This window comes from Polaromonas sp., assembly GCF_030689685.1.
Lineage (GTDB): Bacteria > Pseudomonadota > Gammaproteobacteria > Burkholderiales > Burkholderiaceae_C > Polaromonas.
In genome coordinates this window covers 1-56,459 of record NZ_JAUYEY010000008.1, presented here as the reverse complement: position 1 = coordinate 56,459, position 56,459 = coordinate 1, and the positions used below count along the sequence as shown (strand labels likewise).

52 protein-coding genes (1 of these 52 running past the window's edge) are annotated in these 56,459 nt (G+C 61.3%); 20 read left to right on the top strand and 32 right to left on the bottom strand.

Annotated elements, in window-relative coordinates:
* A protein-coding gene (locus tag Q8O29_RS02650) for a tandem-95 repeat protein (RefSeq protein WP_305560511.1) crosses the window boundary here: on the top strand, positions 1-3,868 show its 3' portion. The gene continues 3,485 nt to the left of window position 1, outside the view; only the last 3,868 of its 7,353 coding nucleotides appear in the window; the start codon falls outside the window, past its left edge; it ends in the stop codon at positions 3,866-3,868.
* 192 nt (positions 3,869-4,060) lie between these two features.
* Here Q8O29_RS02650 and Q8O29_RS02645 read toward each other — a convergent pair whose 3' ends face one another.
* From Q8O29_RS02645 to Q8O29_RS02630, 4 genes are all read right to left on the bottom strand, one after another.
* Positions 4,061-4,477: a putative toxin-antitoxin system toxin component, PIN family gene (locus Q8O29_RS02645; protein ID WP_305560510.1), complete on the bottom strand. Its 417-nt coding sequence runs from the start codon at positions 4,475-4,477 to the stop codon at positions 4,061-4,063.
* Positions 4,464-4,745 (bottom strand): type II toxin-antitoxin system Phd/YefM family antitoxin, encoded by a 282-nt coding sequence (locus Q8O29_RS02640; RefSeq protein WP_305560509.1) that lies wholly within the window; start codon positions 4,743-4,745, stop codon positions 4,464-4,466. The genes Q8O29_RS02645 and Q8O29_RS02640 overlap by 14 nt, the downstream gene beginning before the upstream one ends.
* An 85-nt stretch (positions 4,746-4,830) precedes the next feature.
* On the bottom strand, positions 4,831-6,747 hold the full coding sequence (locus Q8O29_RS02635) for a LapD/MoxY N-terminal periplasmic domain-containing protein (RefSeq protein ID WP_305560508.1): 1,917 nt from the start codon (positions 6,745-6,747) through the stop codon (positions 4,831-4,833).
* A gap of 47 nt (positions 6,748-6,794) precedes the next feature.
* Positions 6,795-7,490: a transglutaminase-like cysteine peptidase gene (locus Q8O29_RS02630; RefSeq protein WP_305560507.1), complete on the bottom strand. Its 696-nt coding sequence runs from the start codon at positions 7,488-7,490 to the stop codon at positions 6,795-6,797.
* Positions 7,491-7,881: 391 nt separating this feature from the next.
* On the opposite strand from Q8O29_RS02630, the gene Q8O29_RS02625 reads away from it, so the two are divergent.
* Positions 7,882-9,909, top strand: a complete 2,028-nt coding sequence (locus tag Q8O29_RS02625; RefSeq protein ID WP_305560506.1) for a TolC family outer membrane protein — start codon at positions 7,882-7,884, stop codon at positions 9,907-9,909.
* An 80-nt stretch (positions 9,910-9,989) separates the two neighbouring features.
* On the opposite strand, the gene Q8O29_RS02620 is transcribed toward Q8O29_RS02625, so the two are convergent.
* The 9 genes from Q8O29_RS02620 to Q8O29_RS02580 all read right to left on the bottom strand — a co-directional run bounded on the left by Q8O29_RS02620 (position 9,990) and on the right by Q8O29_RS02580 (position 19,723).
* Positions 9,990-10,949 (bottom strand): response regulator, encoded by a 960-nt coding sequence (locus Q8O29_RS02620; protein WP_305560505.1) that lies wholly within the window; start codon positions 10,947-10,949, stop codon positions 9,990-9,992.
* A gap of 246 nt (positions 10,950-11,195) precedes the next feature.
* Entirely contained in the window at positions 11,196-11,591 is a 396-nt protein-coding gene (locus Q8O29_RS02615; RefSeq protein ID WP_305560504.1) for a RidA family protein, read from the bottom strand.
* Positions 11,588-12,043, bottom strand: a complete 456-nt coding sequence (locus Q8O29_RS02610; RefSeq protein WP_305560503.1) for a thioesterase family protein — start codon at positions 12,041-12,043, stop codon at positions 11,588-11,590. The genes Q8O29_RS02615 and Q8O29_RS02610 overlap by 4 nt, the downstream gene beginning before the upstream one ends.
* Positions 12,040-13,662, bottom strand: a complete 1,623-nt coding sequence (locus tag Q8O29_RS02605) for an AMP-binding protein (RefSeq protein ID WP_305560502.1) — start codon at positions 13,660-13,662, stop codon at positions 12,040-12,042. Before Q8O29_RS02605 ends, Q8O29_RS02610 begins: the two co-directional genes overlap by 4 nt.
* Positions 13,659-14,828, bottom strand: coding sequence for an acyl-CoA dehydrogenase family protein (locus Q8O29_RS02600; protein ID WP_305560501.1), 1,170 nt, complete (start codon positions 14,826-14,828; stop codon positions 13,659-13,661). Before Q8O29_RS02600 ends, Q8O29_RS02605 begins: the two co-directional genes overlap by 4 nt.
* A gap of 1 nt (position 14,829) precedes the next feature.
* Entirely contained in the window at positions 14,830-15,684 is an 855-nt protein-coding gene (locus Q8O29_RS02595; protein WP_305560500.1) for an enoyl-CoA hydratase family protein, read from the bottom strand.
* The gene (locus Q8O29_RS02590; RefSeq protein WP_305560499.1) at positions 15,681-16,163 is read right to left on the bottom strand and encodes a MarR family winged helix-turn-helix transcriptional regulator; all 483 of its coding nucleotides are present in this window, start codon (positions 16,161-16,163) and stop codon (positions 15,681-15,683) included. Before Q8O29_RS02590 ends, Q8O29_RS02595 begins: the two co-directional genes overlap by 4 nt.
* 34 nt (positions 16,164-16,197) lie before the next feature.
* Entirely contained in the window at positions 16,198-18,663 is a 2,466-nt protein-coding gene (locus Q8O29_RS02585) for a bifunctional salicylyl-CoA 5-hydroxylase/oxidoreductase (RefSeq protein WP_305560498.1), read from the bottom strand.
* A 319-nt stretch (positions 18,664-18,982) separates the two neighbouring features.
* Positions 18,983-19,723, bottom strand: a complete 741-nt coding sequence (locus Q8O29_RS02580) for a 2OG-Fe dioxygenase family protein (RefSeq protein WP_305560497.1) — start codon at positions 19,721-19,723, stop codon at positions 18,983-18,985.
* Positions 19,724-19,842: 119 nt separating this feature from the next.
* On the opposite strand from Q8O29_RS02580, the gene Q8O29_RS02575 reads away from it, so the two are divergent.
* On the top strand, positions 19,843-20,142 hold the full coding sequence (locus Q8O29_RS02575) for a DUF1840 domain-containing protein (RefSeq protein ID WP_305560496.1): 300 nt from the start codon (positions 19,843-19,845) through the stop codon (positions 20,140-20,142).
* A gap of 169 nt (positions 20,143-20,311) precedes the next feature.
* On the opposite strand, the gene Q8O29_RS02570 is transcribed toward Q8O29_RS02575, so the two are convergent.
* The 9 genes from Q8O29_RS02570 to Q8O29_RS02530 form a co-directional block, all read right to left on the bottom strand.
* A complete protein-coding gene (locus Q8O29_RS02570; protein ID WP_305560495.1) occupies positions 20,312-21,322 on the bottom strand; it encodes a tripartite tricarboxylate transporter substrate binding protein in 1,011 nt (336 codons plus the stop codon).
* 152 nt (positions 21,323-21,474) lie between these two features.
* Positions 21,475-22,461, bottom strand: coding sequence for a tripartite tricarboxylate transporter substrate-binding protein (locus Q8O29_RS02565; RefSeq protein ID WP_305560494.1), 987 nt, complete (start codon positions 22,459-22,461; stop codon positions 21,475-21,477).
* 252 nt (positions 22,462-22,713) lie between these two features.
* Positions 22,714-23,961 (bottom strand): phenylacetate--CoA ligase family protein, encoded by a 1,248-nt coding sequence (locus Q8O29_RS02560; RefSeq protein ID WP_305560493.1) that lies wholly within the window; start codon positions 23,959-23,961, stop codon positions 22,714-22,716.
* An 11-nt stretch (positions 23,962-23,972) separates the two neighbouring features.
* Positions 23,973-24,791 (bottom strand): ABC transporter ATP-binding protein, encoded by an 819-nt coding sequence (locus Q8O29_RS02555; protein WP_305560492.1) that lies wholly within the window; start codon positions 24,789-24,791, stop codon positions 23,973-23,975.
* 151 nt (positions 24,792-24,942) lie between these two features.
* Positions 24,943-26,259, bottom strand: a complete 1,317-nt coding sequence (locus Q8O29_RS02550; RefSeq protein ID WP_305560491.1) for an ABC transporter substrate-binding protein — start codon at positions 26,257-26,259, stop codon at positions 24,943-24,945.
* Between the two features lie 83 nt (positions 26,260-26,342).
* Positions 26,343-27,419, bottom strand: coding sequence for a branched-chain amino acid ABC transporter permease (locus Q8O29_RS02545; protein WP_305560490.1), 1,077 nt, complete (start codon positions 27,417-27,419; stop codon positions 26,343-26,345).
* 9 nt (positions 27,420-27,428) lie between these two features.
* Complete coding sequence (locus Q8O29_RS02540) at positions 27,429-28,358, bottom strand: branched-chain amino acid ABC transporter permease (RefSeq protein ID WP_305560489.1); 930 nt, start codon at positions 28,356-28,358, stop codon at positions 27,429-27,431.
* 106 nt (positions 28,359-28,464) lie between these two features.
* A complete protein-coding gene (locus Q8O29_RS02535) occupies positions 28,465-29,247 on the bottom strand; it encodes an ABC transporter ATP-binding protein (RefSeq protein ID WP_305560488.1) in 783 nt (260 codons plus the stop codon).
* On the bottom strand, positions 29,244-31,190 hold the full coding sequence (locus Q8O29_RS02530; protein WP_305560487.1) for a long-chain fatty acid--CoA ligase: 1,947 nt from the start codon (positions 31,188-31,190) through the stop codon (positions 29,244-29,246). The genes Q8O29_RS02535 and Q8O29_RS02530 overlap by 4 nt, the downstream gene beginning before the upstream one ends.
* Before the next feature lie 166 nt (positions 31,191-31,356).
* Between Q8O29_RS02530 and Q8O29_RS02525 the strand changes: the two genes are divergently transcribed.
* The 7 genes from Q8O29_RS02525 (at position 31,357) to Q8O29_RS02495 (ending at position 38,823) form a co-directional block, all read left to right on the top strand.
* On the top strand, positions 31,357-32,112 hold the full coding sequence (locus Q8O29_RS02525) for a Crp/Fnr family transcriptional regulator (protein ID WP_305560486.1): 756 nt from the start codon (positions 31,357-31,359) through the stop codon (positions 32,110-32,112).
* 16 nt (positions 32,113-32,128) lie between these two features.
* Entirely contained in the window at positions 32,129-32,980 is an 852-nt protein-coding gene (locus Q8O29_RS02520) for a pseudouridine synthase (protein WP_305560485.1), read from the top strand.
* A gap of 128 nt (positions 32,981-33,108) precedes the next feature.
* Complete coding sequence (locus tag Q8O29_RS02515) at positions 33,109-34,422, top strand: alpha/beta hydrolase (RefSeq protein WP_305560484.1); 1,314 nt, start codon at positions 33,109-33,111, stop codon at positions 34,420-34,422.
* A 121-nt stretch (positions 34,423-34,543) separates the two neighbouring features.
* Positions 34,544-35,056, top strand: coding sequence for a hypothetical protein (locus Q8O29_RS02510; RefSeq protein ID WP_305560483.1), 513 nt, complete (start codon positions 34,544-34,546; stop codon positions 35,054-35,056).
* 90 nt (positions 35,057-35,146) lie between these two features.
* A complete protein-coding gene (gene htpG, locus Q8O29_RS02505) occupies positions 35,147-37,027 on the top strand; it encodes a molecular chaperone HtpG (protein WP_305560482.1) in 1,881 nt (626 codons plus the stop codon).
* A 279-nt stretch (positions 37,028-37,306) separates the two neighbouring features.
* Positions 37,307-37,576: a helix-turn-helix domain-containing protein gene (locus tag Q8O29_RS02500; RefSeq protein ID WP_305560481.1), complete on the top strand. Its 270-nt coding sequence runs from the start codon at positions 37,307-37,309 to the stop codon at positions 37,574-37,576.
* Positions 37,573-38,823, top strand: coding sequence for a HipA domain-containing protein (locus Q8O29_RS02495; RefSeq protein WP_305560480.1), 1,251 nt, complete (start codon positions 37,573-37,575; stop codon positions 38,821-38,823). Before Q8O29_RS02500 ends, Q8O29_RS02495 begins: the two co-directional genes overlap by 4 nt.
* 30 nt (positions 38,824-38,853) lie before the next feature.
* Here the strand turns inward: Q8O29_RS02495 and Q8O29_RS02490 are convergent, their stop codons facing one another.
* A complete protein-coding gene (locus tag Q8O29_RS02490; RefSeq protein WP_305560479.1) occupies positions 38,854-39,561 on the bottom strand; it encodes a substrate-binding domain-containing protein in 708 nt (235 codons plus the stop codon).
* A gap of 80 nt (positions 39,562-39,641) precedes the next feature.
* Complete coding sequence (locus Q8O29_RS02485) at positions 39,642-40,610, bottom strand: tripartite tricarboxylate transporter substrate binding protein (protein ID WP_305560478.1); 969 nt, start codon at positions 40,608-40,610, stop codon at positions 39,642-39,644.
* Positions 40,611-40,771: 161 nt separating this feature from the next.
* Between Q8O29_RS02485 and Q8O29_RS02480 the strand changes: the two genes are divergently transcribed.
* Positions 40,772-41,644 (top strand): fumarylacetoacetate hydrolase family protein, encoded by an 873-nt coding sequence (locus tag Q8O29_RS02480; protein ID WP_305560477.1) that lies wholly within the window; start codon positions 40,772-40,774, stop codon positions 41,642-41,644.
* Positions 41,645-41,676: 32 nt separating this feature from the next.
* Here the strand turns inward: Q8O29_RS02480 and Q8O29_RS02475 are convergent, their stop codons facing one another.
* The 6 genes from Q8O29_RS02475 to Q8O29_RS02450 form a co-directional block, all read right to left on the bottom strand.
* Positions 41,677-42,927 (bottom strand): NnrS family protein, encoded by a 1,251-nt coding sequence (locus Q8O29_RS02475; RefSeq protein WP_305560476.1) that lies wholly within the window; start codon positions 42,925-42,927, stop codon positions 41,677-41,679.
* A complete protein-coding gene (locus Q8O29_RS02470; RefSeq protein ID WP_305560475.1) occupies positions 42,870-44,036 on the bottom strand; it encodes a hypothetical protein in 1,167 nt (388 codons plus the stop codon). Before Q8O29_RS02470 ends, Q8O29_RS02475 begins: the two co-directional genes overlap by 58 nt.
* Entirely contained in the window at positions 44,033-44,368 is a 336-nt protein-coding gene (locus Q8O29_RS02465; protein WP_305560474.1) for a metal-sulfur cluster assembly factor, read from the bottom strand. Before Q8O29_RS02465 ends, Q8O29_RS02470 begins: the two co-directional genes overlap by 4 nt.
* Before the next feature lie 187 nt (positions 44,369-44,555).
* The gene (locus tag Q8O29_RS02460) at positions 44,556-45,032 is read right to left on the bottom strand and encodes an Rrf2 family transcriptional regulator (protein ID WP_305560473.1); all 477 of its coding nucleotides are present in this window, start codon (positions 45,030-45,032) and stop codon (positions 44,556-44,558) included.
* Between the two features lie 17 nt (positions 45,033-45,049).
* A complete protein-coding gene (locus tag Q8O29_RS02455) occupies positions 45,050-45,301 on the bottom strand; it encodes a DUF2249 domain-containing protein (protein ID WP_305560472.1) in 252 nt (83 codons plus the stop codon).
* A 7-nt stretch (positions 45,302-45,308) separates the two neighbouring features.
* On the bottom strand, positions 45,309-45,596 hold the full coding sequence (locus tag Q8O29_RS02450; RefSeq protein WP_305560471.1) for a DUF2249 domain-containing protein: 288 nt from the start codon (positions 45,594-45,596) through the stop codon (positions 45,309-45,311).
* A 272-nt stretch (positions 45,597-45,868) separates the two neighbouring features.
* On the opposite strand from Q8O29_RS02450, the gene Q8O29_RS02445 reads away from it, so the two are divergent.
* The 8 genes from Q8O29_RS02445 to Q8O29_RS02410 are packed head-to-tail and all read left to right on the top strand — an operon-like array spanning position 45,869 to position 52,833.
* Positions 45,869-46,921 (top strand): peptidase U32 family protein, encoded by a 1,053-nt coding sequence (locus Q8O29_RS02445; RefSeq protein WP_305560470.1) that lies wholly within the window; start codon positions 45,869-45,871, stop codon positions 46,919-46,921.
* 14 nt (positions 46,922-46,935) lie between these two features.
* The gene (locus tag Q8O29_RS02440; RefSeq protein WP_305560469.1) at positions 46,936-47,838 is read left to right on the top strand and encodes a U32 family peptidase; all 903 of its coding nucleotides are present in this window, start codon (positions 46,936-46,938) and stop codon (positions 47,836-47,838) included.
* A gap of 5 nt (positions 47,839-47,843) precedes the next feature.
* On the top strand, positions 47,844-48,461 hold the full coding sequence (locus Q8O29_RS02435) for a hemolysin III family protein (protein WP_305560468.1): 618 nt from the start codon (positions 47,844-47,846) through the stop codon (positions 48,459-48,461).
* The gene (locus tag Q8O29_RS02430; protein ID WP_305560467.1) at positions 48,451-48,999 is read left to right on the top strand and encodes an SCP2 domain-containing protein; all 549 of its coding nucleotides are present in this window, start codon (positions 48,451-48,453) and stop codon (positions 48,997-48,999) included. Before Q8O29_RS02435 ends, Q8O29_RS02430 begins: the two co-directional genes overlap by 11 nt.
* Positions 48,992-49,393 (top strand): putative zinc-binding protein, encoded by a 402-nt coding sequence (locus Q8O29_RS02425; RefSeq protein WP_305560466.1) that lies wholly within the window; start codon positions 48,992-48,994, stop codon positions 49,391-49,393. The genes Q8O29_RS02430 and Q8O29_RS02425 overlap by 8 nt, the downstream gene beginning before the upstream one ends.
* Before the next feature lie 12 nt (positions 49,394-49,405).
* Complete coding sequence (locus Q8O29_RS02420; protein WP_305560465.1) at positions 49,406-49,993, top strand: UbiX family flavin prenyltransferase; 588 nt, start codon at positions 49,406-49,408, stop codon at positions 49,991-49,993.
* A 3-nt stretch (positions 49,994-49,996) separates the two neighbouring features.
* Complete coding sequence (gene ubiD / locus Q8O29_RS02415; protein ID WP_305560464.1) at positions 49,997-51,481, top strand: 4-hydroxy-3-polyprenylbenzoate decarboxylase; 1,485 nt, start codon at positions 49,997-49,999, stop codon at positions 51,479-51,481.
* Positions 51,482-51,537: 56 nt separating this feature from the next.
* Positions 51,538-52,833 (top strand): acyl-CoA dehydrogenase family protein, encoded by a 1,296-nt coding sequence (locus tag Q8O29_RS02410; RefSeq protein WP_305560463.1) that lies wholly within the window; start codon positions 51,538-51,540, stop codon positions 52,831-52,833.
* A gap of 1 nt (position 52,834) precedes the next feature.
* Here the strand turns inward: Q8O29_RS02410 and Q8O29_RS02405 are convergent, their stop codons facing one another.
* A complete protein-coding gene (locus Q8O29_RS02405; protein WP_305560462.1) occupies positions 52,835-53,899 on the bottom strand; it encodes a serine/threonine protein kinase in 1,065 nt (354 codons plus the stop codon).
* Positions 53,900-54,011: 112 nt separating this feature from the next.
* Positions 54,012-55,103 carry a DUF2855 family protein gene (locus tag Q8O29_RS02400; protein ID WP_305560461.1) on the bottom strand — a complete coding sequence of 364 codons (1,092 nt, stop codon included), beginning with the start codon at positions 55,101-55,103 and terminating at the stop codon, positions 54,012-54,014.
* A 294-nt stretch (positions 55,104-55,397) separates the two neighbouring features.
* Between Q8O29_RS02400 and Q8O29_RS02395 the strand changes: the two genes are divergently transcribed.
* A complete protein-coding gene (locus Q8O29_RS02395; RefSeq protein ID WP_305560460.1) occupies positions 55,398-56,321 on the top strand; it encodes an SAM-dependent methyltransferase in 924 nt (307 codons plus the stop codon).
* Positions 56,322-56,459: the final 138 nt, after the last annotated feature.

Genomic DNA, 56,459 nt, shown 5'->3' with positions numbered 1-56,459 from the left:
CAGCAACGTGGCGACGACCACCGTCAATGTGACCGCCGTGAATGATGCGCCCACTCTGGACCTGGACGGCAGCGCCTCTGGCACCGGCTTTTCGACCTACTTTGTGCGCAGTGGGCCATCGTCCACCGCGATTGCGATTGCCGACATTGACCGCGTTATCTCTGACGCGGACAGCGCCAACATGACAGGCGCCACCGTCACTCTGACCAACTGGCAGGCCAACGACGTGTTGTCGGTGGGCAGCTTGCCCGGCGGTATCTCGGCGGTGATCTCCGGAGCCAACAGCAATATTGTGACCTTGTCGGGCTCTGCCTCTGCGGCCGACTACCAGACCGCGCTCAGCGCCATCCGGTTCAACAACCTCAACGCGGCAGCTGATCTGACCGCGCGCGCTTTCACTGTCACCGTGACAGATGGTGCCTTGGTCAGCAATACGGCCAGTACGACGGTCACGATGGCGACTTCTGGTGCACCGGTGGCTTCGGCAGCCAGCGCCACCGGCAATGAAGATGCGGCCGGTGGTATTCCGGTCACGTTGACCGCAATCGATCCGAACGGGACGATCAGCACCTTCACCCTGAGCAGCCTGCCTGCCAACGGTACGCTGTATACCGATGCAGGCATGACGGTGGCCGTGACCGCCAGCACGGCTTACGCCGCCTCGGCTGACAGCTTGACTTTGTACTTCAAGCCAACCACAAATTGGGCAGGCAGCACCACCTTCAACTTCTTCGCAACCGACAATTCGAGTGCCAACAGCACGGGTGCAGTCGCCACGATCAACACCACGGCGGTGGCGGATGCGCCGACTTTGTCGGTGGGCAACTCGTTCTCCCAGGTTTTCAATACCACCTGGGAATCGGTAGGCCCCCTGACTGCAACGGCGAATGACACCAACAATGCGACGCACGCCAAAGGCACGGCAGCAATCGAAGGATGGTCACTTGCGACACCTGCAGTTGCGGATACGGTGGGCACCTCGGGCGGTACCCAGATCAGCCAGTTTTACTTCAATGCCGACGGCGATCAGATTCTCAACTCGAACAACGCCACGATGTACACAGCTGCCGGCATGCTTGGCAGCACCACGGGTGCTGATGCACAGAGCGTGTTCCTGCATCTGGACAATGCGGCCAACGGCACCGTGCCCAGCCCCAACTATCAGACACCCGCCATCACCCGGACCATCAACGTAACAGACATCACCAATATCTATCAGTTGAGTCTGAATTACGCACCCGATGCTGCGCCAACCGCCAATACCGGCTTCCAGGTGCTGGTCGATGGTGTGGTGGTTGGCACTTACACAGCGGGGACTGCAAATTCTGCGCTGGTCTGGCAAGCGGTGCGCACAGGATTCAACTTTGCGACGACGGGTATCCACACCATCACGATTCAGACCACTTCGCCAGAGACGGGCAACGGAGTGGGGGGCTACTTCGACGACATTCGCCTGGTAGAGGCTCAAGGGGCCCTGCAGGACAACTACAACTCTATCAACAACACCTATGTCAACAACATTGGCAACGTGACACGTATCGCTCTTGCGGGGGAAATCACGGCGGCTTTGGTGGACAACGATGGCTCGGAAACACTTTCTCTGCTGATCACCAATATGCCGGGCGGATCGCGCATCGTCTCCGGTGCCACCACTTACAGCCCGGTTAACGGCCAGGTAACCATTCCGTACAGTGCTCTTCCAACGGCCTTTTTGATGTTCCCTGAAGATTACTCAGGGCGTATCGATCTGGGAGTGACTGCCACATCCACCGAGGCCCTGAATGGCGCGACCGCAAGCAGTTCGCAAACGCTGACCTTCCATATCTTCCAGCAGGGTATGTCATCCGGCAATCCGCCGTTGATGGCGGTGGTGAGTGACACCACCATCGTGGAAGGTGACTATGCGATGTTTGATATCCGGCTGGGCGCACAAACTGCCAGCGATGTGACGGTTACCCTGCAAACCACCGCCGGCACGGCTACCGGTGCCGACTATGGTGCGACCTTGCAGTACTCGGTCAATGGCGGAACAACCTGGACCAACTACACCGGTAGCATGGTTGTGTCGTCGGGCAAGACCAGTGTTCTGGTGCGCACCACCACCACCGTCGATGGAAGTATCGAAGGGACCGAGAGCTTCACGCTGACGGCTACGGTCTCTTCCGGTCCGGTTATCAATTCGGTCGCCGTAGGAACGGCCACCATTCTCGACCTGGACAGTGCTCCCATTCTTCAGGTGCGCCCTGTCGGTCAGTGGACGTTTGATGAAGGTTTTGGCGTCCCTGCGCTCAACGAATACCGGGACATCATTGGCACCCTCTCAGATGCGAACACCACCAATGGCAACGCGACGCCAACCTGGATTGCTGGCCATGCGGGCACCTCTGGAACCGCCATCCAATTTGACGGCAAAGGTGCGTCGCTCTCGGTGGACCCGGTCGAGCTCGATCCCATCACCGGCTCTGCCACCATCAGCTTCTGGATCAAGACTGCCCAGAATCTGGCTACCGATGCCGCCCAGTTTGGCGGTACCGATATCGGCTGGAATCGCCCCAGCGTGATTGGCTCAGAGCAAAACGGCGCGGTCAACGATGCCCAGTGGGGCTGGCTTGACAACAACGGCCGCATGGGTTTGAACGTCGGCGACACAGCGGGCGCCAAGAGTACAACCATTATTTCCGACAACACATGGCACTTTGTCGCGATGACCCGCAATGCGACCACTGGTCAGACCCAGATGTGGGTAGACGGTGTGCTGGAGAGCACTGTCACGGCTGCTGGCCTGGCAGGAACCATCACCAACGTGTTTGGCATCGGCTTCACCAACGGCGTTTTTGGCAATTTTGACCGCCGGATAGACAACGACAAATACCTCAACGCGGGCATTGATGATCTGCGGATATACAGCAACGTATTGACCAACGAGCAGGTACGCTCCATCTGGAATACCGAAATCAATCACCATGATGTGGGCATTGCCAATGACGGCACTACCTTCCAGTTTGATGTCACGGCGCGCGCTTTTGATACGCTGACGGTGTCCGGGCTACAGACGGGTTGGGTCATCAGTGACAACGCCGGCCGCAGCGCCACCATCACGACCGGTGTGACGCAATCGGTCGACATTTCGACATGGAGCTTCACCGGCCCATTGACCGTGACGGGGGTCACGACGGCGCAATCCGCGTTGATTGACGTCACCGCCACTAAAGGTATTCATCAGGTCGACCAGCTCCTGAGTCTTGTCAGCATCTCTAATGCCTATGAAGGAACCGGCGGCAACAACACCCCTACGCTCACAGCAAATTCGGATTTTGCGTTCGGCAATGATGGTAACGACATACTGAGCGGCGGGGCAGGTGATGACCGGCTGCACGGCGGTGCCGGCGCCGATACGCTGGACGGAGGCGACGGCCGCGACCTGATTATTGGTGGCAAAGGAGCTGACATTTTGACGGGCGGCCTGGGCTCAGACATCTTCGCCTGGGAGCTGAACGATGGAGGTACCGCAGGTGCCCCCGTGACCGACACCATCACCGACTTTGGCCTGGCAGCCCGGTCTGCAGGTGGCGATGTGCTGGACTTGCGCGACCTGCTGGTCGGCGAGGCCTCTGGCACCCTGCTGGGGCAGGACAATCTGGCGAACTTCCTGCACTTCGAAAAATCCGGTGCTGATACGATTATTCACATCAGCACAACCGGCGGCTTTTCTACTGATCCGCATGCCGTGGGCGCACCGTCCAGTGTGGTCACAGGGGCAGCAGATCAGAAGATTGTTCTGAGCGGGGTCGACATGATCGGGGTCTACACGACTGACCAGCAGGTGATTCAAGACTTGCTGACCAAAGGCAAGCTCAATACAGATTGATGGGAAGCGGGCGGTTCGCGGGTACAGGCAGGCGGTCGCCGCTGCGGATACCGGCGTACTGCGCAGCATGCGCATACGACGGTTTTTTTGAGTGTTTTTGGCCGCTAGCCCTTGTTGTATATGCCTGAGCAGCTACTATTTTAATAGCAAAACAGGCGCATTCCGTCCCCTACCCGTGGCCGGGTCTACAGGTCAGCGCGCAGCCACCAAAAATGCTGCGGGCGGTAAGATCGGAATGCCTTGCCAGGGGTGCATTTGTGTCAGGTGGGGGTCGCTGGCCACGATCATTTCGGCGCTCACGGCCACGGCCAGCGCGAGAAATTTATTGTCTTTGGGGTCAGTGCAGTCTGTGACTTGCTGCGTCACCTGCGCCATGCGCAAATGTTGGCTCAGCCCTTCCACGAAAGCCTGACGGGTGGCTGCGGAAACATAGCGATCAAACTTTGGCCGCAGCAGTACGGTTTTCAGTTCTTCAAACGTAGCCGGTGACGCACACACGTCGTAGTGCAGCAGTGCCCGCTCAAGCGCCAACGCAGGTACTGACTGCGGCCGGATCGCGGCGCTGACCAACACCCCGGTGTCGATAACGATGGGTCTATCGAAGTTCATGGACCAGTTCGGTCACATCGCCATCGCTCAGGGTGGCTGCTTCAGCGCTTACGCCTTGTTCACGCACCAGCTGCTCGCGATACGCCGCATACCAGCGGCTTGCCGTTTCACGGCGGGTGCGCAAGTCGCTCAGCGCCTGCATGTCCTGGTTACAGATGACATAAGCGACCGGCCTGCCGCGCCGCGTGACTTGCACCGGTTCGCGCTGCGAACGATCAATCAGCTCGCCAAAACGGCTTTGGGCCTCTACCGAGGTGAGAGTAAGCATGTTGAACTCCATGAAATGGCCATAACAGCCGATGTAGCTATTGTGGCCTATTCGGCAAGCTGTTGTTTGTTGCACAAATTCAACATCAGTCGGTTTCCTTGACAGCAGGCCCGGCCACACCGTCAAAACCGGCAGCGTCCAGTGCGGCCAGCTCAGCACGGTCAATCACACCTTCACCGAAGACCTGTATGTCCATTTTGTGCGCGACGGACGCCAGGCCTTTGAGAAAGGTCTGATTGTCCGTGCTGTATTGCAATCCCCGGATGAAACTGGAGTCGACTTTCAGGAAGTCGAGGCCGAAGTCGTGCAAGGTATCCGAGTGGCTAAAGTGACGGCCAAATTGGGTCAGTCCGATGCGACTACCGGTTTTTTTCACATCCGCTATGAAAACCGGGAGAATGAGCGTGTGTTTCAGCACATCAGCCTCCGGCACTTCCAGCCAGAGACGAGCGGCCAGGCCTGGGGTTTTTCTGATCAATTCCAGCAGGCGCAGCCGGAAGCTGTCTTCGCGCAAGGAGGGAGCCGACAAGCTGATCGCCACACCGGGCAGGCTGGGGTTCTTATGCAACTCTTCCAGCCCCAGGTTGAGTGTGGTTAGATCAATCAATGGTGTGAGCTGGAAGTGCTCGGCCAGTTGCAGAAAGCGGTTGATGGGTTGCCATCCGTCTGCTTCGTCGAGCATCACTTCCAGCGGACATTCGCGATGCACCAGCTTTCCTGTGAAATCAAGCACCGGAAACGATGCCAGCCGTACTCGGCCTTGCTCCAGAGCCCGTCCGATCAATTGCGCAGTTTCTTCTGCGCTGCTGCTCATGTTCCCGTCGTCGATGCCACTGCTTTCCCGGATGGCGTTGGTGCCCTGTGCCTCGGCCATGGCCAGCGCGCTTGCCGCCTGTGCCAACAAGTTGGCAATGTCTTGTCCACGCTTCAGTTTTCCAATTCCGATATGAGCCACTGGCGCGGTGCCGGTGAACGGGGCGCTGGCTTCGGCCAAAGCGTGCATCAGGTCTTTGGCAGCTTCATGCGCATTGCTTGGGCTCGGCAGCAACAGCACAAAATCAGAGTCTCCTATACGTGCAGCCACACCGTGGGTTTGAATCTGCTGTTGATGCAGAACCTCTGCAATTGCTTTTAGCAGCTGGTTGGTGGCCGGCAGGCCAAGCAGTTGGTTGAGTTCGGAAAAACCTGCGAGGCGCACCAAAAGCAAGTGACCGCCCGCAGCCTCTTCGCTGTCCAGCAAGTCCAGCAATTGAACCAGAAAGAAGGTTCGATTGGGCAAACCTGTCAGCGGGTCGTAGTTGGCGGTGACTCGCAGGACTTCCAGTCGCTGCGCTTCCTCCGCGAACATGTCTTTGAGCCGACTGACGGTGCTGTTCATGGCCAAGGCAAGCTGCCTGAGCTCGGGCACGTCCGGCAGGTCTATCGACACAAAGCGGCGCTCGCTGATGGCGCTGGCCTGATTGATGACCCGTTGCAAGGGTTCTCGCAGCCGCCGCAAAATCAGTGTTCCCAAGTAGCCGCCCACGAAGCCGGAAAGCCCCAGCGCAAGCGTCAGTTGCAGGACGCTTTTCCACAAGGACTGGTACGCAAAGCGGCTGGCACTGACGACTGTCAGTGTGCCCAACTGGTTCCAGCCATTGCTGATTTGTGCCTGGCCAGGGGTGGCCCTCAGGGGCAAAGCCTTGACAAACCAGTCAGGCACAAACTGCCCATTCGCCGGTGCAACCCGCTCCACGATGGTTTTGCCAAGAGGGTCCACAACACGTATCAACTCATAGTGACCACTGTCAAACAAGGCCGAAACAGCCAGCTCGATCATTACCGCATCGGCATTTTGTTGGCTCAGCGCCAGCGCCAAAGCGGTTGCATTGTCTGTGTTTTTGGCATTGAGCTGCTCTGACAGATAACTTCGCGCATTCAGCGTGGAAGCCAGCAAGCCGCCCATCAGTGCCAGCAAGGTACTGAGAATGATTGCAAGCCACATTTGGCGGTACATCGACATGGAAAATTCCCCTCGGAACAGTTCTTTATAGCGTTTTCTAGATGAGTTCAGTCAAAACCTTCGGCGCGCGCCCGTCTCAACAGTTCCTGCCATCGCGACAGGGTGCCAGGCCCTCCCGCGCCCCGCGCGCCTGATGCCCCCTGCCAAAGCCCCTGACTGTTAAAGCTAAAAACAGGCAAGAGGTCCGGACGGCGCGAAGCAAGCTGAATACCGTTGATCAGGTTGTCGAGAATCAGGGGTTCGGCATCCCCGACGGGATAAAAGGCCAGAACCATGTGCGCCTGGGTAATGCTGCTGTTGATGCCGCCAATCCGTGCCTGCACATAGACCAAGCGCAATTTTTCGTTGGGAATGCCAAGCAGCAGAAGGGTGAAATACTTTGCGATGGCGAAGTCCTCGCAATCACCCGCCCCACGACCCAGAGTTTCCATGGGGGTCGCCCAGTAGTCGCTTTTAGCCCATACCGTGAGGTCCTCATCAAACTTGATGCGGCGGTTGAAAAAATCATTGACGAGCTTGAGTTTGGCTGGCGCTGGCTGCTCAGCCCCCTGCTTCAGCAGCTTTTGCCAATCGACGAACGCCCCCGCCGCAGGCTCACCAAAGCGCTGGGAAAGGACGTTTTGCATCCGGTCAAAGTCAAGTGCAGCGACCTGGAGTGACCCAACGATGAGCAGCAATACGAGCAGTACTACTCTGTGGAAATGCTTGAAGTGTGTCGTTTTTGCCCCAACAGCGAAATTCACCTGGATATTAATTGCACTTCCAGAAAGCGTGCGTTAACATGAAAATATCTATATAAAACAGTAACTAACCGTGTTTTGTTAACCTGATTTCGAATGATGTTTGGTCATCGATATTCCGAGTTAACAACAACGCATTGGCGTTGTCCGGAGTGGTTGCTTACCGCAGGAAACAGTGAGAGCAAGCAATGCAAGAAAAGCCAGTTGATCGCCTTGTCCTGCGAATTCCGGTGTCTCCTGGCCGGGCTAAATCTTCTTTTTTCGCCAGTGTAACGGCGAAGTGGTTGCTTGCATGAGCTGGTCTCAGCCGATCTTTCAACCAGACATGGCGGTGACCGATACGTCGCTCGTGTGCCGACCTGGCCATGACCGCCTCAAGGGGCGGTTTGGGGGGATGGCGACTTTCGTGTGGGCTGGCATGGCGGCTGGTGCTTTGACGCTGGGTTTGCCTGACTTTGCGCGTGCGCAGGACCAAAAACCGCTGACGCTCAAGGAGGCAGCGCAAAAAGCCGTTTTGAACAACCCGGAGGTGTTGGCACGCTGGCACACGCTCAAGGCGGCTGACAATGAGCGCGATGTCGGCGCGGGTGCCCTGTTGCCCCGAGTCGATCTTCTGGCCGGCGTTGGTGCTGAGCGGCGTAGTGACGCCACAGTTCGTTCGCGTTACGACAGAACCTCTTCGTCGCTGACCATCACCCAAGTGTTGTACGACGGTTTTGCCGCGCGCAACGAAATCAAGCGACTGGACCATGCCCGCCTGGTACGCCTGTTTGAGTTTTTTGACACCTCTGAAAGTGTGGCGCTGGAGGTAGGGCGTGCTTTCTACGATGTCTTGCGTTTTCGGGATCTCGTGGCTTTGGCCGAGGAGAATTTTGTCCAGCATCGCTCCGTATTCGAGCAGACGGAACGCAGGGTCAAAGCCAAGATAGCGCGTGCAGTCGATTTGGAGCAGATTGGTGCGCGTCTGGCATTGGCCGAGGCCAACCTCTTGACCGAAACCGCCAATTTGCATGATGCGTCCGCGCGCTTCCAGCGTATCGTCGGGCAAGTTCCCCCCGTCGAATTGCTTTTGCCGACACAGTTGACGCTGAATATTCCGGTTGACGCGACCAGTGCTGTGCGGGAGGCGCAACGGCGCAACGGCGCCTTGCGCGCGTCGATTGAAAACGTGCGCGCCTCTGATGCTGCGCTGGCTTCTCGGCAAGGCGCTTACCAGCCGCGTGTTGACCTGCGTTTGCGTCGCGACCGGGGAAACAACCTCAGCGGTACTACGGGGACTTCAGAGACCAATGTGGCGGAAGTGGTGATGAGCTGGAACCTCTTCAACGGCTTTAGCGACCGTGCCCGCGAGCGCCAGTTTGCCGAGCAGCTCAATATCGCGAAAGACCTGCGCGACAAGACCTGCCGCGACATCCGGCAGACCTTGTTGATCGCTTACAACGATGTTCGCAAGCTCACCGAGCAACTCATCTACATCAGTCAAAACAAAGTGTCCGTTGAGAAGGCGAGAAACGCTTACCGACTGCAATTTGACATCGGGCAGCGTACTTTGCTGGACTTGCTCGACACCGAAAACGAGCTGTATCAAGCCCGGCGCGCCGAGGCGAATGCCGAGCATGACCTGAATATTGCCTATGTCAGAACCCATGCCGGGCTGGGCACGCTGCTGAGCGCGCTGGAGCTGTCCAAAATAGAAACGGGTCCGGTTCCCGGTCTGGCGCAGTGGGACGAAGGCGAAGACGCCGCGCGGAGTTGCCCTCCCGAGCCCGTGATCGTCTATGTGGTAGACAAGGCTGCCCTGCTTGGGCGGGCCGCAGACCTGCAGAAACAGACGGCCTTGCTCAATGCGAGAGAGCGGGCCATGCAAGAGGTGATGACCCCCATTGCGCCCGCCGTATCGGGTGCAAGGCCGGCTGGCGCTGCGGCTTCAGTGACGCCCGTCGCGCCGGCCTCAACGCAGGTGACACCCAGGGTTCCAGCCGGCAGAGGGACACCGTTGGTGGCGCCGGCCCCACCCAAAGCCGTGCCCCCGCCCACCGCAGCTTCGTCATCGAACGACGTCAATTACAGCGAGCTTAGGCAGACACTGCAGAACTGGCGTGCCGCATGGATCAAACGGGATGTGGACACCTACCTTGGGTTTTATGCACCGAATTTCGTGCCTTCGACGGGCGATGGACAGGACGCCTGGAGGGAAAAACGCAAAGCGGCTTTGAGTCGTGCGGCCGATATTTCCCTTGAGATTGCCGACTTGACCGTTACTCTGACGGACGCCGCGAATGCAACGATGCTTTTCAAGCAAACCTATGGCGCAGCCAATTACCGGGACATTGTCACCAAAACCTTGCAATGGATGAAAGTGGGTGAGCGCTGGCTGATTGTTCGAGAGAGCTCTGCAGCTCCCTTGGCGGCGGGGCAGTAAGCACGCCTTGGTGCCTGAATAAAGGCACCGCGTGGTGCGTAAATCGTGACTTGGTCGCTGGCCCGAGACCAGCTATAGGCTCAGCGCAAAGTATTGCTGGCGGCCACGCGGTCGAGTTCGTCAAACACCTTGTCAAAATCCACCGGTTTGGTCCAGTAGCCGGTAAAACCGGCTTGCTCGGCAAGTATTTTGTGTTCGGGCAGGGTATCTGCCGAACACATGAAAGCCGGCGTTTCTTCGAGACCGGCAATAGCACGCATGCGCTTGAGCAGATCAATGCCGTGGGTGTCCGGCAGGCGGCCGTCCAGGACCAACACATCGGGCTGCCAGGTGCTGGCGACTTCAAAGCCCTGGGCACCGTTTTGAGCCATGCGCATCTCGACATCGTCGCGGGTTCGCATCACGTCGTCGAACAGCATCAGGTTGTACATATTGTCTTCAACATACAGCACGCGCATTTTTCGCTGGAGACCGTCTGCGGACACTTGGACCGGCGCAATGGGGCCGGGGCGGGTATCGGTGAAGTCACTGGCCTGTTCCCAGTAGACGTCCGTCGATACATGGTCAAGCACCCGGCACAGCCTGGCAGACTGGATCAGCGCGTTTTCCACGCGCTTGCGCTCGGTGACGTCCAGGCTCAGTTCGACAAACACAAGGGGCCGTCCCTGGCCGTCGACTTCAGAAAACAGCAATGAGTGAACTTCCAGCAACTCACCATCGGGCCGGATGAGGCGGTAGTCGAGCTCGATAGCGCCTGGACCCATGCGCAGTTGCTCCCGCGCCCTGATCAGCAACTCGAGATCATCCGGATAAATCAGCCCCATCGCGAAGTCCAAAGTGACCGATGCACCGACGGGACTCACGCCGAACATCTGGTAAGCGCGGGTGTTCCAGCTCAGCTCCTGTTTCGCGAGGTTGAACACCGACTGGGCAACCCCGGTGGCGTCCATCAACTGCTGCTGCATTCTGCGCTGGGCTTGTGCAAGCCCGTATTCGGGTTCAGGCGCGATCTGTCTGAAGCCAGGCACCGGCTCACTCATGGAAACATCCGGTGAAGAGAGTGCGCGCAAGAGGCGGTTGGAATAGGGTCACAGCAATCTCCAAAATGGTCTGGGTTGATGGCTGTCCGGATGATTGCCGGGGCCAGTGCTCAGTGAAATTTTATGGAATTTTCCGGTTGCGGAAACCATCTTATGCCAGAAAAGCGCCGCCGGTCGCGGAGTTTGCACGGGCCGCCAGACGCCCAATGGCTGAGGTGGTTGGGGCGATTGACCTTCGACCTTTTGTCAGTCGGGCAGAACGGCCGTGACTTCGATTTCGATGCGTGCCCGCTCCTCGACCAGGGCCGAAACTTCCACACAGGTCATGGCCGGAAAATTCTTGCCCATGACCTCCCGGTAGGCCCCACCGAGCTCTTTCAGTCGCGCGATGTACTCAACGCGGTCCACCACATACCAGGTCATGCGGACCATGTGTTCGGGCCCCGCGCCGCCGGCCTGCAGCACCGCCAGGATGTTTTGCAGCGCCTGGCGCGTCTGGGCGATGAAGTCGTCGCTTTCAAACTGCTGTTGCGCGTTCCAGCCGATCTGCCCCCCCACAAAAAGCATCGCTCCGCAGGCCATCACGCCATTGGCATAACCTTTGGGCTCGGCCCAGCCTGCCGGTTGCAGCAGTTTCATCATGGTTTGACTTCCTTTGTTGTCTCTAGATAGGGCAGCAGCGCGGCGCGCAATCCGCCCGGGATGGGCAGCACCTTGCCATTCGGTACTTCCGAACACACCACCACCGTGTTTGCGATCAATTTCAGTGCTGAGCCCATGTCCGGTGCGCGTGGCGCGCTATGAATTTCATAGTGCATGCCGATGCTGGCGTTGCCGATGCGGGTCAGGCTCAGGCGGATATCGATCTCGTCGCCATAACGGCACATACCGAGGAATTCAGTTTTCAGATCCACGATGGGCACGCCCAGCCCTGAGGCAATCAGCGCATGTTCCGGGTGGCCGATGTGCGCCAGGAAGTCTTCCTGCGTCTCGTGCAGCAGGTAAAAGTACTGCGGATAAAACACAATACCGGCGGGGTCACAGTGGTGGAACCGGATCTGCTTGCGCACCGTGAAGTTCAGGGTCTGGCTCATAGCTGGCGCAGCCTGAAACGCTGCAGCTTGCCGGTTTCCGTGCGCGGCAGGCTGACGACGAACTCCACTGCACGCGGGTACTTAAAAGGCGCCAGCGTGGCCTTGACGTGGTCCTGCAGCAGCTTGCTCATGGCTTGGTCGGGGACATGGCCGGCCTTGAGCACGACAAAGGCCTTGACCACCATGCCGCGCTCGTCATCGGGTACGCCAATCACACCGCACTCGGCGACTGCCGGGTGGTTGAGCAGCGCGTCTTCGACCTCCGGCCCGCCGACGTTGTAGCCCGAGGTGATGATCATGTCGTCGGCGCGGGCCTGGTAAAAAAAGTAGCCGTCGTCGTCCTGAACAAAGGCATCGCCGGGGTAGTTCCAGCCGTCCTTGACGTAGTTCGCCTGGCGTTCGTCGTCGAGGTAGCGGCAACCGGTGGGTCCGATGACCGCCAGCTTGCCGATGGTGCCGCGCGGCACCTCCTGGCCCGCGTCGTCCACCACCCTGGCCGTGTAGCCGGGTACGACCTTGCCGATGGCGCTGCGGCGCACGTCGGTCGGCGCGGCGGAGATGAAGATATGGAACATCTCGGTCGCGCCTATGCCGTCGGTCATCTCGATACCGGTCGCATCTTTCCAGAGCTGGCGCGTGGCGTCGGGCAGGCCCTCACCGGCACTGACGCAGGTGCGCAACGTGGGCACGCCATGCTGTTTCGCGAAGGCCGCCATCTGGCGGTAAAAAGTGGGCGCGGTGTAGCAGATGGTGGCGCCGACCTCGTTGATCAGCTTGACCATGGCTTCCGGCGTGTAGGCGATGCCGGGGAAATACACCGACGCACCCGCCCACATCGGGAAGATCAGCATGCCACCGAGGCCGAAGGTGAACGCCAGCGGCGGTGAGCCCATCACGATGTCCTCCGGGGTCGCCTTGAGCACATGGCGCGGCCAGGCTTCACAGGCGGCCAGCACGTCGCGGTGGGTATGCACCGGCGCCTTGGGTGTGCCGGTGGTGCCCGAGGTGAAGGCCATCATCGCGATGTCGTCGGCCGAGGTCCGGCACGGCGTGAACTGGCCGTCCTTCGCGGCGGCCAGCACGGCCAGCGAACCAGCCGCGTTGATGTTGAACGGCACGATATGCGCCAGCACCGGGTTCAGTACTTGTGCTGTCTGCAGCTCGGCCAGCAGGCCGGCGTCGCAAAGCGCAACCGTGGCCTGCGATTTGGTGAGGACCTCGCCAAGCTCCTTGGCGCGCAACAGCGGCATGGTAGCCACTGCCACCAGGCCGGCCTTGACGACGCCCAGCCAGGCCAGCGCCATGCCGATGGTGTTGCCACCGCGCAGCAACACGCGGTTGCCGGGCACCAGCTTCAGGTCGTCGGTCAGCACCTGGGCAATGCGTTTGACACGCGCATGCGCATCGACATAACTCAAGGTGGTCCTGTCGGAGCGCAGGAAAGGCCTTTCTGACAAACCGTTTTTCTCGACACGCTCAAACAGCACATCGACCAGATTGGCCTGCGCGTCAATCACCAGCTCAGGCAGGTCGTAGCGCATTTGCGGCCACTGGTCCGCCGGCGGCAGGCGGTCGTGCACAAAACGGTCGGTTTGTACCGAGGGAGCGGGTGGATTCATGATTGCAGCATCGCCTTGCCAATGATCAGTTGCTGGACTTCGGTCGCACCTTCGTAGATGCGCAGCGAGCGGATGTCGCGGTACAGGCTTTCAACCTTGGTGCCGACCTTCACGCCCAGGCCACCGTGCATCTGCAAAGCCATGTCGATCACGCGCTGGGCGTTTTCGGTCGCGGTCATTTTGGCCATCGCAGCCTCGGCAGTGATGCGTTTGCCAGCACCGCTGCGCTCGCCGTCATCACGCAGCCAGGCAGCGCGGTAAGTCAGCAGCGCCGCAGCATCGATCAGCGCCGCCATCTCGCCGATCTTGGCCTGCGTGAGTTGAAAGTCGGCCAGGGTCTGGCCGAACATCTTGCGCTCGCGTGAAAAACGCAGGGCTTCGAACAGGGCGCGGCGCGCCATGCCCAGCGCGGCGGCAGCAACCGAGGCCCGGAAGATGTCCAGGGTCTGCATTGCCAGCTTAAAGCCGCCATGCAACGCGCCCAGTTGCGCGTCGCCAGCGAGCTTGCAATGCGCAAACTTCAGCGTGGCCAGCGGGTGCGGCGCCATCACCGCAATGTGTTCGCTGCTGTCCAGGCCGGGGTTGCCGGCGTCGACGATGAAGGCGGTGATGCCGCGGGTGCCGGCAGCCATGTCTGTCTTGGCGAAGGTGACATAAAAGTCGGCGATGTCGCCGTTGCTGATCCAGGTCTTGCTGCCGTTGAGGGCCCAGCCGTCGCCAGATCGGTCGGCGCGGGTCGTCATGGCGCCCGCGTCCGAGCCCGCGTCAGGTTCGCTCAGCGCAAAGGCGGCGATCTTGTCACCACGCGCCACCGCTGGCAGATAGGCGGCCTGCTGCGCAGCTGTGCCGGCCAGGGTAATGGCGCCGCTGCCCAGGCCCTGCATGGCAAATGCAAAGTCGGCCAGCGGCGAGTGAAAGGCCAGGGTTTCGCGCAGGATGACCAGGGCGCGCGAGTCGAGTTTGTCCAGCGCACCACCAGCGCTACCGGGCACGCAGTAGCGCAGCCAGCCGCCGTCGCCCAGCAGCCGCACCCACTGCCTGCAGGCGCGGCGGTCGTCGCTTTCGTCCACTTGCTGCGCTGGCGCCCAGGCCGCGAGCTGGTTGCCCAGCGTGCGATGGGCATCATCGAAGAAGGGCAGGTTCAGGTGGGAGGTAGAGGCTTGCACGTCAGTCTCCCTGGAACACGGGCTTTTGCTTGTTGGAGAAAGCTTCGTAAGCGCGCTTGAAGTCCTGGGTCTGCATGCAGATGGCCTGCGCCTGCGCTTCGGCTTCAATTGCCTGGTCCAGCGTCATGGCCCATTCCTGATGCAGCATGGTTTTGGTCATGCCGTGCGCAAAGGTCGGGCCGGTGGCCAGCTCGGCGGCCAATGCCTGCGCCCTGGCGAGGACGTCGGCCGGTTCGTGCAGCGTGTTAAAAAATCCCCACTGCAGGCCTTCCTGCGCCGTCATGACACGGCCGGTGAACAGCAGCTCGGAGGCGCGGCCCTGGCCGATCAGGCGCGGCAGCAGCGCACAGGCGCCCATGTCGGCGCCGGCCAGGCCCACACGCGTGAACAGGAAGGCGGTTTTGGCCTGCGCCGTGCCCAGGCGCATGTCGGCGGCCAGGGCCATCATGGCGCCAGCGCCGGCGCAGATGCCGTCGATGGCGGCGACGACGGGTTGCGGGCACAGGCGCATGGCCTTGACCAGGTCGCCCGTCATGCGGGTGAAATCCAGCAGCTCGGGCATGCTCATTTTTGTCAGCGGGCCGATGATTTCATGCACATCGCCGCCCGAGCAGAAGTTGCCGCCGGCACCGGTCAGCACGATCACCTTGACGTCGGTGGCGCTGTTGAGTGCGCGGAACAGGTCGCGCAGTTCGGCGTAGGACTCGAAGGTCAGCGGGTTCTTGCGCTCCGGCCGGTTCAGCATCAGGGTCGCGACGCCGTCGTCAAAGCTGTAGGCGAAGTGGCGCGCTTCATACGCGGCCAGCGCATTGAACTGCGCGTGCATGGGGTTGGCGGGGAGGATGTAATGTTTCATGTGTTTTCCACTTCCTGGTTCAGGTCGGCCTGGTGTTGCTTGACCTTGCCCAGCAGCTTGTGCAGGGTCTCGATTTCGCGCGCCGACAGGCCGCCGAAGGCCTGGACTATCCAGTCCTCGTGCTGGCGCGCCATCTCGTCAAAGGTCTTGCGGCCGCGCGCCGTCAGGCGCACGCGGTAGGCGCGGCGGTCGCCTTCAACATCCACCCGCTCAACCAGGCCTTCGGCCACCAGCTGGTCGGTGATGCCGGTGACGTTGCCGCCGGTGACCATCATGCGGCGCGACAGCTCGTTCATCTTCAGGCCTTCCGGGTTGCGCTCAAGCTGCGCCATCAAATCGAAGCGCGGCAAGGTGGTGTCGAACTGCTCGCGCAACTGCCCGCGCACCTGCTTTTCGATCAATTGCGTACAGGTCAGCAGCCGCAGCCACAGGCGCAACGCCTCGGGGTGTTCGCGGTGACCGCGTGCTTCCATGTCCATGGGGTTCTCCGGGTGCTATTAAATTAATAGCTGCTTACGCAAGTACGGTAAGGGCTAGGGCCTGTTTTTGTTTTAAAAGTTCACGGTAAAGTTGGTCCCGGCCACTGAGGTAGGGTTTTGGCCAGCTCACCGCCCGGCTTTGCAGTTTGGCCGCTTCGTGCAGCGTCCAGGCCGCGTCGGCCAGGTGCGGGCGCGCAATCGCGCACAGGTCCGCGCGGCCGGCCGCGATGATGCTGTTGACGTGATCCACTTCTGAAATCGCACCCACGGCAATCGTCTGTATGCCGACCTCGTTGCGGATGCGGTCGGCAAACGGTGTCTGGTACATGCGGCCATAGACCGGTTTGGCGGCGCGTGTGGTCTGGCCCGAGGATACATCGATGAAGTCACAACCCGCCGCCTTGAACAGACGCGCGATGGCCACCGCATCGTCAGCGGTGTTGCCGCCCGGCGCCCAGTCGTGCGCCGAAATACGCACACTCATGGGCCGGTGCGCAGGCCACATGGCGCGTATGGCGCTGAAGACTTGCAGCGGGTAGCGGCAGCGGTTTTCCAGGCTGCCGCCGTATTCATCCGTGCGCAGATTGGTCAGCGGGGTGATGAAACTCGACAGCAGGTAGCCGTGCGCGCAATGCAGCTCCAGCCAGTCGAAACCCGCCTCGGCCGCGTAGCGCGCCGACTCTACAAACTGCGCCTGGATGTGATTCATGTCCTGCTGCGTCATCGCCGTCGGCATGGCGTTGTCAGGCCCGTACGACACGGCACTGGCGGCCAGCAGCGGCCAGTTGCCGGAAGGCAGGGGCTCGTCGGGCGCCTCCCAGCCGATCTGGGTTGAGCCCTTGGGCCCGCTGTGGCCGAGTTGCATGCCCATGCGCACGCCTTCACCCGAGCGATGGGCAAAATCAACAATGCGTTTCCAGGCCAGCATCTGCTCTCTATTCCACAGACCCGGGCAGCCGGGGGTGATGCGGCCCTCGGGGCAAGGTGCGGTCATCTCGGCAAATACCATGGCGGCGCCGCCCAGCGCGCGTGCGCCCAGATGCACCAGGTGGAAGTCCTGGGGCAGACCGTCCACGGCGCTGTAGGTGGCCATGGGCGAGACCACGATGCGGTTTTTCAGTTGCAGCTCACGCACTTTGAGCGGCAGCAGCATGGGTGGGGATGGGGGCGAGGCTGTGTCTCGCCATGAACTCCCTCTCCCCCTGGGAGAGGGTAGGGGCTGAACGCTGCGGCTCTGGACGCGGCTGCCCGCGTCCGGACAGCGTGAAGAAGCCTGGGCTCCGACCAGGCTGCGGTCTGCAAGACAGGGCTCCCCGTCCTCGTGCTGGGCCAGCCACGCTTCATACCCGGCCAGCCATGAGGCATCACGCACCCGCAGATTTTCATGGCTGATGCGTTGCGAGCGGGTCAGCAGCGAGTAGAAAAATTGCTCTGCCTCCAGCCCGCTGTACCGGTCCACGTTTTCAAACCATTCGGTCGAGTTGCGCGCGGCGTTCTGGATCTTCAGCACTTCGACAGATCGCACCGCTTCATAGGCCTGCAGCGCCTCGTCGGCTTGGGCGTGTTGCGCAAAACAGCGGCTCAGCTCGATCGCGTCTTCCAGCGCCAGCTTGGTGCCGCTGCCGATTGAAAAATGGGCGGTGTGCGCCGCGTCGCCCATCAGCACGATGGGCACGTCCTTGCCGGCAATGGCTTCGTGGTGCACCCAGCGTTCACAAACCACGCGCGGAAAGCGTATCCAGATGGCCGAGCCGCGCACATGGCTGGCGTTGTTCATCAGGGTATTGCCGTCCAGGTATTTGGCAAAGAGCTTTTCGCAAAAGCTTATGCCTTCTTCCTGACTCATGGCATCGAGGCCATGGGCTTTCCAGACCGCCTCGGGCGTCTCGACGATGAAGGTCGAGGTGTGGTCGTCAAACTTGTAGGCGTGCGCGGCAAACCAGCCGTGCGCGGTTTGTTCAAACGCAAAGGTGAAGGCGTCAAAGGTCTTGTGTGTGCCCAGCCAGACAAAGCGGCAGGCGCGCAAATCCACATCGGGCTTGAAGGTGTCGGCATAGCGGTTGCGGATGCGGCTGTTCAGGCCGTCGCTGGCAATCACCAGATCGGCCTGGTATTTGGCGGCGATGGCCTGATCGTCCTGTACATCGGTTTCAAACACCAGATCCACACCGAGCGCTATGCAGCGCTCTTGCAGGATGTTGAGCAGGCGCTTGCGGCCTATGCCGCAAAAGCCGTGGCCGCCCGAGCGCACAGACCTGCCTTTGAAAAACACCTCCACATCGTCCCAGTGGTTGAAAGCGTCGCCAATCAGTTGCGCGCTGACCGGATCGGCCAGCCGCAGGTTGTCCAGCGTCTGGTCCGACAGCACCACGCCCCAGCCAAAGGTGTCAAACGGGCGGTTGCGCTCTACCACGGTGATGCTGTGGGCCGGGTTTTGCAGCTTCATCAGCGCAGCAAAGTACAAACCGGCAGGACCACCGCCCAGACAAAGAATTCGCATCGGGAAGACCGTTCAAATGGATTAATCGAGTCTTAATTATTTAGAGCTAAACTATTTCCGTCAAGCAGTTTTTTGAAGCCTTGGATAACGCTGTGTGGCGGCGCTCGGCCGTCCGGGGCATCCTTCGACAGGCTCAGGACGAACGGATGAGGCGATCAGGCGCAGTGGCTCTTCAAGCAAGCAGGCGCAGCGGCTCTCGAGGCTGGTGCCTGCGGCTCCGAACCTGCTTGGGCAGGTTTGGACAGGCATCACAAGCGAAGCCTCTGGCGAGCGGCGGCCTGCAAGGTGCAGCGAAGAGCAGTGAGCGACCGTGGGGGCCCTATTTAGCCTGGAATCCGTCCGCCCGGTAGGTCAACACCAGGGTGTCGCGGTGCCCGTCCACCGCGCCGACCTGCAGCGGCAGGATGGGTGTGGTTTCGTGGATCACGCGAGCGTCGTCCAGCAGCAGCGTGGTCAGTGGCTCCTGCATCACGAAGCGCAGGCCGTGCGGGCCGTTGGCGTCGAACACACGGGTTTCGCCGCCCTTGACGCCGCGCCTCGCCAGCAGCATGACCACCACAAAGTCCACGCCGTCTCGGTGCGCACCCTCCGGGGTCGGCCGGCCTACGCCGCCGGCCGTGTCGATGCGGAACTGGTGCGCCTCGATGAACCATCGCACCACCGGCCGCACCTGCGCGAACAGTCGGCCCAGGTTGGACAGCAGCGCGGTCCAGGCAACTGCGCCTGCCACGGCCGGTGCTACCGGTTCAAACCAGCGCTCGAAGCCGCCATGCAGCGCGTTGTAGTCGGTGGGCTGCCAGTGGGCTCGGTGCGGTGTCTGAACCAGCGCGCCGTCGGCCAGGTCCTGGATAAAGCAGCTATGCCGACGCTTGCGGTAGTGGCCGCCGTCCTTCAGGTGAACATCAGGCGGCAAATCGTCCCAGGAGGGAGCCAATGCCGTCCAGCCCTGCGCCCAGCCCGGCGGCATGGCCGCAGTCAGGTCCGCAGGCGACAACAGCCGCAAGCCGTCCTGGCTCAGTGCCTGCACGGCGGGTTTGGGGGCGGTCGGAATATTGAGCATAGGCCGGTATTTTGCGTCAGTGCGAAGCCGGCGTGGGATGACGGGAAAGCAGCCTACAGACTTCTTTGGGTGACCGTTTCATAATCAAAATGACTCTTACAACACCCAGGAGCTTTCTCATGCTGTACAAATTCAAGTCCAAAGCTGCCGGTGACCTGATCATGCTGGAGGCCAATGGCCGCCGCGTCCTGGAGATCATCGGCAAGGACACTGGCCCCAAAGGCATCATCCTGCCCGAGCAGATGCCGGCCGCCATGACCGCCCTGCACGCCGCCGTGGCGCTCGAAGAGTCACACGACCAGAAAGTCGACGCTCTGGTACCCGGCGAGGATCTGGGTTTGCGCCAGCGCGTTGTGCCCTTCATCGACATGCTGGAGCGCAACCACAAGGCGGGTCATGAGGTGGTCTGGGGAATATAGAGCCCCCACGCTTGTCGCTTCGCGTACTGCGCTGCCCCCCGAGGGGGCGCTGCGCCTGCGGCCCGGCGAAGCCGGTTCCGCGGCCCCTGCTTGAAGGGACGGACAGCCCCGCGTTTCCCGCCCCCTCTCCCTCTGGGAGTGGGCTGGGGTGAGGGCCGTTCCCCGTTCGCTAATCGACCTTGGCGCCTGAGACTTTCACGACCTGGGCCCATTTGGTGATTTCCGAGTCGATCAGTTTGGCAAACTCCTGTGGCGTGTTGCCGCTGGGAATGGCGCCCTGAGCCAGCATTTTTTCCTTGATGGCCGGCGTGGTCAGTGCTTTGGACACTTCCTGCTGGATGCGGTTGACAATCTCGGGCGGCGTACCGGCGGGTGCCAACAGGCCAAACCAGCTGCTGGCTTCAAACCCCTTGAGCTTGCCCGCTTCTGCGACCGTCGGCAATTCAGGCATGGCGCCAGATCGCTCGGCGCTGGTCACGGCAAAAGCCTTGAGCTTGCCACTCTTGATGTGCGGTATCGCCGACGGCAGGTTGTCAAACATGACGTCGACGCTGCCGCCGATCAGGTCAAGCAATGCCGGGCCGGAGCCGCGGTAGGGAATGTGGACCATGAAAATCCCGTTCTGCGTCTTGAACATTTCGCCCGCCAGGTGGATGGAGGTGCCACTGCCGCTGGAGGCCATGCTGAGCTTGCCGGGATTGGCTTTGGCGTATTTGACAAAGTCGGCCACGTTGTTGATGCCCCGCTTTGCCGCCTTCTCGGTGTTCATGACCATGACGTTGGGCACGCCAGCCACCAGCGTGATAGGCGCGAAGTCCTTTTGCGGATCAAACGGCATCTTGGCGTAGATCGACTTGTTGATGCCATGGGTGCCAACGGTGCCCATCAAAATGGTGTACCCGTCGGCCGGTGATTTGGCGACCAGGTCGGCGCCCACGTTGCCACCGGCACCGGCCCGGTTGTCGACCACGAAGGGCTGGCCAAAGGCTTTTGCCAGCTCCGGCGCCACGGCGCGGGCCAGAATATCGGTGGTCCCGCCGGGTGCAAACGGCACCACGATGCGCACCGGCTTGTTCGGCCAGCCGCTTTGGGCAGTGGCCGGGAGTGCTATAAAATTAATAGCTGCTAGCGCAATAGCGGTAAGGGCTAAGCGGCGATTTGACTTGAAAATGGGGGGCATGTGATTCCTCTGCGACGAAGTGGTAATGCACCACTTTAGCGCCCAGCGTTTGGGGTATCCATCGGTGCAATCCCGGCTACCGCGCCGTCAAGCGGACAGAAAAAAGCCACCCGGCTTGCGCGGGGTGGCTTGTCGGGAAGCAAAAGAACGGATCAGTCCGCGAACTGCTTGGCAGCGTCAATCACTGGCTTGAGTTTGGCGATTTCGCCTGCAACAAAAGCCTTGTGAGCGGCGGGCTCCATGCGTTTGTCGGTCACGACCACAGCCCCCAGACCTTCCTGCTTCTTCACGAAGTCAGCATCTTTCAGTGCGAGCTTGAGGGCGGTGTTCAACTGGGCCAGAACGGCAGGTGGCGTGCCTTTAGGGGCATACAGACCGTGCCAGATGGTCAGGTCAAAGCCCTTCAGGCCCATTTCCTGCAGAGAGGGGTAATCCTTGAGCAACTTGTGCTTGGACAGGGGCTTGGCCGTGGTCACGGCGAAGGCCTTGACACGGCCGGCTTCGATTTGGCCGGTGGTGTTGGTGGTCTGGTCGCACATCAGATCAACCTGGCCGCCGACCAGTGCATTCATCGCCGGACCGGTGCCGCCGAAAGGAATGGTGGTCATGGCTTCCTTGGCGTTGATCGCCGATTGCCACATCAGGCCGCACAGGTGCGAGGCAGAACCCAGACCAGCATGGGCAATATTGAGCTTGCCTGAATTCGCCTTGATGTAGTTTTCGAAGTCGCGGTACGTGTTGGCCGGCAACTGGGGCTTGCCAATCAGGGTCATCGGAACTTCATTGATCAGGCCGAGGTATTCGAAATCTTCCAGCGGCTTGTACTGCAGTTTGCGGTACAGCGCTGGCGTAGCCGCCATGCCGATATGAAACAGCAGCAGGGTGTGGCCGTCCGGGCTGGCTTTGGCGACCTTGGTGGCGCCAATGGTGCCGCCGGCGCCGTTGACGTTTTCCACCACGAAGTTGGCGCTGCCGCCCATGGCCTTGCGCATGGCTTCGGCCAGGTCGCGTGCCACGCGGTCGGTTGGGCCGCCCGCCGCAAAAGGCACAACAATAGAGATCGGCTTGGAGCCGGGGTAGGTTTGCGCATTGGCAAAGAGGGATGTCGCGGCCAGGGCGAGCACGAGCAGGCGTTTCATAAAAAGTCTCCTTTGAGTGACCCGCCCAGTTTACAAAGCCGAAAGCCAGTGTCCATCGCGGGAACTACGTAAGGGCAAGCACTCAGCGCGAGCGCGGGGGGGGATGGTGTTCCCAGGACTGCAGGCCCTCACCCCAACCCTCTCCCAGAGGGAGAGGGGGGCAAGAAGGCACGAGAGCCGGTATTTTCAAGCAGGCGCAGCGCCCCCTCGGGGGGCGCAGAGAGCTACACGCAGTGAGCGAACGTGGGGGCTCTATTTATAACTTCGAGCATCCTCGATGACTTTGCCATCGTTGGGCAGGCTGCCCGGCGCCATGAGTTGCACGTCGCCGCGCAATTTTGTGATGTCGCGTATGGCCTCGCCGATGCGGCTTTCCAGCCCTTGCGGCAGCGAGGAGGCCTCGACCTTGAGCGTCATGCTGTCGCTCGCCATTTCGCCGCTCACGACCAGCCGGGCCTTCAGCACTTCGGGGAAACGCCTGGCGATGTCCGCCACCTGGCCGGGGTGCACAAACATGCCGCGGATCTTGGTGGTTTGGTCGGCGCGGCCCATCCAGCCCTTGATGCGCATGTTGGTGCGCCCGGTCGGGCAGGTGCCCGCCAGCACGGCAGACAGATCGCCGGTACCGAAACGGATCAGCGGATAGCCGGGGTTCAAGGTGGTGACCACCAGTTCACCGACCTCGCCTTCTGGAACCGGGTCGCCCGTGCCGGGTCGGACGATTTCGACAATCACGCCTTCGTCCAGCACCAGGCCTTCGCGTGCTTCGGTTTCGTAGGCGATCAGTCCGAGGTCGGCGGTCGCATAACTTTGGTAGATGGCCATGCCACGCTCTAAAAACCAGTCGCGCAAGCTCGGCGTAAAGGCTTCGCCGCCGACCAGGCCTTTGCGGATGCTGGAGATGTCGCTGCCGGTCTCAAGCGCCTTTTCCACCAGAATGCGCAGGAAGCTGGGCGTGCCGGTATAGCCATCGGGCCGGAGCTCGGCAATCGCCTGCAGTTGTTGTTCGGTTTGGCCGACGCCAGCCGGAAACACCGTGCAGCCGACCGCGTGCAAGCCCGACTCCATGATGAACGCGCCGGGCGTCATGTGGTAGCTGAAGGCGTTGTGCGCCAGGTCGCCTGCGCGAAATCCTGCGGCGTATATCGCCCGGCCGGCGCGCCAATAATCCGGGGTGCTGCCTTCGGGCTCGTAGATCGGCCCGGGCGAAGCAAACACGCGCGGCATCCCTGGCCCGCGCAGCAAGGCAGAGAAGCCGCCGAACGAATCACCGGGCCGGCCCGCCTTCTGCAGATCAAACAACGCATGCTTGCGCGTGACGGGCAGGCGCGCCAGCGCGGTGCGGCTGGAGATGGCGGCGGCATTGATGCCGGCCAGCAAGGTGGTAAAGGCACCCGCAGCCTTTTGCGCGTGCGCCACCTGGCCCGGCAGCGCCGCCATCAATGCGGCCTCGCGCTGCGCCGGGGGGCGGGACTCCAGAATGTCAAAAAACAAGGTCATGTCAATGTCCCTCAAGCCAACCAGCGCTTGCGGCGTTTGTAACTTTTCACATCCCTGTAGCTCTTGCGCTCGCCGCCGCCCATGCCCAGGTAGAACTCCTTGACATCCTCGTTGTTGGCCAGGTCGCGGGCAGCACCGTCCATCACCACCCGGCCGCTTTCCATGATGTAGCCGTAATCGGCGTATTTCAGGGCCATGTTGGTGTTTTGCTCGGCCAGCAAAAAGGTGACCTTTTCTTTCTGGTTGAGGTCTTTCACGATCTCAAACACTTCTTCGACAATTTGCGGCGCAAGACCCATCGAGGGTTCGTCCAGCAGCACCATGCTGGGGCTGGCCATCAGCGCGCGGCCGATGGCGCACATCTGCTGCTCACCCCCCGAGGTGTAGGCTGCCTGCGAGGTGCGGCGCATTTTCAGGCGTGGAAAGTAGTTGTAAACCTTTTCCAGATTGGCTGCGATCTGGGCTTTGCTTTTCACCGTATAGGCGCCGGTCAGCAGGTTTTCTTCAATCGTCAAATGGGCAAAACAGTGGCGCCCCTCCATGACCTGGACCACGCCGCGCTGCACCAGATCGGCGGTCGTGAGGTTTTCAATGCGCTCGCCGCGCAGCTCGATCGAGCCTTTGGTGACCTCACCGCGCTCGCCTTTGAGCAGATTGGAAATAGCGCGCAAAGTCGTGGTCTTGCCGGCGCCATTGCCGCCCAGAATGGCCACAATCTTTCCTTCTGGCACATTCAGGGAAACGCCCTTGAGCACCAGAATGACGTGGTTGTAGATGACTTCAATGCCATTGACGTTCAGGACGACAGGGGTGGTGCTGGGTGTGCTCATGCTGTTTTTCCGTTCATTCTCAAACGCTGGGACAGCGCTTGAGAATGAGCTGTCCTGGCGGGCCTGCCCCGCCATCCATGCCTCGCCACAGACCCAAGCCGGTGTAGCGAAGCACGGACCCCGGGCTGGATCGCCCGGGAAGACACATCTTTCAGGACTGGCAGTCCGCAGCGGTGCGTCGCGTCAGTTTTTTCTCGGCGGCGTACTTCTCGGCCGAGTTTTTGACCATTGGCCGAATGACCTGTTCGTCAGCCTGTAGCCAGTCGGAGGTCCAGACAAACTTGCTGCCGTCCCACTGATGCACACGCGCCCAGGCAGAACCCATGTGGTCCACGCAGTTGGTTGACACCGGGCGCATCACGCCCTTGAAGCCCAATGCATCGAGCTTGGCCTGGGTCAGGTTCAGGTTTTCATAGCCCCAGCGTGCTTGTTCACCGGTCATGACTTTGCCTTTGCCAAAGCGCTCTTGCGCAGCGCGCACGCCCTCGACTGCCAGCATGGCACCCACGACACCGCGCATGTACAGCACTTGTCCGACCTCGTCTTTGGGGCCAGCGCCCTGACCTTTGGCGTGAACTTTCTCCAGAATTTCCTTCACAACGGCTGAGCCCGGCTCAGCGCCGTGCTGCATCATCACCGCGCTGTAGCCTTTGGCACCCTGACCAATGTCTTTGAGGTCTGGCTCAGCGCCCGACCACCACGTGCCAAACATCTTTTCGCGTGGATAACCTACCGCCTGCGCTTCTTTGATGGCAGTACCCGTCATCACGCCCCAGGTTTGCAAAATCACATAGTCAGGCTGCTGCTGACGAACTTGTAGCCAGGTGGCCTTTTGCTCAACACCCGGTGCTGCAATTGGGAGCAGTTGCAGGGTGAATCCGTATTGCGCGGCCCGCTCCTGCAAGATCGGCAGCAACTCTTTGCCAAACGGGGAGTCGTGGTAGCCCACGCCAATTTTTTTGCCCTTGAGTTTGTCCATGCCGCCGGCCTGCTTGCCGATGTGCTGAAGCACTGTGTCACCCGCGACCCAGTAGTGGCCGATCAGCGGAAAGTTCCATTTGAAAATACCCCCATCTTGCGAGTCGCTGCGGCCATAACCCGAAGTGATCATCGGGATCTTGTCGGCAGAAATTTTTTCGGTCAGCGCGAAAGTGATTCCCGTCGATAAGGGCTGAAACACCGTAGCGCCACCGTGTTTGTTCTTGAGGCGCTCGTAACACTCGACCCCACGGTCTGTGGCGTAGGCGGTTTCACATTCTTCAATCAGTGTTTTGATGCCGTTGATGCCGCCGCGTGCATTGACCAGCTTCATGTAGTCGTTGTGCCCGTTGGCCCAAGGTGTGGCGTTGGGCGCGACGGGGCCGGTGCGGCCCGTCAAGACCGGGAAAAACTGCTCTTTGGCCTGGGCGAAAGCCCCCGCACCAGCGGTTGCCAGCACGCTGGCAAGAACGATATGACTCAATTTCATAAAAGTCTCCTAGATATTGGCAATGGCATGCCTGTGGTTGCAGAACGAAAAAACAAACAACAAAAATTCAACGCTGAAAAGACTCAATGCGGGAAAGGCCAGAGACGCAGTTTTTGCTTGCCTATGCTCCATAGCCGTGCCAAGCCATGCGGCTCGACAATCAGGAACCAGACAATCAATGCACCGAACAACATGACCTCGGTGTGTGCGACCGCTGCGGTAGAAATTTCAACCCCCACCAAGGCACCCATGGCGGGTAAAAACTGGTTCAGAAAAATAGGCAGAATCACAATAAAGGCCGCGCCGAAAAAGCTGCCCATGATGGAGCCCAGCCCGCCAATGATCACCATGAAGAGGAGCTGAAACGAGCGGTCAATCGAAAACGCAGCCGGCTCCCAGGAGCCCAGATGAACAAAGCCCCATAAGCCGCCAGCCACGCCAATGATGAAGGAGCTGACCGCGAATGCACTGAGCTTGGCGTAAACCGGCCTGATGCCTATCACTGCGGCAGCCACGTCCATATCTCGAATAGCCATCCACTCCCGGCCGATCGCGCTGCGGACCAGATTTTTTGCCAGCACGCCAAAGACGATTAGAAAACCCAGGCAGAGCAGGTATTTTTTGAAGGGTGAATCAATCGGTATGCCCAATGCACTCAGGTTTGACACGGCGACGGAACCCGATGTGCTGTTGTTGGTAAACCAGCTGATGCGCAAAAAAGCCCAGTCACAAAAAAACTGCGCGGCCAGTGTTGCCACCGCCAGGTACAAGCCTTTCACACGCAAGCTGGGGATGCCAAAAAATATGCCAACCAAGGTTGCGAAGAAGCCACCAGCCAGCAGCGCCACGATCATGGGCATACCTTCAATCCGCACATACGTGTTGTACGCCGCATAGGCGCCCACCGCCATAAACGCGCCAGAACCCAGCGAAATCTGCCCGCAATAGCCGACCAGAATATTGACGCCCAGTGCAGCCAGCGACAGGATCAAAAAGGGAATCAAAATAGCGCGAAACATGTACTCGTCAGCGATCAACGGCACCGCGACCAAGCTGAACAAAAGCAGTCCAAGCAAAAACCATCGGTCCTGCGCAATCGGGAATATTTGCTGGTCAGCCTGGTAGGTCGTTTTGAATTGACCGTTTTCTCTGTAAATCATGTTTATCTCTCAAACTCGGTCGATTATTTTCTCGCCGAAGAGCCCCTGCGGCCTGAACAGCAAAAACACCAGTGCCAATACATAAGCAAACCAGATTTCAATACCCCCGCCCACCATCGGACCCAGGTACACCTCCGACAGCTTCTCGCCCACGCCAATAATCAGGCCTCCAATAATCGCGCCGGGTACCGACGTGAGGCCGCCCAGAATAATCACAGGCAGCGCTCGCAGCGCGACCGTGGTCAGCGAGAACTGCACGCCGAGTTTTGAGCCCCAAATCATGCCGGCAACCAAGGCGGTAATGCCTGCGACACACCACACAATCACCCAAATGGTATTGAGCGGAATGCCCACGCTTTGCGCAGCCTGGTGGTCATCGGCGACAGCCCGCAGTGCGCGACCGGTGGATGTTTTCTGGAAGAACAGGCTCAAAGCCGCCACCAGCGCAGCCGCTACCAGCGCCGAGATCAGGTCCTCCTTGTTGACCAGCAGGCCACCCGGAAAGACGTTTTGCAATACAAACACCGGCTCTTTGGGCATGCCAATATCAATTTTATAAATGGCGCTGCCAAAAATAGTTTGTCCCAAACCGTCTATAAAGTACGTGATGCCCAGGGTAGCCATCAGCAGCGTGACGCCTTCCTGATTGACCAGGTGGCGCAGCACCAGCCGCTCAATCAACCACGCCAGAATAAACATGCAGACGGCAGCTGCCAGAAAACCCAGCAGGTTGCCGAGCAGTTTGTTTTCAAAGCCAAACCACTCGGGAATCCATTCTGCAAAGCGGGCCATCGCCAAGGCTGCAAACAGCACCATCGCCCCTTGCGAAAAGTTAAATACGCCAGAGGCTTTAAAAATCAGCACAAAGCCGAGCGCTACCAGCGAGTAAAGCATGCCGGCCATCAGGCCGCCCAAAAGAGTTTCAAGAAAAAAAGCCATCTCTATTTACCTTGCTTCAGTCGCACGCACAGACCGCTGTATGGCCCCCTCTCCCAGAGGGAGAGGGAGTCATTCGGCGAGTCGTGGCGCTTTTTCGATACGGGGTTCAATGACTTGTTCCCAGGTAAGCCCGAATCACATCCGGGTTGTTGCGTACTTCGTCCGGTGTGCCGTCGCCGATTTTTCTACCGTAGTCCAGCACCACCACGCGGTCTGAAATATCCATCACCACGCTCATGTCGTGTTCAATCAGAACCACGGTAATGCCAAGCTCATCGTTCACATCCAGCACGAAGCGGCACATGTCCTGCTTTTCCTCGACGTTCATGCCGGCCATCGGTTCGTCGAGCAGCAACACCTGCGGCTCCATCGCCAGTGCGCGGCCCAGGTCCACACGTTTTTGCAGGCCGTAGGGCAACTGGCCCACCGGCGTCTTCCGATAGGCCTGAATTTCCAGAAAGTCGATGATCTTTTCAACGGCTTCGCGGTGCTGGAACTCTTCTTTTTGCGCAGGGCCGATGCGCAGCGCCTGCAGCAGCAGGTTGCTTTTGATCTTCAGGTTGCGGCCGGTCATGATGTTGTCGAGCACACTCATGCCCTTGAACAGCGCCAGGTTCTGGAAGGTGCGCGCCACACCCATCACCGCCACCTGGTGGCTGTTCATGTGTTTAAAGGTCTGGCCGCGAAAAGTGATGCTGCCCTGCTGCGGCTGATAGACCCCGTTGATGCAGTTGAGCATGGAGCTTTTGCCGGCACCGTTGGGGCCGATGATGGCGCGGATCTCATGCTCTTTCACATTGAAGGAAATGTCGGCCAGGGCTTTCACGCCGCCGAAACTCAGGCTGATGTTGTGTACGTCGAGGATGACGTCGCCTATTTTTTTGGTCATGCCGCTGCCTTTACCGGTGCAAAAGTCTGCGCGTCGCTGATCTTCAGCGTGGCGCTCACGCTACCGCTGCGACCGTCTTCAAACTTCACGACGGTTTCAATGAACTGCTCTGTCTTGCCGCTGTACAGCGCATCGACCAGCGGCTGGTACTTGTCGGCGATAAAGCCGCGCCGCACCTTGTTGGTCCGGGTCAACTCGCCATCGTCGGCGTCAAGCTCTTTGTGCAGCACCAGGAAGCGGCTGATCTGCGAGCCGGCCAGCAGCGTATCGACGCTCAGGTCGGCGTTGACCTTCTCCACGCACTCCTTGATCAGCTGGTACACCTCGGGTTTTTGCGCCAGGTCGGTGTAGCCGGCATACGGCAAGTTGCGCCGCTCGGCCCAGTTGCCGACCGCATCGAAGTCGATATTGAGCATCACGCAGACCTTCTCGCGACCGTCGCCGTAGGCCACCACTTCCTTGATGTGGGGGAAGAACTTGAGTTTGTTCTCCACATACTTGGGCGCAAACATCGCACCGTCGTTGGCACCGCCCTTGATGCGGCCCACGTCTTTGACGCGGTCGATGATCTTGAGGTGACCGCTGGCGTCCAGGAAACCGGCGTCGCTGGTGTGGTACCAGCCGTCGGCGGTCAGCACTTCGGCGGTGGCTTGCGGGTTCTTGTAATAAGCCTTGAGCAGGCCGGCGGATTTGACCAGGATTTCTCCGTTGGCGTCCACCTTGATCTCCACCCCCCGGATCGGCACACCCACGGTGTCGGCGCGCGCCTGGTTGTCTGGTTGCAGGCAGACAAACACGGCGGTTTCGGTCGAGCCATAGAGCTGCTTGAGGTTGACTCCAATCGAGCGGTAAAAGGTAAACAGGTCTGGGCCAATGGCCTCGCCCGCCGTGTAGGCCACGCGCACGCGCGAAAAACCGAGGTTGTTGCGCAGCGGGCCATAGGCCATGATCTGTCCCAGCGCGTAAAGCACCTTGTCGCCAGTGCCCACGGGTTGGCCGCCCATCAGTGCTGGCCCGACGCGTTTGGCCACGTCCATGAAGAAGTGAAACATCTTGCGTTTGAGAAGGCCCGCATCTTCCATGCGGATCATCACGCTGGTCAGCAGGCCTTCAAAGACGCGCGGTGGCGCGAAGTAATAGGTGGGGCCGACTTCCTTGAGGTCGATGGTAACGGTGCTGGCGTTTTCGGGGCAGTTGACCACGTAGCCGCAGGCAAGCCACTGCGCATAACTGAAAATGTTCTGGCCAATCCAGGCAGGTGGCAGGTAAGCCAGTACTTCCTCGCTGCTGGTCAGCTTGTCGAACTCGGCGCCGGCCTGAGCACGGTCGAGCAGGGTGTGGTGCGTGTGCACCACGCCTTTGGGGTTGCCGGTGGTGCCAGAGGTGAAAAACATGGCGGCCACGTCATCAGGCTGGGCTTTTTCGATCTCTGCCTTGAAGAAGCCGGGCTGCGCTTTTGAGAAGGCTTGTCCACCGGCAATCAGCGCATCCAGCGCGACCAGCCCCGGTTCCTGGTAATTGCGCAGGCCGCGTGGGTCGTCAAAAATGATGTTTCCGAGCTGCGGGCACTGCTCGCGGATCTCCAGCAGCTTGTCGACTTGCTCCTGGTCCTCGACCATGGCAAAACGCACCTCGGCGTTGGTGATCGGGAACACACATTCAGCGCCTACCGCGTCCTGGTACAGCGGCACGGCAATTGCGCCCAGCGACTGCGCCGCCAGCATGGTGGCGTACAGGCGGGGCCGGTTGGCGCCGATGACCACCATGTGTTCGCCGCGCTGTAGTCCGGCCTGGTGCAGGCCGCAGGCAATGTGCTCCACCAGCGTGGCCATGGCCGCCCAGCTGTGCGCTTGCCAGATACCATATTCCTTCTCGCGCATGGCGGGCGCGCCGGGGCGCTCGGTAGCGTGCTTCAGGAGCAATCGGGGAAAGGTGGTCAACATTCGGTAACGTGTCTCCAGCGTGATGCAGCTCCCAGGAGGGAGGCCGCTTCGAGGTATGAGGGCATCCTAGGCTTGGGTTTGACGTTGAGTTGTCGTTTGGACGACAATTTAGGGGACACCCCTCCCCGGACTTTCCCGCATCCGGTTTCTCTTCCTGCTTGGACCCATGAACACCGAACTCCCTCTCTACAAACGCGGTCGCGCGCCCGATGCCGCCGAGCTGGCCGGCATCCCCTGGCTCGGTTTGCTGCTGCCGACTGAGCGCGCGCAGGCGGTCGCAGAACTGATCGTCGGTGACGCGCTGCCCGGTGACTATGTCTGCCGCGTCGGCAAGCCGGTGACCTACTGGTTCGGCGTCGTCGAAGGCCTGCTCAAGATGAGCGCCGACAACGCGCAAGGCTTGACCATGACCTTTACCGGCGTGCCGCCCGGCGGCTGGTTCGGCGAGGGCACGGCACTCAAGCGCGAGCCTTACCGCTACAACATCCAGGCGCTGCGTAAAAGTGTGGTGGCCGGCCTGCCGGTGGACACCTTCCACTGGCTGCTGGACCACTCCATCGGCTTCAACCGCTTTGTGATGAACCAGCTCAATGAACGCCTGGGCCAGTTCATCGCGGCGCGCGAGATTGATCGCATGAACAACCCCGATCTGCGCGTGGCGCGCAGTCTGGCGGCGCTGTTTAACCCGGTGCTGTATCCGGGCGTCGGTGAAATCCTGCGTATCACCCAGCAGGAAATGGCCTACCTGGTCGGGCTGTCGCGCCAGCGCGTCAACGAGGCCTTGGCCAACCTACAGGCACAGGGCACCATACGCATTGAATACGGCGGCTTGCGTGTGCTGGACCTGGCGGCGCTGCGCTCCAGTGTTTTTGTAAATAAAATGGGCCTCCAGCCCATGAGTGGTGGGCGTAAGCTGCTATAAAATAGATAGTAAATTCATGCCAGACCAGCCCCCCAAACCAAGTCCTCAACCCGCCGCCACGCGCATCCGCGCGGCCGACCCGGCTGTTCCTCCGTCCACCGGCAGCACCGTCCGCCTGAACAAACGCATGGCCGAACTCGGCTTGTGTTCTCGCCGCGAGGCCGACGACTGGATTGCGCGCGGCTGGGTTCGCGTCAACGGCGCGCCCGCCGTGATGGGGCAGCCGGTCGCGCTCAACGCACGCATCGAGGTGGCGCGCGAGGCCGAGCAGCAGCAGCGCCAGCAGGTCACCATCCTGATCAACAAGCCGGTCGGTTATGTCAGCGGCCAGGCTGAAGACGGCCACGAGCCGGCGGTGGTGCTGGTGCAGCCGCAAAACCGCTGGCGCGAGTGCAACAGCCGCATGCGCTGGGGCCATGAGCAACTGCGCGGGCTGGCGCCGGCCGGGCGGCTGGACATCGACTCGATTGGCCTGCTGGTATTGACGCAGGACGGCCGCGTGGCGCGCCACCTGATCGGCGAGGACTCCGAGGTGGAAAAGGAATACCTGGTGCGGGTGACGTATCGGAGTGAACAAGGCGCCGAGAGCAGCAATGTGCAGGCGATTTTTCCGCCCGAAAAGCTGGCCCTGCTGTGCCATGGCCTGAGCCTGGACGGCGAGCCGCTGCGGCCAGCGCGTGTCGAGTGGCAAAACCCCGAGCAATTGCGCTTTGTGCTCAAGGAAGGCAAAAAGCGCCAGATCCGCCGCATGTGCGAGCAGGTGGGGTTGTTTGTGACCGGGCTCAAACGTGTGCGCATCGGCATGGTCAACCTGGGCCATCTGCCGGTGGGGCAGTGGCGCTACCTGGCGCCGCACGAGCGTTTCTAAGCCAGGTTTGCTCCTGTTTCAGGAGCTGCTTGCGCCCGACCCATATGGGCTGGAGCCCGATTTGACGCATAAAACGCTCTGCAAAACCGTGGCTGGACGCTCTGCATGCCTGCCCCGACAATGGCGGTATGTCCCCTTCTGCGCCGCCGCGTCCCCGCCTCCCTGCCCTGGCTGACTTGCGCCGACACTTGCACCTGTCCGATATTCAGGGCCTGGCGCAGTTGGCCACGCGCGGCACGCTGGGCGTCACCGGGCTGGCTGAAAAAGTGCAGGGCAATGTCTACAAGGCAGTTGCCGCTCCTTTTGGCGCAGCCGGTCAGAAGTTTGTGGACCGCGCAGCCGGCGCTTCAGGTGTCAGGCCGACGGGCATCACCGGTCTGGTTTACAGCAGCATCCGGGGCGTGACGCGGCTGGCCGGTGGCACGGTGGATGCGGTGTTGTCGCGTGTGGCGCCGCGTGTAGCACCGCAGGCCTCGTCGCCGCAGCGCGAAGCCATGCTGTCGGCGATCAATGGTGTGTTGGGAGACCAATTGCGGGACACCGCCAACCCGCTGGCCATCGCCATGAGCTTGCGCCACGACGGCCAGCCCTTGCCGCTGGACCGGGCCCCGCTGGCGCAGCGCCTGCCGAGAGCGACCGGCAAGGTTTTGGTGCTGGTTCATGGCCTGTGCATGAACGACCTGCAGTGGCGCGCCGACGGCCACCCCGGCGCACACGAGCACGGCGAGCAACTTGCACGGGCATTGGGCTACACCCCGGTCTACCTGCACTACAACACCGGCCTGCACATCTGCGGCAACGGGGGGCAGTTCGCCGCGCTGCTGGAGCAATTGCTGCAGGCCTGGCCGCAGGAGGTGGAGGAACTGAGCTTGCTGACCCACAGCATGGGGGGGCTGGTGGCGCGCGCGGCCTGCCACAGCGCGGCGTCCACGGGCCTGCTATGGCCGGCGCGGCTCAAAAATCTGGTGTTTCTGGGCACGCCGCACCACGGCGCGCCGCTGGAAAAGCTCGGCAACTGGGTGGACACCGCACTCGGCGGCAACCCGGTCACACGTCCTTTCGCGGCGATTGGCCAGGTGCGCAGCGCAGGCATCACCGACCTGCGTTACGGTCATGTGTTGCCCGGTGATACGCAGGATACGAACCGGTTCACCGCAGCGCCCGACCGGCGCCCGCCCTTGCCCCTGCCAGTCGGGGTGGCCTGTTTTGCGGTGGCGGCCACGCTGGGCGCGGCTTCCCCAGCGGCAGGCGCCAGCGCGCTGCGGGGTGAATGGCTGGGCGACGGCCTGGTGCCGCTGTTCAGTGCGCTGGGTCAACATGCCGAGCCGGCACGCAGCCTCACCTTCGATCCCGGCCGGCAATGGATCGCGCTGGAAACCGGCCACATAGCCCTGATGCACAGCCCGCAGGTGTGCGTCCAGTTGTTGCGCTGGCTGGCCTGAGTGCTGGGTGCAAGGTTGTTTCGTGTGCCGCATCAACCTAATCCGGAGCTAATTCAGCGCGGTCAAGATACCGTCTCCACTCCAATATTCCGCAAAGCCATGGACAACTTTTTCTGAACCTGTGGCCCGAGCCATTCTTTTCGCCGCCGCCGTGATCGCCCTGTTTGTGCTGCAGGTGCTTCCGTCTGCAGATGGCGGGCTGCTGCTTCACCCTCAGGTTCTGATTGCCTTGCTGGCTGTGGCGCTGCTGGGTGCGGTGCTGTTTCGGCCGATTCGGCCGGCCGTGGTTGCGGTCGGCCTGCTCAGCCAGGCTCCTAGCGCGCCGGCGTCGAGGTGTTGCGCCAGGCCCGTGCGTGCTGGCGCGCTGGCCACACGTGTCGGCCCCGTCACTGCCAGCTGCAGGTCGATGGTGGAAACGTCCTGGCTGCCACACCAGCGGCCAGCGAGCGTAGGCGCGCTGATGTGCGTGCCGAGGCTGTGCAAGCACGCATGCACAACACCTTCAGTTCTGCCCCTGGCCGCGCTTGAATCGCTTGAGCGCCTGCGCTGCCCGGCAGCGCAACGCAAAAACCCGCCGAGGGCTGCCTGGGCGGGTTTTTTCATGGCGGTACGGAGTCGGGGCCAGGCCGGCTGACCCGCGATAATCGGTGCTTGAAATAGCCGCCCACGCCCTCAGTTCCTGAAGCGGCCGTTTTTTCCTTTCTTTATTTCAAGAACAATCACCATGAGCAAGCAAACCCTTTCCTTTCAGGCGGAAGTCGCCCAGCTATTGAAGCTGGTCACCCACTCGCTGTACTCCAACCCCGACATCTTCCTGCGCGAACTGGTCTCCAACGCCTCTGACGCCTGTGACAAGCTGCGCTTTGAGGGCCTCAACAACGCGGCCCTGTACGAAGAAGCGCCCAACCTGGACGTGCGTGTCAGTTTCGACAAGGCGGCTAAAACCATCACGATCACCGATAACGGCATCGGCCTGTCGCAGCAGGACGCCGTCGAGCATCTGGGCACGATTGCCAAAAGCGGCACGCGTGACTTCATGTCCAAACTCTCAGGCGACCAGAAAAACGATGCGCAACTGATCGGCCAGTTCGGTGTCGGTTTTTATTCGGGCTTCATCGTTGCTGACAAGATCACGGTGGAAAGCCGCCGCGCGGGACTGCCGCTTGCCGAAGGCGTGCGCTGGAGCAGCGCTGGCACTGGCGACTTCGAAGTCGAGACGATGGAGCGCGCCGAGCGCGGCACCAGCGTCATCCTGCATTTGAAGGACGACGCCAGCGAGTACCTCAACACCTGGAAGCTCAAAAGCATCATCAGCAAGTACTCCGACCACATCTCGCTGCCCATCCTGATGAAGAAGGAAGCCTGGAAAGAGGGCGAGAACGACCAGCCAGGCGAGATGGCTATGACCGACGAGTGGGAAACCGTCAACCAGGCGGCGGCCCTGTGGACACGCGCCAAGAAGGACATCACGCCCGAGCAGTACGACGAGTTCTACAAGCAGATCAGCTATGACAGCCAGGCGCCGCTGGCCAGCACGCACAACCGTGTCGAAGGATCGACCGAATACACACAACTGCTCTTCATCCCCGCCAAGGCGCCGATGGACTTGTTCAACCGCGACAAGGCCGCCGGCGTCAAGCTCTACGTCAAGCGCGTCTTCATCATGGACGACGCGCAGGCGCTGCTGCCGACTTACCTGCGTTTTGTCAAAGGTGTGGTCGATTCGTCGGACCTGCCGCTCAACGTCTCGCGGGAGCTGCTGCAGGAAAGCCGCGCCGTCAAGGCCATCCGTGAAGGCTGCACCAAACGTATCTTGTCCATGATCGAGGACCTGGCCGCCAACGAGCCGGAAAAGTTCGCCAGCTTTTACGCCGAGTTCGGCGCTGTTCTCAAGGAGGGCCTGGGTGAAGACTTTGCCAACCGCGAGCGCCTTGGCATGCTGCTGCGTTTTGCGAGTTCAACCACCGACAGCACCAGCGTGGGTTTTGCCGACTACAAGGCACGCATGAAGGAAGGCCAGGACGCGATTTATTACATCACGGCCGACACCCAGGCCGCCGGCAAAAACAGCCCGCAACTGGAAATCTTCCGCAAGAAGGGGATTGAAGTTTTACTCATGACCGACCGGGTCGATGAGTGGGCGCTGAACTACCTGCACGAGTTTGACGGCACGCCGCTGCAATCGGTGGCCAAAGGCGCGGTCGATCTCGGCAAGCTCCAGGACGAGGATGAAAAGAAAGCCGCGGAAGAGGCGCAGACCCAGTTCAAACCCATGCTGGACCGGCTCAAGGACGTACTCAAGGACAAGGCCACCGACGTTCGCGCCACCACGCGTCTGGTCGATTCACCGGCTTGTCTGGTGGTGCAGGACGGCGACATGTCCACCCAGCTGGCGCGTATGCTCAAGCAGGCTGGCCAATCCGCGCCCGAGGTCAAGCCGATTCTGGAAATCAATGCTCAGCACCCGCTGGTCAGAAAGCTAGAAGGCAGTGCGCATTTTGATGACCTGGCCCACATTCTGTTTGACCAGGCGCTGCTGGCCGAGGGTGGGCTGCCGGATGATCCGGCGGCTTATGTGAAGCGGGTCAACGCGCTGCTGCTCTGAAAGCGGTTCTTTGCCTAAACATGAAGCACGCTCCACGCTTGCCCGTGGAATGTGCCTCGAAGAGCTAAAAGATTTAACTCATAAGTGATCTTATAAGAACAAATTTGGCCATATTGTGCGCGTCAAGAGATATTTTGTTCTCTTGGGAGCTGTTTCTTCCTGCTAACGGCTTCTGTGAGCTAACAGAATCTCCTTGGCAAGCAGATGCTGTTCTTATGAGGTCAAAAAAACATGACGAATCGCAGAATTTGTCGTAAAGTGATCTCATGAGGTCAAATAATGCAACTTAAGGTTGAGAGTCTGCCAGAGTTGGCTCAAGCGCTGATGGGCGAGCGCAAGCTCCAGGGCCTATCCCGAGAGCAGGCCGCCGCCGTCTGCAACGTGAGTGAGTCCTTCATTCGTGATGCCGAGAGCGATCCGGGCCGATGTTCGCTGATAAAACTATTGCAGCTGACAGAGGGACTGGGCTTGACGATGACCCTGTCGGACTGGCAAACCGTGGTCGAGACGAAAGGCCATGATCAAGCCGAAAAAGAGACTTTCTCATGATCCGCTTGCGCGTCTGGGCCGGCGTCAGGCCTCTGGGCTGGTTTGGACATGAGGCCGGTGAGTATTTTTTTGAATATGACGCGCAGTGGCTGGAGCAGCCCGGGGGCTACGTGCTGGCGTCTCAATTCGCGCTGGTTGGCACCCGCTTCACCGGGCCGCTGATCCGCAGTTTTTTTGAAAACCTGTTGCCTGAGGGCACGGCGCTGGACGATGTCATCGCCGCACTGGCTCTGCGTGACCCTTCCCCGTTTGAACTGCTGGGCCAACTGGGCAAGGAGCTTCCGGGCGTTTTGTCACTGCTGCCCGAAGGTGCGCAGCCCAACTGGCAGCAGCAGTACCGCGCGCTTCCTTATAAGACCTTGAGCGAACGTATCCGCAGCCAGACACCGCTGCTGGTGTCCAACGAGCAGAGCACCATGTCGCTGGCGGGCGCACAGGAAAAGATGGGGCTGCGTTTTGACAAACGCACAAACCAGCTGTCTGAAAGCGTGGGCACATCGCCCACGACCCACATCCTCAAGCCAGATACGCGCCAGGTGCGCTACCAGCCCAGTGCGCTCAATGAATACGCGTGCATGAAGCTGGGGAAGGCGTTGAAGCTGCCGGTGCCGGACGTATGGTTTCTGCGCGTCCCTGAACCGGTGTACATCGTCGAGCGTTACGACCGCCGTAATGTGGCCGGCACTGTCGTGGGCCTGCACCAGTTTGACGGCTGCCAGTTGCTGGGCCACGGCTCCGGTTGGAAATATGAGCGCCAGGGGGGGCTGGTCAGCGTGCCCAAGCTGGTCGCGGCTCTGCGCAGTCTGCCGGTGCGCGGCATCGACTTGCTGCAGTTGCAGCAATGGGTGATGTTCAACTACCTGATTGGCAATGCCGATGCCCATGCCAAAAACCTGTCGGTGCTGGTTGACGACAAAGGTTTTCGCCTCGCGCCGTTTTACGACCTGCTGTGCGTGCGTGCCTATGGCGACACTGGTTTGGCGCTGTATATCGGCGATGAGGACAACTTCGACGCGGTCGGCGCTTATTCGTGGGAGGCGCTGTGCGGGGACTGCGGGTTTCGCCTGCCTGAAACCATGAAAGGCTTCCTTAAGATGGCGCAAGCACTGCTGCCCGCCTGGAAGAAGACGCATCAACGCATCGTTAAGGAAACTGCGCCCACTGTGCCGGAACGAGCCTTGCTGGAGCGGATGACTCAGGTTTTTGAAGCGCATTGTGCCCATGCGCTGTCGATGACGGGCGGCTGAGGCGCGGCTGTCCAACTTTTTAGCTGCTACCTACTCCGGAAGCGGCTCGAAGCCGCCAGCGCTGCGAAGCCCGGCGGTTTCTTTGCTGGTGAGCAGCTCGATCAGCGCGGCGGCAGCACGCGGCTGCTGGGCGCGGCTGCTGACTGCGGCGGTGTACACCGTGGCCAGCTCAAATTCCGTCGGCAGGCTGGCTGCCAGTTGCACACCCTGCGCAAAAATGATCTCCGTGGCCTGCGTGCAGCCGATGGCATTGGGCTCGCTCGATTGCGCCAGCGCGTGCATCGCCGCCGCGCCGTTGGGGTGCGGGTGCAGCCGCCCCGCCATCTCGGTATCAACCCCCAGCAGGCGCATGACCTTCATAAAGTGGATGCCGGCCGTAGCCTTGACCGGGTCGGGGAAATAAATGGCGCCGGCCGCCAGCAGGGCCTGCCTGAGCTGGGCCACCGTGGCCAGCGGCGGCACGCCGGCGCCGTCTTTCACGGCGATGCTGGTTTTGACGAGACCCAGTGGACGTGCGCTGCCCGATGCCACATCGCAGCTTTCAGTGAGTTGCGTGATCAGCGCGCTGGTCAGGATGACGACGTCGCAGGGCGCGCCAGCCAGCAACTGATCCTTCATTTTGCCGACGGCGTCGAAGCGGCCTGCTATGGCCATGCCGCTCTGCGCAAGAAAGCGATCCCCCAACGTGGTGACAAGTCCTTTGGCGGCGCCGCCGCTGAGCAGGTGCAGTGTGGTCATGGTGTCTTTCTATCGGCCTTCATCGGGCAGCACGGAAATTTTTCGGCGAGGAGCGCGTATGCGCGCCCCGCCCCGACACCTTACTCGACCTTGCCGATGCGTTTGACAACTTCCACCATGCGCCGTGAATCGGCCTGCACGTATTTTTCAAAATCAGGCGAGTCCTGGTACAGCACCGGGCTGCCGGCGTTGAGGATGACTTCCTTGACCTTGGCGTCCTGTGCCGCCGCCTTGGCGGCGGCGCGCAGGCGCTGGGCCACCGGCTCGGGTGTGTCGCGCGGAATGAACAGCCCCGACCACTGGGCGTACTCGGCGTTGTAGCCGGCGTCCTTCAGGCTGGGCACATCGGGCAAGGCGCCGAGCGGGGAGTTGCCCCAGTGGCCCAGCACCCGGATCTTGCCGGCCTTGACATGCTGCAGCACGGTGGCAGGGCCGGAAGACACCGCATCAATCTGGCCGCCCAGCAGCGCCACCACGGCCGGACCGGCGCCAGTGAAGGGCACATGCGTCATCTTGATGCCGGCGTTTTGCGACAGGATTTCCATGGGCACATGCATGGTGCCGTAGTTGCCCGAGGAGCCGTAGTTAATGGCGCCGGGGCGCTTCTTCGCGTCTTCGACAAAATCCTTGACGGTTTTCCATGGCGAATCGGCACGCACTGCCAGCACGGTGGGGTCAGCGGTGAAACGCGCGATCGGACGCAGGTCGTTCAGCGCAAACATGGGGGCGCGCCCCAGCACGGCATCGGCCTCGGGAATCACGGTCAGCGAGGACAGCGCCAGCACCATGGTGTAGCCATCGGGCTTGGCCTTGGCGGTCAGGCCCATGCCGATGCCGCCGCCGGCCCCGGCCTTGTTTTCAATGATCACGGGCTGGCCCAGCTCGCGCGACATGGCTTCGGCCACCGGGCGTGCGACCAGGTCGGCCAGGCCGCCGGGCGGGAAGGGCACGATCATGGTGATGGCGCGGGTCGGCCAGGCGCTTTGCGCGGCCACCAGGGTGGCGCTGGACAGCAACAAACTGGCGAGCAGGACGGATCTGCGTTTCATTTTTTGTCTCCTTGTTTTGAGGGGCTGGCGCGAGGCAAGAACGTGGGCTTGCTCATGATTTGCATGCTAACATCCGCTTGAATTTTTTGGGATCATCGCAATCCCTAGTCCACCCCAAGGGCCTGCGCGCACCGCTGGCCCATGAGACAAGAAAGTCCTTCATGAAAATTGCTGCCTTCCGCCACACGGGCCAGCCCGGTGTGGGCCTGGTGTCCGCCGATCTCCAGTCCGTCCAGCCTTTCGACCTGCCGGCAGCGCAGCGTGAACTCGGCGCCTTGCCGGTGATCGAGATGCTGGCGCGCGGTGAGGCCCTGCCGGCCCTGCTGGCGGCCGTCGCGCTCGCTGAGGTGCAACTGATTGCGCCCATTCCCAAACCGCGCCGCAATATTTTCTGCGTCGGCAAGAATTATTTTGCGCATGCGCGCGAGTTCGCCGGCAGCGGCTTCGACAGCAGCGCCCAAGCCGGTGAAGACATTCCGGCGGACCCGATTTATTTCACCAAGGTGCCCGAGTCGGTGGTCGGTCCCGGCGCGGCCATCGAGATGCCCGCAGCATCGGACGCCATCGACTACGAAGCCGAATTGACGGTCATCATCGGCCGTGGCGGCAAGGGTATTGCAGCGAAGGACGCGATGGCCCATGTCTGGGGCTACACCATCATCAACGATGTCACTGCGCGCGACTGGCAGAGCCGCCACAAGCAATGGTTGCTGGGCAAGTCCTTCGACACCTTTTGCCCCATGGGCCCCTGGCTGGTCAGCGCCGACGAATGCGACGGCACCAAAACCAGCGTGCGTTGTTATGTCAACGGCGAGGAGCGCCAGAACGCTTCCACCACCGACCTGATCTTCGACATCCCCAAGCTGATCGAGACCTTGTCGGCCGGCATCACGCTCTACCCCGGCGACATCATTGCCACCGGCACGCCGGTCGGTGTCGGCATCGGCTTCAAGCCGCCCAAGTACCTGAAGTCCGGTGACGTGGTGCGGGTCGAGATCGACGGTATCGGGACGCTGGAAAACCCGGTTAGGTAGCCGAGCCCCCGTGCAAAGAGCGGGGTTCAGCCTCAGCCAGCCGGTCCGTCGATACGCGGCTTTGTCAAGACAGACCAGTAGCGCACGGTATAGAGGGCGAAGCCGGCAGACCATAGTGCCGCCGATCCCAGCGTGGCCTGGATGATCCAGACGGGGGCGACGAGCGGCACGAACACGCGGACTATCGCGGCGAGCAGGATGAGGACATAACAGGACACATCGCTGCTGTCGGCCTGCAATGGCCGACCCGTATGGCCGCGTGCGGTGCGCGTCATCATGCCGATGATGAGGCCGCCGATGGCGCCTACGGTCAGCGCGTGGGTGGCCAATGAAGGGGCCACCCATCCTGCTGCTGCCAACGCGCGCAGCACCAGATGCACCGGGATCCAGAAGTAGGCCACCTGCAACACCCAGACCAATGGCGTGCGCCCTGTTTTCCATGGTCGCCACAAGCTCCAGCGGGCGAGGTGGGCGACTGCGCAGATGCCAGCCAAAGCGGCCAGCCACAAGCCAGCCAGTTGCACAACGTCGGCCAGCAACAACAGCAACACGCTTCCCAGGGCTACTTTTTCCAGCAGGGGGTGGCGCGTTGCCTGGGCTCCTGGGACGCCGTTGTTGGTGAACATGGGGATTACACGTCCGCCCATCACGGCCATGATAAACAGCATGACATCGAGGGCCAGCGCGACGCCTGCCCAGCCCGGAAGCTGCACCACGCCCAGTTGCGCCAGGTGGATGCCCAGCACGGCTGCCGACATCAGCAACAGAAGGGCGATAAAAAAGTAGTTGCGGCGATTGCGTGCAGCAATGAAAGGAATGGCCAGCGCAATCGCAGCGGCGAACGGAAAAGCCACATTGACGATGGCTGCGGCATAACCGAAAGGCGTCAACACCAGAACCCGACCTGCCAGCCACAGCGCCGCCAGCGCAGCCAGTGGCCAGCCGCTGAGTGTGGGCCGGTTCGACCAGTTGCGACCGGCTGTCAGCAGAAAGCCAACAACCACCGCCAGTGCGAAACCGAACAGCATTTCGTGCGCATGCCACAGGGGTCCCTGCAGATAGGGGCGGCCCAGCCATCCGGCAAACTGCAGCGCCCACAGGCCGATGGACAAAGCAGAGAAGGCACTTGCCAGCAGGTAAAACGGACGAAAACCAAGTTCCCAAAGTGCGTCGTTGGGATCTGGCGGCGGTGGCCGGGAAGGTTCCGGGGAGTGGGCGAAGAAGGTCACCGGTCGGTCTTTCGGTTGAGCAAGGCGCCAGGGCGGCCATGGTTGATGCGCCATGCGATGGCAGCTCCGGCGATGGTGACGGCGAACAGGGCAATGGCGACAGCGTTCAGACTGGCTCCGGCACTGCGCAAAGGACCGCCCGAAATACCACCAACCAGTCGCAGGAAGAGGGAGACGTGTAGCAGGGCAAGGGGCAAGTAAAAGAAGCTGCCAAACTGTAGCTTGACGCGCGCAATGGCCGGCAGGATCACCGGTGCATGGCCCATCATCATGCTGACGATGAAGTCCAGACCCAGCGCGTGCAGCGCGGCGTCGCGCAGGGGCAGGCCCAGGGAGGTGGCGGCCCACGCAGCGCCCGCCACTGCCAGCCACGCGTAGCCGCCGAGCAGACAAACAGCCATGTAACGGCTGAGCCCGTGCGCCCGAACGGTGTGACGGGCAATGTCATAGGCCGCAAGCCAAAGCGCCAGCAGAACCAGCGCAGCGCCGTACAGCAGTCCGCCAGCCACCGGCGCCAGCGCCGACCAGGCGGCGCCTGCGAGCAGCGTTGCCAGCACGGCCAGCAGCGACAGCTCTGCAGCGGGGCGTCGGCGCATCAGCCGCGTCATTTCCAGACGCTCGGCGGCAATGGTCATCACCAGAAAAGCGAACCACCAGGGTAGCGTCGCACCGCTGCCCTGGCCCGTGGCGAACAGCAGGTTGCCAGCCAGCCACGCGCCTGCGGCGACCAGCAGCAGCCAGGTGTGGGCTGCGCTCTGGCGCCGAACGATCACGATATTGACGGCAGTAAAGATGGCGGCGGCCCCCACACCCAGCCACGCGCCCAGATCGACCTGGCCCAGCAGCAGGAGCGCGCCCCCTGCGCCTGAGGCCAGCGGCGCAAGAAAGGCGGTGCGCAACTTGACGGCTACCGCCCGTTCGATGCCGATAACAGTTCCGAGGAAACCGCAGATCATCAGCGCGGCGTGGGACAGTGCCGCATGTCCGGGCCATGCCAGATCTGCCAAGACCGGCGAGGTCACCCCTGCGCGCAGCAGGCCGCCCGTGATGCCCGCCAGCAGCGACAGTGCGACCAGGGTGAGCAACAGTGACCGCGTTGCCAAGGTGACCCAGCGCGGTGCTGGCTGGTTTTGCAAGTGGCTGCGGCGGGGAAAGGCTGTCACCACTGCATGAAGCGCTTGGCGCTTTCGCTCATCAGCTCCGCAGACCAGGGCGGCTCCCATACCAGCTCAACTTCGATCAGAAGTTCTGGTGGTGCCACGCGGTCCAGCTCGGTTTCGACTTCGTCAATGATGAGGTCGGCGACCGGACAGGCTGCCGATGTCATCGTCAGCCACACATGCAGTTTCCCTTCGGCCACGGTGACGCTGTAGATCAGTCCGACATCGACAATGCTCATGGCAACCTCGGGATCAACCACGCGGGTCAACGCGTCCAGCAGGGGCTGGCGCAGCGCTTCCGGGCCTTCGTAGGTAAATAGTGGTCTGGTTTCCATGGCGGCTTCGCTTTTGTACGGATGCGATGGTTGAGAGGCTTTAGAGCCTTGTTCCGCCCATAGAGGCGATATAAATTCGCCCCCTCAGCCGCCATGCTGCATTGCTCGTCGTTGCCATAGCTGCGGCTCTGCCCCCTCCTGCTCGCGCACTGCCTGACAGCTAAATGAACAATTTCATGTCGTCCCCTTATTTGCGGGACAGGGCACTGGCCGCCGATGCAGTGACCGTCCGGTCTATAAACAGCACTTTGGCGAGTGCCTGCCGGTTTCGAACCAGGTCGGCAAGCGTATAACGGTCCAGGACGGTATAGAAGGCCTCAACAGCTTCACCCAGCACGCCACGCAGGCCGCAGACGCGCGCTATGGCGCAGTGACTGCTTTCTTCGGAAAAACATTCGGCCACCACGGCGGCCCCTTCAGTTTCGCGTACCACCGTACCAACGCCGACGAGCTCTGGTGGCATGGCCAGTTCGAGCCCGCCTCCCTTGCCTCGCACGTTGGCCAGCCATTCGTTCTTTCCGAGGAGGTGTACCACTTTGGTCAGGTGGTTTTCGGACACATCGAAAGACCGGGCGATGTCGGAAATCGTCGCCCGCTTTTCTGGCTGAGCGGCAAGGTAAATCAGGACGCGCAGGCTGTAGTCGGTGAAGGTGGTGAGTTTCATGAGGCGAATATAAGACCTCAGCCGCGAACCTGGAAGTCGATCACGATTTCGCCAGGTTCGCGCCGGATGTAGTTGATGCCCAGCTTTTCGCCGAAGGCCTGCTGCAACTGGTTCAACAGCGGCAACGGATCATGGTCGTTGACGAAGCGCATGGTTTCTCCTGCATGCAGACTTTCCATGGCGCCGAAGATGGCCGCGTGGCGGAAGCGCTTGGCAACACCACGGGCGTCGAAGGGGTGGACGTTGTGAAGGCTCTGCATTTCGCTCATGATGAATTTAGGCGCCGCCGCAGGAGCCGCAGCATTGACCGTCGCCGTGAGCGGACGCCAGACGGGTGATGGCCACTCGCCAGGCAGCAGGCCCTTGTTCCAGGTAAGTCCAACTGAACTTGCCCGCTAGTTCTGCCTGGAACCTGCGATGCAGCGGTTGTGGATCGTGGTCGTTAGTCAGTTCCATGGCCTGGCCGGTGGTGAGCTGGCTGAAGGTGGAAAAGATCAAGCGATGCCGCTCTTCAGGTGTAATCGTACGAATATCGAGTTGCGCAGAGCTTGGGGAATGAATCATGGGTACTCCACTTGAATATAGAAAAATTTATAAGATGTATAAATAATACACCTATTAATTCCCGAATGATAATTCCCCTATTGATTCAGGTCAACGCCACACTTCGCCGTTGTTTTCATGCGGCTTGCGGTCGACCGATCATCGGGCCCGAATACCGTTCAAGGGGTTGCTCGAACTCACTCCTTGACGAAGATCAAAGACGTTGGCAGGTATCGGCGTAAGGTCGTGCGTTGCGATGGTTCCCATCCGGGTCCCGTCTGATGTCCAGCCGTATGACTTACTCCCCTCCTTCTTCCGCCGAACTCCGTCAGGCTTCCCCCATCCAGCCAGACCTGGTGTGCCCGGCGGGTAGCCTCCCTGCGTTGAAAGCTGCGGTCGACAACGGCGCTAACTGCGTTTACCTGGGCCTGCGCGATGCAACCAACGCGCGCAACTTTGCAGGCCTTAATTTCGGGGAGCCTGCCATTGCCGACGGCATCCGGTATGCCCATGAACGCGGTTGCAAGGTATTCCTTGCCCTCAATACCTACCCGCAGGCCGCCAATCCAGGCCTCTGGCGCGCAGCGCTGGACCAGGCCGCGAATCTGGGGGTGGACGCCGTGATCCTGGCCGATCCTGGGCTCATGCAATACGCCGCTTCGCGTTATCCGGCGTTGCGCCTGCACCTGTCGGTGCAAGGCTCTGCAACCAATTACGAGGCGATCAACTTCTACCGCGAGCAGTTCGGCATCGTTCGCGCGGTGTTGCCCCGCGTGCTGTCGCTTGACCAGGTGCGGCAGGTCATTGACAAAACACCGGTGGAGATCGAGGTTTTCGGTTTTGGCAGCCTGTGTGTGATGGTGGAGGGGCGCTGCGCGCTGTCTTCCTATGTAACGGGCGAGTCGCCCAACACGCATGGCGTGTGCTCGCCTGCCAAGTCCGTTCGTTGGCAGGAAACGCCGCAGGGCCTGGAGTCGCGGCTGGGTGGGGTGTTGATCGACCGTTACACCGTTGCTGAGAACGCAGGCTACCCGACGTTGTGCAAGGGGCGCTTTGATGTGGGTGATGACAAAAGCTATTACGCCATCGAAGAGCCGGCCAGCCTCAACACCCTCGAACTCTTGCCCCAACTCATGAAAATGGGCGTGCGGGCCATCAAAATCGAGGGCCGTCAGCGCAGTCTGGCCTATGTCGCCCAGGTCACCCGCGTCTGGCGCGAGGCGATTGACCATTGTGCGGCCAACCCGCATCGCTATGCACCAAAAACCAGCTGGATGGCCAGCCTTGACCAGGTGGCCGAAGGACAGCAGCACACACTGGGGGCCTACCACCGGCCCTGGAAATGATGAAACGCTGCGCCATGAAAATCTCTCTCGGCCCGCTTCTCTACTATTGGCGACGGGATGCCATTTTCAGCTTCTACGATGACGTCGCTGCGACGCCGGTAGATGTGGTTTACCTCGGGGAAACCGTGTGTTCAAGGCGCCGTGAGATTCGCCTGAGCGACTGGCTGGACATCGCAAAAAATTTGCGCGCTGCTGGCAAGGAGGTGGTGTTATCGAGCCAGGTGCTGCTGGAGTCTGGCAGCGACGTCAGCGCCATGCAAAAGATCACCGCCAATGGTGATTTTCTGGTTGAGGCCAACGACATGGGCGCAGTCCGGGGCCTGGCCGGGACGCTGCCATTTGTGGCCGGCCCGCATCTCAATATCTACAACCTCGGTTCCTTGCAGTGGATGGCCTCGCTGGGCGCGAGCCGCTGGGTCATGCCATTGGAGATGAAGCGGGATGATCTTTCGCTGTTGCAGCAAGGCCGCCCGGCTGGCCTGGCGACGGAGGTGTTTGCCTATGGTCGCATGCCACTGGCTTTTTCGGCGCGTTGTTTTACTGCACGGCAACGTAATTTGCCGAAAGACGACTGCCGCTTCAGCTGCCTGGATCATCTTGACGGGTTGATGCTCAGGACCAGGGAACGCGAGGAGTTTCTGGTGCTCAATGGCACACAAACCCAGTCGGCGCGGGTCTACAACCTGGTGGACGTGCTGGATGACATGCGCGATATCGGTGTGGATGTGGTTCGCCTCAGCCCGCAGGCCGGGCACATGAAAGAAGTGATTGCCGTGTTCGACGCGGCGCGGCACGGACGATTGACACCGCAGGAAGCGCTGGCGCGCATGCAACCCCTGATGCCGGAGCAGGGTTGCAACGGCTATTGGTACGGCCGCCCTGGGATGGAGCAGCTAACACCTGCAGTGGTGGTCTGACGACGATGTACCACGGCGAACGCTTCAACAGCATCAGCCATCTCGCCGGCGCCGGGCTGGCCGTGGCCGGATCGGCCGCGCTGATCGTGCCAGCCGGTTTGGTCGGCGATCCCTGGAAAATTGTGGGCTTCAGTATTTACGGCGCCATGCTGGTGGCGTTGTACGTCTTTTCCACGCTTTATCACAGCCTACGCGGCCGCGCCAAAAAAGTGCTCCGCAAGTTTGACCATTGCTCGATCTACCTGCTGATCGCAGGCAGCTACACGCCTTTCGCGCTGGTGTCGTTGCGCGGTGCCTGGGGCTGGTCCTTGCTGGGCGTGGTCTGGAGCCTGGCCTTGCTGGGCATCGTTCAGGAAATCTGGCTGGCCAAAGGTGCGCGTGTTCTGTCTCTGGTTATTTATGTATTGATGGGCTGGCTGGCGCTGGTGGCCGTGGCGCCCTTGTGGGCCGCCCTGACGCCTGCGGGCTTTGCCTGGCTGGCCGCAGGCGGTGCCTGCTACACGCTGGGCATAGGTTTCTACGTCACCGACCACAAGCTGCGTCACGGGCACGGCTGGTGGCACCTGTGCGTGCTCGGAGGCAGCATTTGCCACTTCATCACCATGCTGCTCTATGTGGCCTGATTGTCTGATCGCCATGAAGCCCTTGTCGCAATTTCCCTCCTTTGCATTGCCGTCGGCCCTCGGGTCGCTGCTGCACCGCCTGCCGGCCTACCCCGGCGCTATGCTTCTGGCGAGCGCGCTTAACCTGAGCCTGGCTCGTCAGCTACCGGCCGACGTGTGCGACTTGCTGCTGCACAAAAAGCTGCGCATTCATGTGCGCGACGCGCGTTTGACCTTTGACTTTTCATGGACCGGGCAACGCTTCGCCGCCAGCCCCCAGCACGAGGCTCCAGATCTCGCCATCAGCGCCAATGCGCATGATTTCATGCGTCTTGCCCAAAGGCAGGAAGATCCGGACACGCTTTTTTTCAGCCGCCGCCTGACCATGGAAGGTGACACCGAACTGGGCCTGGTCGTCAAGAACGCGCTTGATGCCCTGGAGTTGCCTGCGTTCGAGCCGCAGCAGTGGTCGCCACGTCAGTTGCTGGCTCGTCTTGGCCCACGCAAACGCATGGCAGGCGTCGGGCCGCGAGAGAACGCAGGAGAAAGACATGACTGACAACGGTGGCCGCCTCCCCTTGGTGTACGCGTGCTCGGGTTGCTCCAGTGCCGCCCAATTGGCCAACCATGTAGCGCTGCAGCTAGACCGGCGCGGCGTTGCTGAGATGTCATGCATTGCGGGCGTGGGTGGCGACGTGCCCCATTTGGTGAAAATCGCGCGCTCTGGCCGCTCCGTCATCGCCCTGGACGGGTGTCCACTGGCCTGTGTCAAAAGCGTGCTCACGCGACATGGCATCACTGCTGACCGGCATTACCCGCTCCAGCAATACGGTGTCAAAAAGCGAACGCATGAAGACTTTGACCCCACGCAGGCGACGGTGGTACTGGAGCGCGTGATGGCAGACCTGCTGGCTGTACCCCTGCGCGCTTCTGACATCGATGCCAAGGGCTAGCCCGATGAGCGCATGACCCTCCGGCGAATCATTGTGGGAATCTCCGGCGCCAGCGGCGCGGTGTACGGGACGCGCCTGCTGCAAGCACTCCATGGAATGACGGGCGTCGAGACCCATCTGGTGGTGTCCGACGCGGGCTGGCGTAATCTGGATCAGGAGCAGGGCATGAGCCGAGCCGCGCTCGAAGCCCTGGCCGGCCAGGTACACGACGTGCGCGATGTGGGCGCGTCTATCGCCAGCGGCTCTTTTTCATGCAGCGCCATGGTCGTGGCGCCTTGCTCCATGCGAACGCTGGCCGCAGTTGCCCACGGGCTGGCGGACAACCTCCTTACTCGGGCCGCCGACGTGATGTTGAAGGAGCGCCGGCGGCTGGTGCTGATGGTGCGTGAATCTCCGCTGCACCTCGGTCATCTGCGCAACATGGTCAGCGTGACCGAAATGGGCGGCATCATCTGCCCGCCCTTGCCGGCTTTCTATCTGCGCCCGCAGTCGGTGGCCGAACTGGTGGACGGCAGCGTGGCGCGTGTGCTCGACTTGTTGGAACTGCCACATCAGTTGGCGCCGCGATGGGAAGGGGTTCTGGCCGCTGCCAGTGGCTGATCCATGGGTTACCGTGACTTGCGCGATTTCATGGCTCAGCTAGAGCAGACGGGCGACCTGCGCCGAGTAGGCGAGCCCGTGTCACCGCACCTGGAAATGACGGCACTGTGCGACCGGGTGCTGCGTGCGGGTGGACCGGCCCTGTTGTTTGAACACCCTACCGGACACAGCATGCCGGTGCTGGCCAACCTGTTCGGTACGCCGGCGCGTGTGGCCCGCGCCATGGGTGTGGCCGATCTGCGCGCTTTGCGCTCTTTTGGCGAAGTGCTCGCCGCCCTCAAGGAGCCCGAAGCGCCCAAGGGCTTGAAAGACATGCTCGGGCTGGGCGGTTTGCTCAAAACCTTGTGGCACATGGCGCCGCGCGAGCTGCGCTCGGCACCCTGCCAGGAGGTGGTGTGGGAAGGTGCCGATGTCGACCTCGCGCGCCTGCCGGTGCAGCATTGCTGGCCCGGCGACGTCGCGCCCCTGGTCACCTGGGGCCTGGTCATCACACAGGGACCACACAAACCGCGACAAAACCTGGGCATTTACCGTCAGCAAGTGCTCTCTCGCAACCAGCTCATCATGCGCTGGCTGGCTCACCGTGGCGGCGCGCTTGATTTTCGCGATCATGGCGCCGCGCACCCGGGCCAGCCTTACCCCGTGGCGGTGGCCCTGGGGGCCGACCCGGCCACCATCCTCGGGGCGGTAACACCGGTGCCCGACAGCCTCTCTGAATACCAGTTCGCAGGCCTTTTGCGGGGCGCACGTACCGACCTTGTGCGCGCCTTGGGCAGCGGTTTGAGCGTGCCCGCCACTGCCGAGATCGTGCTGGAGGGGCATATCTATCCGGATGCCACTCATCCCACCGGCTACCAGCACGCGCTTGAAGGACCGTTTGGCGATCACACCGGATACTACAACGAACAGGCCTCGTTCCCGGTGTTCACGGTGGACCGCATTAGCTTGCGGCGCGACCCGATCTACCACTCCACCTACACCGGCAAACCCCCGGACGAGCCCGCCGTCCTTGGCATGGCCCTGAACGAGCTGTTCATTCCCCTGCTGCAAAGGCAGTTTCCGGAGATCACCGATTTCTACCTGCCGCCCGAAGGCTGCAGCTACCGCATGGCGCTGGTGCGCATCAAAAAGGCCTACCCCGGTCATGCACGGCGCGTGATGATGGGCGTATGGAGCCACCTGCGCCAGTTCCTGTACACCAAGTTTGTGGTGGTGGTGGACGACGACGTGGACGTACGCGACTGGCGTGAGGTGGTCTGGGCCATCACTACCCGCATGGACCCGGCACGCGACACCATGCTGATAGAAAACACGCCCATCGACTACCTCGATTTTGCTTCGCCGGTGAGCGGCCTGGGCAGCAAGATGGGGCTGGACGCAACGAACAAATGGCCCGGAGAAACGCAGCGGGAGTGGGGCCGTCCCATCACCATGGATGCCGCGGTCCAGGCGCGCATGGACGGCATCTTTCAGTCACTCGGACTGTGAAGGGTGCGGTGTCGCGTGTGTTGTGACAGCGGCTTGCCCCAATCGCACAATGCCTCATGGACTTCAATCACTCCCCCCAAGCGCTGGCGCTGCGCCGGCAACTCGAAGCCTTCATGCAGCAGTACCTGCTGCCCTACAACGCGGCGTGGCACCGCTCGGTGCAGGAAGGGATTTATCCGCCGCCCTTTCTGGAAGACCTCAAGACCCTGGCACGGGAGGAGGGTCTTTGGAACCTGTTTTTGCCCAGCCTGCGAGAGGACGAACCCGGCACCCGTCTGGGCCATCTTGACTACGCACCGCTGGCGGAAACCATGGGCCGTCTGCCTTGGGCTGCAGAAGTGTTCAACTGCAGCGCACCCGACACCGGCAACATGGAATTGCTGCATCGCTTTGCCAGCTCGGCGCAACGCGACCAGTGGTTGACACCTTTGCTCGAAGGCCGTATCCGGTCTGCCTTTGCGATGTCCGAACCCGATGTGGCCTCTTCCGACCCGACCAATCTGCAGACCACCGCGCGGCGAGAAGGCGGGCAACTGGTGATCAATGGCCGCAAGTGGTTTATCACCGGTGCTGCGCATCCGAACTGCCGGCTGCTGGTGGTGATGTGCCGCAATGACGAGGGCGGAACCGAAGGCGACCCTGCAAGTGCTCACCATCGCCATAGCATGGTGCTGCTGCCCATGGACACGCCGGGCGTGCAGGTGCTGCGCAATATTTCTGTGGTGCACCACCATGCGCCTGAAGGGCATTGCGAAATCCTGCTGCGTGATGTACGCGTCCCAGCCGACCATCTGCTGGGTGGGTGGGGCGAGGGCTTTGCCATGGCACAGGCGCGCCTTGGGCCGGGAAGGGTGCACCATTGCATGCGCAGCATCGGGCAGTGCGAGCTGGCACTGGAGCTGGCCAGCGAGCGCACGCTGGAGCGCCAGGCCTTCGGCAAATATCTCTCGGATTTTTCGAATGTGCAGGAATGGATTGCCGAGTCCCGCATCGAAATCGATCAGGCGCGCCTGCTGATTCTTCACGCAGCCTGGGCGCTGGACGAAGGCAAAGACGATGCGGCGCAACTGCGCGCGCGGGTCGCCGCCATCAAAGTAGTGGCGGCACGGCTGCAGACCCGAGTGGTGGACCGTGCCATGCAGGCCTTCGGTGCCATGGGGCTGTCACCCGATACCCCGCTGGCTTATTTCTGGACCTGGGGCCGGGCCCTGCACCTGATGGACGGACCCGACGAAGTGCACCTGCGCACCGTGGCGCGGCATGAACTGGCGCAGACGCGGGCACGTGCAGGCGAGACGGCGGCTTACTTCACTACACCCGAGCAATTGCAGGCTTCCCCGCGCATCCGGTGAATCACGCCACCAGCGGCACTTCCTGCATCGCTTCGGTCTGTTCTTCAAGCATGTCAACCTGGCCTTTCCAGTAGTCGCTGGAGCCGAACCACGGAAAGTTGATCGGAAAAATCGGGTCGTGCCAGCGCTGGGCCAGCCAGGCGCTGTAGTGCACCAGGCGCAGGGTGCGCAGCGGCTCGATCAGGGCCAGCTCGCCCCTGGGGAATTCGCGGAACTCTTCGTAACCGTCGACCAGCGCGCCCAGTTGTTGCAGGCACTGCGCGCGTTCGCCAGACAGCAGCATCCACAAATCCTGCACCGCCGGGCCGCTGCGCGCGTCGTCGAGATCAACGAAGTGCGGTCCCGCACCTTCCAGGCCTTCCGGTGTCCACAGGATGTTGCCCGGGTGGCAGTCGCCGTGCAGTCGCAGGCTGCGGATGTCGCCGACACTTTCGAACACCGCTTGCGCGACATCCATGGCTTGCTCGAAAGCTTTGAGCCAGCGCGACGCCATGTCCAGCGGCAGATAGTTGCCGCTCAGCAACAGGTCGCGGCTGGCGTGGCCGAAGGTTTGTATGTCCAGTGCGGGCCGGTGTTTGAAGGGCCGGGCGCTGCCGACGGTGTGGATGCGCGCCAGGAAGCGGCCTATCCATTCGAGCACGCTGAAATCCTCCAGCTCGGGCCGGCGGCCGCCGCGACGCGGTGACACGCTGAAACTGAAGCCCTCGAAGTGGTGCAGGGTGCAGCCGGCTATGACCAGTGCGCCGACCACCGGGATTTCCGCCGCCATCAGTTCAGCCGCAAACTCATGCTCTTCGACAATCTGCAGGTCGCTCCAGCGCCCGGGCCGATAGAACTTGACCACCACGATGTCACCCGCGGCAGCGCCCGCGCCCGCCGGGGTTTCGAGATGCACCTGGTAGACCCGGTTTTCGTAACTCGACAGCGCCATCAGGCGGCCGTCGCCCAGCAGGCCCACGCTGGCCAGCGCGTCGAGCACCACGTCGGGCGTGAGCTTTTCGTAGGCGTGCAGCGCCTGGGGCGGCATGGCGGTCGGGGGCAGGTCGGTCAGAGGCTCGTCAATCATGTCCCCATTGTCGTTGTTCCCGTCCCAGGCCTTGTTTTTAAGGAAAAAAGGCCTCTAGCCCATATCTGGCGAGCGCAAGCAGCTATAAAAATCATAGCGATTGCGACTGCTGTCAGAACGCCAGGATATGCCCGGTTCGCGGGTCGCCCTTACCGCCCAGCACCTGCTGGTAGGCAGCAGCCACGGCGGGCTCGCCCTTGTGCTGCTGCACCAGCAGCCAAGGCGCCGGACCCTGGCTGACGCGGGTGCTGAAGGCCTGCCAGGCCTGCACCAAACGCAGGCCCAAAACCTCCTTGCCCCAGTCGGCGCTGCGCTTCTTGATCTGCGCCGGCGCAAAAAACAGCGTGGCGCGCGGGCCAGGCAGGTCCTTGGCGCCGCCGAGCTCGGTGACGTGGGTTCCGCCGATGGCGCAGCTGTACTTCAGATTCACAAAGCGGCTGTGGATGGCGTGACGCAGTCTGGCGTTACCGGCAAAGTCGATGTAGATGCAGGCGCGCTCAAAGGAGATGGTCTCAAGCTGGTCATAGGTCAGCACGCGGTTGTAACAACCCAGGCTTTCGCAGAAGGCCACATTGCCGGGCGATGTCAGGCCGATGACTTCGATGCCGGGACGCTGCGCGAGCTGGAAGGCCGTGCCGTAGGCGGTTTTGCTCGATGCGCTGGACAGCAGCATGGCGCCACCGGCCGCGCCGAAAAAATCGTTGTCGGCCAGGAAGTCATCGATCAGGAAGGAGGTGATGAACAGCGGCCGCAGCAAGGCCTGAATCGCTTCGGTCGAGGCGGTGTAGAACGGGTCGGTGTTGCAGCGCAGGTACTGGTTGTACACCGCGTGGAGTTCGCGCCGGTGCGGCGCGCCGTCGTAAAAACCGCTGCTGTCCAGCCGCGCCGGGCTCAGCACGGCTTCGGACGCCATCGGGAAGTAGCCGTAAATCTTTTCACCGATGGCCACACCGGGGTGCAGCGACTGCGCCACCGTGCCAAAGCCCCAGACCGGGATGCTGGCCCAACCCTCCTCCCCGGTCGGGAAAAACTGCCAGTAGTTCATCGCGTCGCCAAAGGCGGCGTAGGTGATGTTGTTGGAGGTTAGCGCGAAAGAATCGACAAACACGCGCACCTGGCTGTCGGCCAGCGCGGTGGCCTCGGCAATGTGCAGACGGGTTTCGGCGAGCTGGTTTTTGCGAACGAGGAGGGTGGTGGTGCTCATGCCAGCAACATAAGCGAAAAAGCCCACCGGCTCAACACCGGCGGGCCGCCTTCGCGACAGCTTTTTCAAAAAGGGTGCCTTACACGAAGTGAAAAGCCTAGGAGCCTGTCGGGCTTGGGGCGTCGAGAGCGAAAATCGGCCCCGGCGAGGACAGTTTTTGCCGGATTTGCAGGCCCATAGCCCAGCTATGGGACAAAAAGACGGTGAAAAACGGACCGTCGCGGCCGCTTTGCAGCCGACGTTCCTTCTGCCGCCCAGGCTCCTAGACAGGCGCGGGCGCTAGACTTCGGGTTCATGCAAATAAAAGGTACTCCCCGCGACGCTAGGCCTGCGCGCCCGTCATCCCCCCAGGACAAGTCCGCACAGGTGATCGAGGAAATTCGCCCTGGGCAGTCGCTGGAGTTGCTCAAAGAACTGCACATTCTGACGCGCGAAGGCAAGCTCAACCAGGACACGCGGCGCAAGCTCAAGCAGGTCTACCACCTGTACCAGTTCATCGCGCCCCTGCTGGAAGAGGTCTCCGCCGGCGGCAAGGTGTTCGCGCTGGCCGACCACGGCGCGGGCAAGTCCTACCTGGGCTTCATCCTGTACGACCTGTTTTTCAACGTGGCGCATGCGGGCAAAAAGCCGACAGGAACAATTTACGGCATCGAAACCCGTGCCGAACTGGTAAACAAATCGCGCGAACTCGCGCAGCGACTGGGCTTTGCCAACATGGCATTCCTGAATCTGTCCGTGCAACAGGCCACAGCCTCGGCGGAGTTGCCGGCGCAGGTGGACATCGTCACTGCGCTGCATGCCTGCGACACCGCGACCGACGACGCAATCGCCTTTGGCCTGGCCAAGCAGGCGCGCCACATGGTGCTGGTGCCCTGCTGCCAGGCCGAGGTGGCCGGTGTGCTGCGCAGCAACAAGGCGCTGAGCCTGTCGAAAAGCCCGCTGGCCGAACTCTGGCGGCACCCGCTGCACACACGCGAGTTCGGCAGCCAGATCACCAATGTGTTGCGCTGCCTGCAGCTCGAAGCCAACGGCTACCAGGTGACGGTGACCGAGCTGGTCGGATGGGCGCACTCGATGAAAAACGAACTCATCATTGCCAGCCGGCCTGCAGCGCCCAATGCTGCCAAGACGCGCGAGGCGCAGCAGCGCTTGCGGGAGGTGTTGGCGGCGCTGAATTTGGGCGTGTTGGTCACGCGCTTTGATGTGGCGGAGTCTTAATTCCATTTCTACTTCATAAATGAAGTAATCAAGGAGCTCACAATCCAATCCCAAGAGACAATGGTGCGCACAGTTTCAGGGTTTTGCTCCAAAGTTCTGAGTCCCAGTGCAAGCTGCTCCTCCAGCGCGTCAAGGCTG

What these genes read in the sequence shown, in the direction of transcription:
- Q8O29_RS02565 (WP_305560494.1), bottom strand. Translation starts at nt 22,461, where the DNA reads ATGAAACGCCTGCTCGTGCTCGCCCTGGCCGCGACATCCCTCTTTGCC.
- Q8O29_RS02475 (WP_305560476.1), bottom strand. Translation starts at nt 42,927, where the DNA reads ATGGCGCATCAACCATGGCCGCCCTGGCGCCTTGCTCAACCGAAAGAC.
- Q8O29_RS02400 (WP_305560461.1), bottom strand. Translation starts at nt 55,103, where the DNA reads ATGAGCACCACCACCCTCCTCGTTCGCAAAAACCAGCTCGCCGAAACC.
- Q8O29_RS02545 (WP_305560490.1), bottom strand. Translation starts at nt 27,419, where the DNA reads ATGATTTACAGAGAAAACGGTCAATTCAAAACGACCTACCAGGCTGAC.
- Q8O29_RS02465 (WP_305560474.1), bottom strand. Translation starts at nt 44,368, where the DNA reads ATGGAAACCAGACCACTATTTACCTACGAAGGCCCGGAAGCGCTGCGC.
- Q8O29_RS02395 (WP_305560460.1), top strand. Translation starts at nt 55,398, where the DNA reads ATGCAAATAAAAGGTACTCCCCGCGACGCTAGGCCTGCGCGCCCGTCA.
- Q8O29_RS02580 (WP_305560497.1), bottom strand. Translation starts at nt 19,723, where the DNA reads ATGCTCAATATTCCGACCGCCCCCAAACCCGCCGTGCAGGCACTGAGC.
- Q8O29_RS02610 (WP_305560503.1), bottom strand. Translation starts at nt 12,043, where the DNA reads ATGAGCCAGACCCTGAACTTCACGGTGCGCAAGCAGATCCGGTTCCAC.
- Q8O29_RS02500 (WP_305560481.1), top strand. Translation starts at nt 37,307, where the DNA reads ATGCAACTTAAGGTTGAGAGTCTGCCAGAGTTGGCTCAAGCGCTGATG.
- Q8O29_RS02550 (WP_305560491.1), bottom strand. Translation starts at nt 26,259, where the DNA reads ATGAAATTGAGTCATATCGTTCTTGCCAGCGTGCTGGCAACCGCTGGT.
- Q8O29_RS02425 (WP_305560466.1), top strand. Translation starts at nt 48,992, where the DNA reads ATGACTGACAACGGTGGCCGCCTCCCCTTGGTGTACGCGTGCTCGGGT.
- Q8O29_RS02455 (WP_305560472.1), bottom strand. Translation starts at nt 45,301, where the DNA reads ATGAGCGAAATGCAGAGCCTTCACAACGTCCACCCCTTCGACGCCCGT.
- Q8O29_RS02450 (WP_305560471.1), bottom strand. Translation starts at nt 45,596, where the DNA reads ATGATTCATTCCCCAAGCTCTGCGCAACTCGATATTCGTACGATTACA.
- Q8O29_RS02530 (WP_305560487.1), bottom strand. Translation starts at nt 31,190, where the DNA reads ATGTTGACCACCTTTCCCCGATTGCTCCTGAAGCACGCTACCGAGCGC.
- Q8O29_RS02635 (WP_305560508.1), bottom strand. Translation starts at nt 6,747, where the DNA reads ATGTCGATGTACCGCCAAATGTGGCTTGCAATCATTCTCAGTACCTTG.
- Q8O29_RS02585 (WP_305560498.1), bottom strand. Translation starts at nt 18,663, where the DNA reads ATGCGAATTCTTTGTCTGGGCGGTGGTCCTGCCGGTTTGTACTTTGCT.
- Q8O29_RS02405 (WP_305560462.1), bottom strand. Translation starts at nt 53,899, where the DNA reads ATGATTGACGAGCCTCTGACCGACCTGCCCCCGACCGCCATGCCGCCC.
- Q8O29_RS02490 (WP_305560479.1), bottom strand. Translation starts at nt 39,561, where the DNA reads ATGACCACACTGCACCTGCTCAGCGGCGGCGCCGCCAAAGGACTTGTC.
- Q8O29_RS02520 (WP_305560485.1), top strand. Translation starts at nt 32,129, where the DNA reads ATGCCAGACCAGCCCCCCAAACCAAGTCCTCAACCCGCCGCCACGCGC.
- Q8O29_RS02525 (WP_305560486.1), top strand. Translation starts at nt 31,357, where the DNA reads ATGAACACCGAACTCCCTCTCTACAAACGCGGTCGCGCGCCCGATGCC.
- Q8O29_RS02540 (WP_305560489.1), bottom strand. Translation starts at nt 28,358, where the DNA reads ATGGCTTTTTTTCTTGAAACTCTTTTGGGCGGCCTGATGGCCGGCATG.
- Q8O29_RS02590 (WP_305560499.1), bottom strand. Translation starts at nt 16,163, where the DNA reads ATGGACATGGAAGCACGCGGTCACCGCGAACACCCCGAGGCGTTGCGC.
- Q8O29_RS02615 (WP_305560504.1), bottom strand. Translation starts at nt 11,591, where the DNA reads ATGATGAAACTGCTGCAACCGGCAGGCTGGGCCGAGCCCAAAGGTTAT.
- Q8O29_RS02435 (WP_305560468.1), top strand. Translation starts at nt 47,844, where the DNA reads ATGTACCACGGCGAACGCTTCAACAGCATCAGCCATCTCGCCGGCGCC.
- Q8O29_RS02570 (WP_305560495.1), bottom strand. Translation starts at nt 21,322, where the DNA reads ATGCCCCCCATTTTCAAGTCAAATCGCCGCTTAGCCCTTACCGCTATT.
- Q8O29_RS02440 (WP_305560469.1), top strand. Translation starts at nt 46,936, where the DNA reads ATGAAAATCTCTCTCGGCCCGCTTCTCTACTATTGGCGACGGGATGCC.
- Q8O29_RS02460 (WP_305560473.1), bottom strand. Translation starts at nt 45,032, where the DNA reads ATGAAACTCACCACCTTCACCGACTACAGCCTGCGCGTCCTGATTTAC.
- Q8O29_RS02555 (WP_305560492.1), bottom strand. Translation starts at nt 24,791, where the DNA reads ATGAGCACACCCAGCACCACCCCTGTCGTCCTGAACGTCAATGGCATT.
- Q8O29_RS02410 (WP_305560463.1), top strand. Translation starts at nt 51,538, where the DNA reads ATGGACTTCAATCACTCCCCCCAAGCGCTGGCGCTGCGCCGGCAACTC.
- Q8O29_RS02430 (WP_305560467.1), top strand. Translation starts at nt 48,451, where the DNA reads ATGTGGCCTGATTGTCTGATCGCCATGAAGCCCTTGTCGCAATTTCCC.
- htpG (WP_305560482.1), top strand. Translation starts at nt 35,147, where the DNA reads ATGAGCAAGCAAACCCTTTCCTTTCAGGCGGAAGTCGCCCAGCTATTG.
- Q8O29_RS02515 (WP_305560484.1), top strand. Translation starts at nt 33,109, where the DNA reads ATGTCCCCTTCTGCGCCGCCGCGTCCCCGCCTCCCTGCCCTGGCTGAC.
- ubiD (WP_305560464.1), top strand. Translation starts at nt 49,997, where the DNA reads ATGGGTTACCGTGACTTGCGCGATTTCATGGCTCAGCTAGAGCAGACG.
- Q8O29_RS02535 (WP_305560488.1), bottom strand. Translation starts at nt 29,247, where the DNA reads ATGACCAAAAAAATAGGCGACGTCATCCTCGACGTACACAACATCAGC.
- Q8O29_RS02645 (WP_305560510.1), bottom strand. Translation starts at nt 4,477, where the DNA reads ATGAACTTCGATAGACCCATCGTTATCGACACCGGGGTGTTGGTCAGC.
- Q8O29_RS02595 (WP_305560500.1), bottom strand. Translation starts at nt 15,684, where the DNA reads ATGAAACATTACATCCTCCCCGCCAACCCCATGCACGCGCAGTTCAAT.
- Q8O29_RS02605 (WP_305560502.1), bottom strand. Translation starts at nt 13,662, where the DNA reads ATGAATCCACCCGCTCCCTCGGTACAAACCGACCGTTTTGTGCACGAC.
- Q8O29_RS02495 (WP_305560480.1), top strand. Translation starts at nt 37,573, where the DNA reads ATGATCCGCTTGCGCGTCTGGGCCGGCGTCAGGCCTCTGGGCTGGTTT.
- Q8O29_RS02485 (WP_305560478.1), bottom strand. Translation starts at nt 40,610, where the DNA reads ATGAAACGCAGATCCGTCCTGCTCGCCAGTTTGTTGCTGTCCAGCGCC.
- Q8O29_RS02560 (WP_305560493.1), bottom strand. Translation starts at nt 23,961, where the DNA reads ATGACCTTGTTTTTTGACATTCTGGAGTCCCGCCCCCCGGCGCAGCGC.
- Q8O29_RS02575 (WP_305560496.1), top strand. Translation starts at nt 19,843, where the DNA reads ATGCTGTACAAATTCAAGTCCAAAGCTGCCGGTGACCTGATCATGCTG.
- Q8O29_RS02620 (WP_305560505.1), bottom strand. Translation starts at nt 10,949, where the DNA reads ATGAGTGAGCCGGTGCCTGGCTTCAGACAGATCGCGCCTGAACCCGAA.
- Q8O29_RS02420 (WP_305560465.1), top strand. Translation starts at nt 49,406, where the DNA reads ATGACCCTCCGGCGAATCATTGTGGGAATCTCCGGCGCCAGCGGCGCG.
- Q8O29_RS02480 (WP_305560477.1), top strand. Translation starts at nt 40,772, where the DNA reads ATGAAAATTGCTGCCTTCCGCCACACGGGCCAGCCCGGTGTGGGCCTG.
- Q8O29_RS02640 (WP_305560509.1), bottom strand. Translation starts at nt 4,745, where the DNA reads ATGCTTACTCTCACCTCGGTAGAGGCCCAAAGCCGTTTTGGCGAGCTG.
- Q8O29_RS02625 (WP_305560506.1), top strand. Translation starts at nt 7,882, where the DNA reads ATGGCGACTTTCGTGTGGGCTGGCATGGCGGCTGGTGCTTTGACGCTG.
- Q8O29_RS02445 (WP_305560470.1), top strand. Translation starts at nt 45,869, where the DNA reads ATGACTTACTCCCCTCCTTCTTCCGCCGAACTCCGTCAGGCTTCCCCC.